This is a genomic window from Parafrankia discariae (assembly GCF_000373365.1).
Lineage (GTDB): Bacteria > Actinomycetota > Actinomycetes > Frankiales > Frankiaceae > Parafrankia > Parafrankia discariae.
In genome coordinates this window covers 57672-101008 of sequence record NZ_KB891210.1, presented here as the reverse complement: position 1 = coordinate 101008, position 43337 = coordinate 57672, and the positions used below count along the sequence as shown (strand labels likewise).

31 protein-coding genes (1 of these 31 only partly in view) are annotated in these 43337 nt (G+C 74.1%); 17 read left to right on the top strand and 14 right to left on the bottom strand.

Features of this window, described 5'->3' with window-relative positions; all coding sequences use genetic code 11:
* The 5 genes from B056_RS0114035 to B056_RS0114015 all read left to right on the top strand — a co-directional run.
* On the top strand, positions 1-589 hold a 589-nt coding region (locus tag B056_RS0114035; protein ID WP_026239691.1), incomplete at its 5' end, for a CoA transferase.
* 34 nt (positions 590-623) lie between these two features.
* Complete coding sequence (locus tag B056_RS0114030; protein WP_018502503.1) at positions 624-1448, top strand: SDR family oxidoreductase; 825 nt, start codon at positions 624-626, stop codon at positions 1446-1448.
* Positions 1449-1573: 125 nt separating this feature from the next.
* Positions 1574-2404, top strand: a complete 831-nt coding sequence (locus tag B056_RS0114025; RefSeq protein WP_018502502.1) for a PaaI family thioesterase — start codon at positions 1574-1576, stop codon at positions 2402-2404.
* A gap of 32 nt (positions 2405-2436) precedes the next feature.
* Positions 2437-4062 carry a thiolase C-terminal domain-containing protein gene (locus tag B056_RS0114020; RefSeq protein ID WP_018502501.1) on the top strand — a complete coding sequence of 542 codons (1626 nt, stop codon included), beginning with the start codon at positions 2437-2439 and terminating at the stop codon, positions 4060-4062.
* Positions 4063-4161: 99 nt separating this feature from the next.
* Positions 4162-5349 carry a cytochrome P450 gene (locus tag B056_RS0114015; protein ID WP_026239690.1) on the top strand — a complete coding sequence of 396 codons (1188 nt, stop codon included), beginning with the start codon at positions 4162-4164 and terminating at the stop codon, positions 5347-5349.
* 12 nt (positions 5350-5361) lie between these two features.
* On the opposite strand, the gene B056_RS0114010 is transcribed toward B056_RS0114015, so the two are convergent.
* The 3 genes from B056_RS0114010 to B056_RS0114000 all read right to left on the bottom strand — a co-directional run bounded on the left by B056_RS0114010 (position 5362) and on the right by B056_RS0114000 (position 8089).
* Positions 5362-6252: an SDR family NAD(P)-dependent oxidoreductase gene (locus B056_RS0114010; protein ID WP_051105624.1), complete on the bottom strand. Its 891-nt coding sequence runs from the start codon at positions 6250-6252 to the stop codon at positions 5362-5364.
* Positions 6253-6365: 113 nt separating this feature from the next.
* Positions 6366-7265: an LLM class F420-dependent oxidoreductase gene (locus B056_RS0114005; RefSeq protein ID WP_026239689.1), complete on the bottom strand. Its 900-nt coding sequence runs from the start codon at positions 7263-7265 to the stop codon at positions 6366-6368.
* A gap of 113 nt (positions 7266-7378) precedes the next feature.
* Positions 7379-8089, bottom strand: coding sequence for a response regulator (locus tag B056_RS0114000; protein ID WP_018502497.1), 711 nt, complete (start codon positions 8087-8089; stop codon positions 7379-7381).
* A gap of 167 nt (positions 8090-8256) precedes the next feature.
* Here B056_RS0114000 and B056_RS43605 point away from each other — a divergent pair, with 167 nt between their 5' ends.
* On the top strand, positions 8257-9684 hold the full coding sequence (locus B056_RS43605; protein WP_020572487.1) for an HAF repeat-containing protein: 1428 nt from the start codon (positions 8257-8259) through the stop codon (positions 9682-9684).
* Here the strand turns inward: B056_RS43605 and B056_RS36430 are convergent.
* From B056_RS36430 to B056_RS36425, 4 genes are all read right to left on the bottom strand, one after another.
* Positions 9640-10941, bottom strand: coding sequence for an FAD-binding monooxygenase (locus B056_RS36430; RefSeq protein ID WP_018502495.1), 1302 nt, complete (start codon positions 10939-10941; stop codon positions 9640-9642). The genes B056_RS43605 and B056_RS36430 overlap by 45 nt on opposite strands.
* A 198-nt stretch (positions 10942-11139) precedes the next feature.
* Positions 11140-11331: a lasso RiPP family leader peptide-containing protein gene (locus B056_RS0113985; RefSeq protein WP_018502494.1), complete on the bottom strand. Its 192-nt coding sequence runs from the start codon at positions 11329-11331 to the stop codon at positions 11140-11142.
* Between the two features lie 185 nt (positions 11332-11516).
* The gene (locus B056_RS0113980) at positions 11517-12161 is read right to left on the bottom strand and encodes a response regulator transcription factor (RefSeq protein WP_026239688.1); all 645 of its coding nucleotides are present in this window, start codon (positions 12159-12161) and stop codon (positions 11517-11519) included.
* A gap of 103 nt (positions 12162-12264) precedes the next feature.
* Positions 12265-13335 carry a sensor histidine kinase gene (locus B056_RS36425; protein ID WP_018502492.1) on the bottom strand — a complete coding sequence of 357 codons (1071 nt, stop codon included), beginning with the start codon at positions 13333-13335 and terminating at the stop codon, positions 12265-12267.
* Between the two features lie 232 nt (positions 13336-13567).
* Between B056_RS36425 and B056_RS0113970 the strand changes: the two genes are divergently transcribed.
* The 4 genes from B056_RS0113970 (at position 13568) to B056_RS0113950 (ending at position 19445) form a co-directional block, all read left to right on the top strand.
* Complete coding sequence (locus B056_RS0113970; protein WP_018502491.1) at positions 13568-14980, top strand: NAD(P)/FAD-dependent oxidoreductase; 1413 nt, start codon at positions 13568-13570, stop codon at positions 14978-14980.
* Between the two features lie 102 nt (positions 14981-15082).
* Positions 15083-15892 carry a phosphatase PAP2 family protein gene (locus B056_RS0113960; RefSeq protein ID WP_018502490.1) on the top strand — a complete coding sequence of 270 codons (810 nt, stop codon included), beginning with the start codon at positions 15083-15085 and terminating at the stop codon, positions 15890-15892.
* 81 nt (positions 15893-15973) lie between these two features.
* A complete protein-coding gene (locus tag B056_RS36420) occupies positions 15974-16726 on the top strand; it encodes an ABC transporter ATP-binding protein (protein WP_018502489.1) in 753 nt (250 codons plus the stop codon).
* A gap of 100 nt (positions 16727-16826) precedes the next feature.
* Positions 16827-19445 (top strand): ABC transporter permease, encoded by a 2619-nt coding sequence (locus B056_RS0113950; RefSeq protein WP_230202990.1) that lies wholly within the window; start codon positions 16827-16829, stop codon positions 19443-19445.
* Between the two features lie 114 nt (positions 19446-19559).
* Here the strand turns inward: B056_RS0113950 and B056_RS0113945 are convergent, their stop codons facing one another.
* The 4 genes from B056_RS0113945 to B056_RS0113930 form a co-directional block, all read right to left on the bottom strand.
* The gene (locus B056_RS0113945; RefSeq protein WP_018502487.1) at positions 19560-26459 is read right to left on the bottom strand and encodes a type I polyketide synthase; all 6900 of its coding nucleotides are present in this window, start codon (positions 26457-26459) and stop codon (positions 19560-19562) included.
* Positions 26460-26493: 34 nt separating this feature from the next.
* Complete coding sequence (locus B056_RS0113940; RefSeq protein ID WP_035751472.1) at positions 26494-28083, bottom strand: PfaD family polyunsaturated fatty acid/polyketide biosynthesis protein; 1590 nt, start codon at positions 28081-28083, stop codon at positions 26494-26496.
* Between the two features lie 56 nt (positions 28084-28139).
* Entirely contained in the window at positions 28140-29387 is a 1248-nt protein-coding gene (locus tag B056_RS0113935) for an SDR family oxidoreductase (RefSeq protein WP_035751471.1), read from the bottom strand.
* A gap of 254 nt (positions 29388-29641) precedes the next feature.
* Positions 29642-30772: a glycerophosphodiester phosphodiesterase gene (locus B056_RS0113930; RefSeq protein WP_018502484.1), complete on the bottom strand. Its 1131-nt coding sequence runs from the start codon at positions 30770-30772 to the stop codon at positions 29642-29644.
* A gap of 290 nt (positions 30773-31062) precedes the next feature.
* On the opposite strand from B056_RS0113930, the gene B056_RS0113925 reads away from it, so the two are divergent.
* The 5 genes from B056_RS0113925 (at position 31063) to B056_RS0113905 (ending at position 38481) form a co-directional block, all read left to right on the top strand.
* Positions 31063-32172, top strand: a complete 1110-nt coding sequence (locus B056_RS0113925) for a hypothetical protein (RefSeq protein WP_018502483.1) — start codon at positions 31063-31065, stop codon at positions 32170-32172.
* Complete coding sequence (locus tag B056_RS0113920; RefSeq protein ID WP_018502482.1) at positions 32169-33854, top strand: vWA domain-containing protein; 1686 nt, start codon at positions 32169-32171, stop codon at positions 33852-33854. The genes B056_RS0113925 and B056_RS0113920 overlap by 4 nt, the downstream gene beginning before the upstream one ends.
* Before the next feature lie 264 nt (positions 33855-34118).
* On the top strand, positions 34119-35834 hold the full coding sequence (locus B056_RS0113915; protein ID WP_018502481.1) for a DMT family transporter: 1716 nt from the start codon (positions 34119-34121) through the stop codon (positions 35832-35834).
* A 197-nt stretch (positions 35835-36031) separates the two neighbouring features.
* On the top strand, positions 36032-36673 hold the full coding sequence (locus B056_RS0113910) for a MarR family winged helix-turn-helix transcriptional regulator (protein WP_018502480.1): 642 nt from the start codon (positions 36032-36034) through the stop codon (positions 36671-36673).
* A complete protein-coding gene (locus tag B056_RS0113905) occupies positions 36670-38481 on the top strand; it encodes an MDR family MFS transporter (protein WP_018502479.1) in 1812 nt (603 codons plus the stop codon). The genes B056_RS0113910 and B056_RS0113905 overlap by 4 nt, the downstream gene beginning before the upstream one ends.
* A gap of 198 nt (positions 38482-38679) precedes the next feature.
* Here B056_RS0113905 and B056_RS0113900 read toward each other — a convergent pair whose 3' ends face one another.
* Positions 38680-39390 carry a winged helix-turn-helix transcriptional regulator gene (locus tag B056_RS0113900; protein ID WP_018502478.1) on the bottom strand — a complete coding sequence of 237 codons (711 nt, stop codon included), beginning with the start codon at positions 39388-39390 and terminating at the stop codon, positions 38680-38682.
* 258 nt (positions 39391-39648) lie between these two features.
* Between B056_RS0113900 and B056_RS0113895 the strand changes: the two genes are divergently transcribed.
* Both B056_RS0113895 and B056_RS0113890 read left to right on the top strand, forming a co-directional pair.
* The gene (locus B056_RS0113895; RefSeq protein WP_018502477.1) at positions 39649-40485 is read left to right on the top strand and encodes a class I SAM-dependent methyltransferase; all 837 of its coding nucleotides are present in this window, start codon (positions 39649-39651) and stop codon (positions 40483-40485) included.
* Between the two features lie 262 nt (positions 40486-40747).
* A complete protein-coding gene (locus tag B056_RS0113890; RefSeq protein WP_018502476.1) occupies positions 40748-41416 on the top strand; it encodes an HD domain-containing protein in 669 nt (222 codons plus the stop codon).
* On the opposite strand, the gene B056_RS0113885 is transcribed toward B056_RS0113890, so the two are convergent.
* Entirely contained in the window at positions 41401-42786 is a 1386-nt protein-coding gene (locus B056_RS0113885; RefSeq protein WP_018502475.1) for an AAA family ATPase, read from the bottom strand. The two genes, B056_RS0113890 and B056_RS0113885, sit on opposite strands and share 16 nt — an antisense overlap.
* Positions 42783-43337, bottom strand: partial view of a hypothetical protein gene (locus tag B056_RS0113880; protein WP_026239687.1) — the final stretch only. 933 nt of this gene lie beyond the right edge of the window; only the last 555 of its 1488 coding nucleotides appear in the window; its start codon lies beyond the right edge, outside the window; its stop codon occupies positions 42783-42785. The genes B056_RS0113885 and B056_RS0113880 overlap by 4 nt, the downstream gene beginning before the upstream one ends.

Below are 43337 nucleotides of genomic sequence, written 5' to 3'. Positions count from 1 at the left end.
CGGGATGTGGGCGATGGGTCAGGCTCTCGCGCTGTCGTTGCTGCTCGATGTTCCGTGGAACCCGCCGCCCGCCGACGCGCCGCGTTCCAACCCGCTGACCGGGAACTACCTGACCAAGGACGGCCAGTGGCTGGCGCTGTGCTGCCTGCAGGCCGGGAAGTACTGGGCGCCGATGTGTGAGGCCCTCGGGCGTCCCGAGCTGGCCGTCGATCCGCGTTTCGCCGACCACGCGTCGTTGATGGCGAACAGCGGGGCGGCGATCGCCATCCTCGAGAGGACCTTCGCGGAGCGTCCGGTGGCCGAGTGGCGGGAGCGGCTGGCGGGTTTCGTCGGCCAGTGGACGGTGGTGCAGAGCACGCTGGAGGCCGCCGCGGATCCGCAGGCCGTCGCGAACGGGTATGTCCAGGACGTCACCACCGCCGCGGGGATCCCGTTCCGGATGGCCGCGGCCCCGGTGCAGTACGGCGGGGCGCCGGCGCCGGCGGGGCGGGCGCCGTTGTTCAACGAGCACGGTGACGAGATCCTCGCCGAGCTCGGTCTCGACACCGACGCCGTCCTCGATCTGAAGATCCGCGGCGTGGTCGCATGACAGTCCTCTCACCGACGAGCCAGGAGACAACGACATGAGCCTGTTCGACGCGTTCCGTTTCGATGGGAAGCGGGTCCTCGTGGTCGGCGGGGCCACCGGTATGGGTGCCGCCGCCGCCGAGCTCGCGCAGAGCGCCGGCGCCGAGGTCATCGTCGCCGACTACGCCGAGGTCAGCCTGGCCGGCGCGAAGGCGATCCACGTCAACCTCGCCGACGCCGCCTCGATCGACGCGGCTGTCGAGCAGCTCGGTGGGCCGGTGCACGCGCTGCTCTCGGCCGCGGGTGTCGCCGACGGCACCCCGGGCATCGAACGGATCAACTTCATCGGCCACCGCTACCTCATCGACAAGCTGATCGCCGGTGGGTTGCTGCCCCGCGGTTCCGCGATCGGCTTCATCTCCTCCGCCGCCGGCCTCGGCTGGGAGTCGGATCTGCCGCTGCTCAAGGAATACCTGGCCGTCACCGACTTCGACGAGGCGACGAAGTGGGCGGTGGAGCACGACAAGGCCACCTACATGTGGAGCAAGCAGGCGGTCTGCGCCTACGTCGCCACCCAGGCGATGCCCCTGCTCAAGCAGGGCATCCGCATCAACGCGATCTGCCCCGGCCCCACCGACACCCCCCTCGCCCAGACGAACAAGGAGACCTGGCTCGGCTTCGGCGCCGACTACCGCGCCGAGCTGGGCATCGAGGCCGCGACCTCGCTGGAGCAGGCCTACCCGCTGCTGTTCCTCTGCAGCGACGCCGCCTCCGCGATCAGCGGCATCACCATCGTCACCGACTCGGGGTACTTCTCCGCGGGCCTCACCGAGGTCTTCCCCGCGGCCACGCCGATCGTCCGGTTCCTGTCCGGCCGCTAGGCCGCGACGCGCGACCGTGCCGGGTGGCGGCTGTCGGCCGACAGCCGCCACCCGGCACGGTCGCGAGGGCGAACGGCCCGGGCGGGACGGCGGGGACACGGGGCTCCTTCCCGGAACAGGGTGGAATGACGACAACGACGAACAGCGACGACCGGGTGCCGGACGCGCACATCATCAATGAACTCGGGTTCCGGACGACCCGCGTGGGCGACGAGCTCCACGGATCCGCGGCGGTCGTCCCCGAGATGTTCGTGCCCGGCACGACCAGCGTCCGCACGTCGATCCTCGCCACCTGGGCGGACATCGTCGCGGGCTACATGGTGCTGGACTTCCTCCAGCCCCGCGTCCCGGTCACCCTCGACCTCGACATCCACGTCCACGAACCGCCGCGGGAGCTGGAGCGGGTCGACGCCGTCGGGCGCCTGGTGAAGAAGGGCAGGTCGGTCGCGGTCATCGAGATCGAGCTGACCGGCGCCGACGGCCGTGGTGTCGCCGCCGGCGTGGCCTCCTTCATGGCCGCCCCGGACCCGGCGATGCTGATGGACCCGGAGATGATGCGGCGCCGCGAGCTGCCCGTGCAGCGCGGGCGGCTGCGGGTCCCCTTCGCCGAGCGGGCGCGGTGCGAGCTCCGCGAGCCGGGTGTCGCCGTGCTGGCTCACGGGCATGACGGGATCAACGCGTCCCGCAGCCTCAACGGCGGGCTGATCGCCCTGGCGGCCGAGGAGGCCGCGCTGTCCCTTGCCACGGGCCCCACCAGTCTTTCGGTCCTGGCGCTGCGCTACCTGCGGCCGGTGCGGACCGGCCCCGCCGTCGCGACGGCGACCGTCGGAGCGGGCGGCCTCGGCCGGGTCGAGGTCCGGGACTCCGGCGACGGCGACCGACTCGCGGTCTACGCCGTGACCAGGACATTCCCGGCCGCGGCCGGCCTCGGCACCCAGACGGCCCCGGCCCGCTGACGGCCGTGGCACAGAGAGGACGACCAGCAGCGATGCGCCCACTCCCCGAGCTCACCCCCGCCACCGAGTGGTTCTGGACCTCCGGTGCCGACGGCACCCTGCGGGTGCAGGGCTGTTCCGACTGCGGCCAGCTCGTCCACCCGCCGGTACCGATCTGCCCGAAGTGCCGCAGCCGCGACTGGGCGCCGACGGAGGTGTCCGGCCGGGCCACGGTCGTCGGGTTCACCGTGAACGCGCAGCAGTGGTCACCGGCGATGAAGCCGCCCTACGTGATCGCCAACGTGGCGCTGGCGGAGGACGCCAGCGTCCGGCTGACCACGAACATCATCGGCTGCGAGCCGAAGGACGTGCACATCGGCCAGGAGGTCGACGTCCGCTTCGAGCAGCACGAGGATGTCTGGCTCGCCCTGTTCGAACCGACCGGAACGACCGACCCGACCGACCGCGTCGGCGAGCCGAACCTGCCCACCCCCCGCGCGCCGCTGAGCTCGGACCGCTTCGAGCACCGCGCGGTCCTCTCCGGCATCGGGCGCTCTGCGATGGGGCGCCGGCTGATGGTCGACCCGCTGTCACTGACCGTCGACGCCTGCCTCAAGGCGGTCGAGGACGCCGGTCTGCGGCTGGAGGACATCGACGGGCTCTCCACCTACCCGGGCCCCGGCGCGGCGGGGATGAGCGAGGGCGGGGTGAGCGCCGTCGAGGAGGCGCTGCGCATCCACCCGACCTGGACGAACGGCGGCGGCGACCTGCCTGGCCCGGGTGGCTCGGTCATCACCGCGATGATGGCGGTCGCCTCGGGCCTGTGCCGGCACGTGCTGTGCTTCCGGACGGTGTGGGAGTCCACCTACCGGGCGCTCGGCCTGGGCCAGGCGCCCGCGCGGGTCTCCAACACCTCGTCGCTGTGGCGCGCGCCGTTCGGGGCGCTGTCGGCGGCGAACTGGATCGCGATGAACGCCAACCAGTACTTCCACCGCTATGGCGCCGACCGGGAGATGCTCGCCGCGATCGCCCTCAACGGCCGGGCGGGCGCCGCGCGCAACCCGGCGGCCATCTACCGGGAGCCGCTGACCCTCGACGACTACATGTCGGCGCGGCCCATCACGACGCCGTTCGGGCTCTACGACTGCGACGTCCCGTGCGACGCGTCGATCGCGGTCATCGTCTCGGACGCCTCGGTGGCCGGCGACCTGCCGAAGCCGGCGATCCGGGTCGAGGCCGTCGGAACGCAGATCCTCGAGCGGGTCTCCTGGGACCAGGGCATCATCACCCACGAACCGCAGGTACTCGGCCAGTCCGCGCACCTGTGGACCAGGACCGACATGCGTCCCTCCGACGTCGACCTGGCCCTGGTCTACGACGGCTTCACCTTCAACGCGATCTCCTGGATCGAGGCGCTGGGGTTCTGCGGCATCGGCGAGGCCAAGGACTGGCTCGACCAGGGCCGGCGGATCGCGATCGACGGCGAGCTGCCGATCAACCCGCACGGCGGCCAGCTCTCCGAGGGCCGTACCCACGGGTACGGGTTCTTCTACGAGGCGATCACCCAGCTCCGCCACGAGGCCGGCGAGCGGCAGGTGGCCGACGCGCGGACGGCCGTGGTCACCTCCGGTGGCGGGACGCCGTCCGGCGTACTGCTCCTGCGGCGCGACGGCTCGTAAGCGACGGCCCGACGTAGCGGCACCGGGTCGGGACGCAGCGGCACACGGTGGCACCTTGCGGACGGATCAAGTCCGGACCAGTTCTGCCATAGTTACGGCATGACGGCTTTGGACTGGGATCCGTTCGACAAGGTGACCCATCTGGCACCGTACGACGTGTGGCGCCGGATGCGCGACGAGGCGCCGGTATACCGCAATGACCGGCTCGACTTCTTCGCGCTGTCGCGGCACGCCGACGTCGAGGCCGCCCACCGGGATCCGGCGACCTACAGCTCGGCCTACGGGACCGTCCTGGAGATCATGTCTCCGGAACCGATGCAGACCGGGCTCATCATCTTCATCGACCCGCCGACGCACACCGAGCTGCGCACCCTGGTCTCCCGGGCGTTCACCCCGCGGCGGATCTCGGCGCTCGAGGACTCCATCCGGGCCCTGTGCGCCGAGATGCTCGACCCTCAGGTGGGCGGGGGCGGCTTCGACTACGTGCAGGACTTCGCGGCCCAGCTCCCGTCCAAGGTCATCTCCGAGCTGATCGGGGTCGACCCGGCGGACCGCGAGTACGTCCGCCAGCTCATCGACCAGACCTTCCATCTGGAGGAGGGCGCCGGGATGATCAACGACATCTCCTTCGGCGCCCAGATCAAGCTGCACACCTACTGGAGCGAGCAGATCGAGCTCCGCCGCCGCCAGCCCCGCGACGACATGATGACCGCCCTGGTCGAGGCGGAGGTCAGGAGCGAGACCGGTTCCCGGCACCTCACCACCCAGCAGGCCGCCGACTTCACGAACCTGCTCGTCAGCGCCGGCACCGAGACCGTCGCCCGGCTGCTCGGCTGGGCGGGGTTCGTCCTGGCCGCGCACCCCGACCAGCGCGCCGAGCTCGCCACCGACCCGTCCCTGCTCGGCAACACGATCGAGGAGCTGCTGCGCTACGAGGCGCCGTCCCCGGTGCAGGGCCGGGTGCTGACCAGGGAGGTGGAGCTGCACGGCACGGTGCTCCCCGCCAAGTCGAAGGTCCTGCTGATCACCGGCGCGGCCGGCCGGGACGAGCGGAAGTACCCCGACGCCGATCGCTTCGACATCCACCGCCGGTTCGACAGCCACGTCTCCTTCGGCCACGGTGTGCACTTCTGCCTCGGTGCCTCCCTGGCCCGGCTCGAGGGCCGGGTCGCGCTACAGGAGACGCTGCGTCGCTTCCCCGAATGGGACGTCGACCACGACCACGCGGTCCGCCTGCACACCAGCACCGTCCGCGGCTACGAGAAGCTCCCGATCACCCTCGGCTGACGGGCCCGCCCCTCAGCCTTCCCCGGCCGCCGGGGGCTCGGCGCCGGTCGCGCCCAGGGTCGCCACGACGTGCGCGGGGGCGTGGTTCGAGAAGCCGATGTCGGGCCAGTTCAGCCAGCCCGACGAGGCGTAGGTGCCGCCGTCGGGGTGCAGGGTCGAACCGGTGACGTAGGTGGAGAGGCCGGAGGCGAGGAAGACGACGCAGCCGGACACGTCGGTGACCTCGCCGGCCCGGCCCATCGGGATGCCGATGCGGACCCCGGCCTCGGTCGAGTAGGCACCGTCGCCGCCGGACATCTTGGCCATGTTGGGAGTCGGGGTGTAGTCGGGGGCGACGTTGTTGACCCGGATGCGGTCGGGGGCGAGCTCCACCGCCAGGGTCCGGCCGAACTGCTCCACCGCGGCCTTGGCCGCCGAGTAGACCGCGAACCCGGGGGCGGCCCGGTGCGCCTCGATCGTGGTCAGGTTGATGATGCTGCCGCCGCGCCCGCCCGCCTGCATCCGGGGCACGGCCAGCGAGCAGGCGTGCAGCACGTGCATGAGATTCATCCGCAGCAACGCGTTCCAGCCGTTCGGGCTGGTCTCCACGAAGGGTGCGCGGAAGGTGCCGCCGACGACGTTGACCAGGGTGTCGACCCGTCCCCAGCGTTCGTCGACGGCGGCGAACAGCGCCGCGAGCACGTCGGGGTCGCGGGCGTCGCCGTGCTGCACGATCGCCTCGGCGCCCTGCTCATCCAGCGCGGCCTGCAGGGTCTCGATCGCGTCCTTGTCGATGTCGACCACCGCGAGGCGCACGCCATTGGCCGCCAGGTCGGTGGTCACGGCCCCGCCGATGCCCCCCGCTCCCCCGGTGACCACGGCGACGCTGCCCGCCAGCCCGCCTCTGTCCTCGAACCAACCCATGACCCGCGCCTCCACTCCACGACCGCTGTCAGCTGACTGCCACCATCACCGCCTGACCGGCCCGGCACCTGACCGGCGCCGATTCCCCGGCCGGGGTCAGGTCCGGGCGGGCGTCACGAGAGGTGGGCCGCGCCGAAGGCCTCGATGAACTCGAGGGTCTCGGCGGCGGACCGGGTGTGGGACGAGACCACCGCCCAGGTCACGCCCGCCTTCTCGATCTCGGCCAGGGCCTCGCCGTGCCGGTCCTCGCTGACGTTCTCCGCCGAGATGGCGGTCGAGTAGGAGTACATCACGTCGATCTGGTCGGTCCGGCCGTTCGCGGCGGCGGCGTTCCGCACCTCGCTGATCATGCCGGCGAGCTCGGCGAGCGAGCCGATCGAGGCCGTGCGGGCCGTGGCGACCAGCTGGGCGCCACCGGACATCGGCATCCAGCCCTGCGCGCGGGCCGCCACCCGGCGACGGCTCAGCTTCGAGTTGCCGCCGATCCAGATCGGGATCGGGTCCTGGACCGGCCGCGGGCGGGCGATCACGTTGCGGGCGTCGAAGTGCAGGCCCTTGTAGCTGAACGGCTCGCCGCTCCAGTGCAGCGGCAGCGCCTCGAGGATCTCATCGAAGAGCGTGTTGCGCTCGTCGATGTCGACGCCGAGCGCGTAGAACTCGGACTTCTGGTAGCCCGTGCCGATGCCGAGGGTGAACCGGCCACCGGAGAGCTTGTCGACGGTCGCCGCGGCCTTGGCCAGCAGGAACGGGTTGCGGTACGGCGCGACCGACAGGTAGGTGAGCAGCCGCAGCCGGGTGGTCGCCGCCGCGGCGTAGCCCAGCGCGACGAACGGGTCGAGGCTCTGGTGCCCGCCGTTCTCGAGCCAGCGGGCGCCGGGGACGGGGTGCTCGGTCAGTGAGAAGCCGTCGAAGCCGGCCCGCTCGGCGGCCGCCGCCACCTCGTGCAGCGGACCGGGATCGAGCATGTCGCCGTCAGTGCCCGAGGTCTCCGGGTAGTGGAAGATGAAGCGCATCATCGTCACCTCGTCGTGCGTCCGCCGCGGGCCGGTCCGTGGAATCTGTCTACCAGAAAATTGACATTAAAGTCAGAAATCTGGCCCGGTGCCGGACAGCCGGGGATCGGGGATCAGGGCTGGTAGCGGTAGCCCATCCCCGGTTCGGTGGTGAGGTGGCGCGGGCGGGTGGGGTCCGGCTCGAGCTTGCGGCGCAGCCGGTTGATGTAGAGGCGCAGCGACGACGTGTCGGTGGCGTAGGCCGGTCCCCAGACCTCGCTGACGAGCGCGCGGCTGCCGACGAGCTTGCCCGGGTTGCGGACGAGCGCCTCGAGCAGGCGCCACTCCGTGGGCGTCAGGTGGACGGCCGCCCCGCCCTCGGTCCGGGCGGTCACCGCCTTCGCCGCGAAGTCCACCCGGTAGTCGCCGACGTCGGCGCTCGGCCCGGTCTCGGCGGCCGGGGCCCGGCGGGCGACGGCGCGCATCCGGGCCAGCAGCTCCTCGACGGAGAACGGCTTGGTGATGTAGTCGTCGGCCCCCGCGTCCAGCGAGGCGATCTTCTCCGGCCCGGACGTCCGCCCCGACAGGACGATGATCGGGACGCCGGTCCACCCGCGCAGGCCGCGGATGACCTCGATACCGTCCATGTCCGGCAGGCCCAGGTCGAGCAGCACGATGCCGGGCGGGTGGGCGGCGGCCTCCGCCAGCGCGTGCCCGCCGTCGACCGCGGTGCGGACCTCGTAGCCGCGGGCGCGCAGGGTGATCCGCATCGCGCGCAGCAGCTGCGGCTCGTCGTCGACGAACAGCACCCGCCCCCCGGCCCGCGACGCCGACTCCTCGCCCATGCCCCCGCTCCCGTCGCGTGCCCTGCCCGTCCCAGCATGGCAGCGCGCCGCACGGCATGGGCGGCGGTCGTTCATCCGACAGCGAGCGCTGCCGGCCGCCGGCCCGGTGGCGACCTAGCATCCGAGATCGACTACGGAGAGTAATTTTTCGATCTCAGGAGGCGCCCATGACGGGCACCACGAGGGCGCGGGTGCGGGCCGAGGCGCTCGCCGCCCTCACCGCGCTCACCGCGCTCACCACCGCCGGCGCGATCGGCGCCGCGGCGGCGCTGGCTCCGCCCGCGGCCGCGGCCTCCCCCGGGGGGTTCTCCTACCACGGCGGTGAGCTGGAGCTGGTCGCGCTGGACCTGCCGACGGGCGCCGTGTCCGGGCTGGCCACCGACATGAACGACGACGGCGTGGTCATCGGGCAGGTCTGGGACGAGGCGTTCGGCGGCAGCGGGGTCGTGTGGCGCGACGGCGTCCCCACCTCGATTCCGGACACGATTCCGCTGGCGGTCAATGACAGCGGCCAGGTCGCCGGCATCCGGTTCCCGAGCACCGGGCCGAACCGGGGGTTCGTCTGGACGGACGGAACCCTGACCACCCTGGAGCCGACCGACCCCGGGCCGAACCGCTACAGCTTCGCGTCCGCGATCGGCGCCGACGGCACCGTGGTCGGGCTGAGCGGCACGGACTCCCCGATGATGACGGGCGGCGCCGGCGAGCCCGCGGCCGAGGAGCCGGAAAACGGACCGACCGAAGCGGGACAGACAACAGCGGGACAGCCCGGAACCGGGCAGACCGGAACCGGGGAGGCCGCAACGGGGAGCGCCGCGGAGAACGGCGGCACCGTCTCGGACTACCCGGGCGCGACCGACACCCGGGCGACGGTCTGGCGGGACGGGAACGCGGTCGACCTGGGCACGCTCGGCGGGTCGTGGAGCAGCGCCGAGCTGATCAACGGCCACGGGCAGGTCGCCGGGATCAGTGCGACCGCGGACGGCCAGCAGCACGCGTTCCTGTCCGGGCCGGGCGGGCTGCGCGACCTCGGCACCCTCGGCGGATCCTACAGCACCCCGGTCGACATCAACGACCGGGGCCAGGTCGTCGGGGTGAGCGAGACCGCGGACGGGCACGGCCACGCGTTCCTCTGGGAGAACGGGCGGATGCGCGACCTGGGCACGTCCGCCGGGTTCACCGAGAGCTCGGCCACCGCGATCAACGAGCGCGGCCAGGTGCTGGTGGAGAGCCACGAGGCCCCCGCGTACCCGGTCGAGGGCGGGATCGGCGGGGAGAGCGTCCAGAAGTACCCGGCGTTCACCTCCGCCGCCTCCGTCTGGACCGCCGGCCAACTGCAGCCGGTGACCGGGCTCGGCGGCGACACCGCCTCCCCGGCCGACCTCGCCGACGACGGCACCGTGATCGGATCGGCCACGACGCTGGACGGCGTCGACCGGCCCTGGGTGTGGGTCGACGGCGAGTCCCACGACCTGCGCGGCCCGGCGCCGTTGCAGTCCGGCTCGGTGGCCGGGATCAACCGTTCGGGTCTGCTGGTCGGCTACCTGGGATCACCGAACGGCAACCAGGTCCCGGTGGTCTGGCGACGCGGCTGACCCCCCGCGGGCGGAACCGGGCCGGGCCGGTTCGCCGCGGCGGCGGGCCAGGTACCAGCGCACCGACGAGTCGACCTCACGGCGCAGCCGTCGGACGGCCCCGACCTGCATCGCCCGGTGTGTCTGGTACCGCCACGGCGGCTGGTCGCCCTGCCGGTTGGCCATCGCGTAGGCGAAGCTCACCGGGTCGGGCTCGCCGTCGGCCACCGGCCGGGCCCGGTCGAACTGGGCGTCGAGCCGCTCGAACCAGGCCATGCTCGTCCTGGCCCGGGCCTGTATCGGGGCCAGCGCGGCCCGGCCGGCCCGGTCGAACTCGGCCAGCGCCACCGGGACCTCGCCGTGCTCGTAGAGCATCTGGGCGAGCATGACGCCGTCCATCATGGCCAGGGTCGTGCCCGACCCGAGCGTGAAGTGGGTGGTGTGGGCGGCGTCGCCCAGCAGCACCATGTTGTCCCAGTACCAGCCGCGGTTGCTGACCTGGCCGAACCGCTGCCAGCGGGCGGGCCGGCGCGGCTGGTCGATCAGCCCCTCGCCGGCCAGCGGGCCGGCGAAGATCTCCCCGAGCAGGCGCAACCCCTCGCCCTCGCCCGCGGCGCCCAGGCCGAGCGCGTCCCAGGTCCGCGGCGCGCACTCGACGATGCAGGTGCTCACGTCAGTCCCGGAGGGGTAGGCGTGGAACCACACCCAGCCGGCCGGGGTCGGCTCGAACGCGAACGTGAAGCTCTCGAAGCGCCGCGGCGTGCCCAGCCAGATGTAGCGGTTGCCGCCGGTGTCGACCCGGGTGCCGAACCGGTCCCCGAACATGCTCCGCACCTGGCTGTTCGCGCCGTCCGCGGCGACCACGAGGTCGGCGTCAGCGTGCGTGCCGAGGCCGCCGAGGCACCCGAGGTCCGCCAGGTCGGTGAGATCGGAGACCTCGCGGCCGTACTCGACCCGCACGCCGAGCTCCTGCGCCCGCCGGGTGAGGATGTCGAGCAGGGCCGCCCGCTGCACGCTGAACCCGTAGCCGGCGAAGTGCGCCACCCGCTCACCACCCAGGCTGATGTCCTGCTCCTGCCAGAGGTTGGACGCGGCGCGGATCTCGCGGGCGCTGTCGGGATCGTTGCGGAACAGCATGTCGAGCAGGTTGTCCCAGTAGACGACGCCCCAGCCGTACGTCGCGCCGGGTGGGTCACGGTCCACGACGGTGATCTCGTGGCCGGCGTCCCGGCGCTTCGCGGAGATGGCGAAGTAGAGCCCGGCCGGGCCCCCGCCCACACAGACGATCCTCACGAGACCCCCCTGGTCACGAAATCCCCGCCGGAACCGGTGCCGGCCAACGGGTGAGGCCGCGCAGGCCAGCCTTGCGCCGACCTGCACGGCCTCAGTTCGACAGACGGACGGATGGCGGTGGCGACGGCGGGTTCGGCCCGCCGGCGGCTCACCGGCCCTGGTGGTACGCCGTCACGGCCGGTCTCACCAGCCCCAGCCACCACCCCAGCCCCAGCCACCGCCGCCCCAGCCGCCCCAGCCGCCGCGCCAGCCCCAGCCCCAGCCGCCGCCCCAGCCCCAGCCGCCTCCGCCGCTGATGATGATGAAGCCGAGGCGGGTGGCGTCACGGAACGAGCCTTGGGCCTGGATGGCCGGTGTCTCGTAGATAGCCTTCATGACCTGTTCCTCCGTCCAAGTTCACGACTGGACTGTTCGAGCGCGCCTGCGCGGCTCTGATGTCCGAACTCCATCGTGCGCGGGACGGGTTCAGTGACGGTTCACTGTCGGTTCGTCACCGTCGCCACACTCGGCGCCCGACCGGCGCCGGGTCGGGGTGACAGCCGGCGCGACGGACGCGGTGGTCAGCCCTCGAGGTAGGCGAGGACGGCGAGGACCCGCCGGTTGTCGTCCTCGGACGGCATCAGGCCCAGTTTGGTGAAGATGCTGTTGGTGTGCTTGCCGACGGCCTTCTCGGTGATCACCATCGCGGCGCCGATCGCCGCGTTCGACCGGCCCTGCGCCATGTGCGAGAGGACCTCGCGCTCGCGCGGGCTGAGGCGGTCCAGCGGCAGGCGACGGCGGCGGCTGTCGAGCAGGCGGGCAACCACCGTGGGATCGAGGGCCGTCCCGCCGGCGGCGACCCGCCGGACGGCGTCGACGAACTGGCCGATGTCGGAGACCCGGTCCTTGAGCAGGTAGCCGATGCCGCCCCGGCCGTCCGCGAGCAGCTCACGGGCGTAGAGCTGCTCGACGTACTGCGAGAGCACGAGCACCGGCAGCCCGGGGATGCGCTCCCGTGCCTCGAGCGCGGCGCGCAGGCCCTCGTCGGTGTGGCTCGGCGGCAGCCGGACGTCGACCACGGCGACGTCCGGGCGCAGCGTGACGAGCTCACGCACCAGCTGCGGGGCGTTGTCGACCGCGGCGACGATCTCGAAGCCGTGCGCCTCGAGCAGCCGGATGAGCCCGTCGCGCAGCAGTGCGAGATCCTCGGCGAGCACGACCCGCAACGGCCGCACGGGATCCGCGGGTTCCTCCGGCACTGACGGCACCTCCAGCTTCTCCGACTTCTCCGACTTCTCCGAATCCCGGGGTCTCCGGATCTCCGGGCCCTCAGGTCCGCGGGTCCGGAAGGACCGGGTCCGGCAGGACCGGACACGGCAGGACCGGACACGGCAGAGTGACCGTGATCCTCGTCGGTCCCCCGGCCGGGCTGTGCACAGACATCCGGCCGTCGAACGCCTCAAGCCGGCGCACCACCCCGCGCAAGCCCTGCCCGAGAGCGGGATCCGCCCCGCCGAGCCCGTCGTCCGCGATGACCACGATCAGCATCCTGCCGTCATAGCCGAACCGCACCGAGCCACACGCGGCCCGGCTGTGCTTGACGACGTTGGCCAGGCATTCCGCGGTCGCGAAGTAGACGGCCGACTCGACCGCCGCCGGCAGGCCGGCCGGGACGTCGCCGTCCACCCGGACCGGCAGCGACAGGTCCAGCGCGAGCGCGCGGATCCCCCCGGCGAGCCCCCGGTCGGCGAGCACCGAGGGGTGGATGCTGTGCATGACGGCCCGCAGGTCGTCGAGCGCGCCGACCGCGGACAGCCGGGCGTCGCTGAGCAGTTTCGCCGCCGCCACCGGATCGCTGTACAACAGGGCCTCTGCCATCCCGAGGTTCATCGCCAGCGAGACGATCCGGGCCTGGGCGCCGTCGTGCAGGTCCCGCTCGATCCGCTTGAGCTCGGCGGCCTGCCCGTCGAGCGCGCCACGGCGGGTGCGGGTCAGCGCGTCGACCCGCTCGGTGAGCTCACGCTCCCGCTCGGCGGGCATCAGCGCGACGATCCAGGTGTGGCCGGCGAGCACCAGGACGAGCCCGAGGATCGTCCAGACCGGCCAGAAGTAGCCGCCGCCGGACAGCGCCCACACCACCACGTCGACCGGGATGGCCAGCGCCGCCACCGCCCGGGTGGCGGCGAGCCACCGGCGCCGCCCCGGCGGTATCCGCCGGACCCCTCCGACGAGGATCGCGGCCCAGAAAACGGTGCCGATCCCGAACCACACCCAGCGCGGCCAGAAGTAGCCGCCGCCGACGGCCGCCCAGATCAGCAGCACGACGGCCCCGGCCGCCAGCCCGATCACGACCGGGGCCGCCACCTGTTCGCGCGCCCTGGCCGCCCGCCGGTGAGCCATCCACCTCGCCCTTTCTCTGGTCAGCTCGCCTCTTTCCGCCCCGGGTCGCGGACACTTGGGCGCGCTCCCCGGTTCCCGACAGGCCACACGAAGGCTCTCAGATGGCGAACTCGGGCCGGCGGGACGGCGGCAGGCCGGATTATCGAACCGTCGCCGCTGAGGGAACGCACTGAGGGAACGCACCGCGGGAACGCGCCGATCCCCCGGACCACGCACCGCGAGGAGCACAATCATGCGGAATTCCATCACCGTCGCCCGGCTGGCCCGCCAGGTCGAGGCGCGCCGGCGAACGGACGAGGGGACAACCGGGGGGACGGACGGCGGTGGCGGGGGACCCCGGCCGCGGGTCGTCGTCGTGGGCAGCGGCTACGCCGGGCTCGGCGTGCTGCGCCACCTGGAGGCGCGGCTGCCGGCCGCCGCCGCCGAGCTCGTGCTGGTCTCCCCCACGGATCATCTCCTCTACACCTCCCTGCTGCCCCAGGTGGCGGCGGGCGACATCGAGCCGAGGCACCTGGCGGTGTCCGTCCGCGGCGCGCTGCGCCGGACCGTGCCACACCTGGGCCACGCCACCGGGGTCGATCTCGGGCGCCGCGAGATCACGGTCGTCGGCATGACCGACGTCCCGTCCACGCTGCCGTGGGACCGGCTGGTGCTGGCCCCCGGGGCGCTCACCCGCACGTTCGACATCCCGGGGCTGGCCGAGCACGGGCTCGGGATGAAGAACCTGGCCGAGGCGGTCTACCTGCGGGACCACGTCCTGCGCCAGCTCGAGTACGCCGACGCGAGTGACTCGGACGCCGAGCGCCGCGCACGGTGCACGTTCGTCGTGGTCGGTGCCGGATACACCGGGACCGAGCTCGCCGCCCAGATGCGACGGTTCACCGTCGAAGCGCTCGGGCAGTTCCCCCGGCTCGACGCCGGGCAGGTCCGGTGGCTGCTGGTCGACCTCGCGCCCCGGGTGCTGCCCGAACTGGACGAGCACCTCGGTACCGGCGCGGCGAAGGTCCTGCGCGAACGCGGGGTGGAGGTACGGCTGGAGACCTCCGTGACCGAGGTGCGCGCGGACACGGTCACGCTCACCGACGGCGACGTCATCCCGGCGCACACGCTGGTCTGGTGCGCGGGGGTGACCCCCAACCCGCTGGTGAGCCGCCTGGGGGCGGAGACCGTGCGTGGGCGGCTGGTCGTCGACGAGTGTTTCCGGGTCCCCGGGACGGACGGCCTGTTCGCTCTCGGTGACGCGGCTGCGGTACCGGACGTGACGAAGGACGGCGCCCCCGCCGGGCAGACCGCCCAGCACGCGGTCCGGCAGGGCGCGGCGGCCGGGCGGAACGTCGCGGCGTCGCTGGGCCACGGCCGGATGCGCCCGTACCGGCACCGCGATCTGGGGTTCGTCGTCGATCTGGGCGGGGCGGACGCGGTCGCCAACCCGCTGGGCCTGCCGCTGTCCGGGCTGCCGGCGGCGGTGGTGACCCGGGGATACCACCTGCTCGCGCTCGGCGCCGGCGCCAACCGGGCCTACGTGACCGCCGACTGGCTGCTCGGCGCCGTGGTACGGCCGCGGATCGTGCAGCTCGGGTTCCTCCCGCCGCCGAACGCGACGATCGCGCGGGTCGAGCAGACGGAGCTGTACGGCGCGCCCTGAGTTCCCAGCGGTTTCCGACGGTTCCCGGCGGGCGGGTGGCCCCGTGTCGGTGGGTGCTCGCCAGTTGTGGGTACTCGCCGCCTCGCGGGGAACATCGCGGCTGTGAACATCATCCGCGCGCGGACGGCCCGGCTGCCGCTGGTCGCCGTGATCCTGGTGCTGATCCTGGTCGGCACCGGCTTCCTGATCGACGATGGCCCGGCGGGGATCCGCGACGAGGACACCTCCGCGGTCCGGTGGCTGGCCGGCCACCGGACCGCGTGGCTGGTGCGCGCGACCGAGGCCGCCACCTGGCTCGCCGACACCTGGATCGTGATCGCGGCGACCGCGGTCCTGGCCGCCGTCGCCGCCTGGCGGACCAGGGCCTGGTGGCTGCCGGGCGGGATCATCCTGCTGACCGCCGGCGAGACCGCCATCTACGAGATCTCCAACGCCCTGGTGGCGCGCCCGCGGCCCGCCGTGGAGCGGCTCGACCCCGGTGACCCGATGGCCAGCTACCCCTCCGGCCACGTCGCCGCCTCGGTCTGCCTCTACGGCGGCCTCGCCCTCATCCTGCTGCACGTCGCCCGCCGCCACCCCCGGCCCGGCCGGGGCCCCGGCGCGGCGCGGGTCGGGGCGGGACGGGTCGGGGCGGCACGGACCGGCGCGGCTCAGGCCCGGGTGGCGCGGGCCGGGGCGGCGGTGGCGGTCGCCGCCGCCGTCGCGGTGCCGCTGATCGTGGCCTTCTGCCGGACGTACCGGGGCATGCACCATCCCAGCGACGTCCTGGCCGGCGCGTTCCTCGGTGCCTGCTGGCTGGCCGCCGTACATCGCGGCGTCCTGGCCCGCGCGTTCGCGCCGGATGGCCGGGAAGGGCGGTCCGCCGGCCTGCGCCCGATCGGCGGCGCGGCGCGCCCGGCACACCCAATGTGAGCGCGCCCGGGTGCCGGGGCGGCGACCCGGCGGGGCCGACACTGTTCCGGGCCCCGCCGGGCCGCGGACGGAGGGGGACAGGTGGGGGACGCCGACGCCCACGGGACGGCCGCCGGGGCGGCGGCGCCCCGCATAGACCTGCGCGGTGTCGGCCGGCACTACGCCGGCGGCGAAGCCGGGGTGACCGCGCTCGAGGACGTGGACCTGCGGGTCGAGGGCAGCGCGTTCGTGGTCGTCCTCGGGCCGTCCGGCTGCGGGAAGACGACGCTGCTGAACCTGGTGGGCGCGCTCGACATCCCGACCACGGGCACCGTCCGCCTCGGCGGGGCGGACCTGACCCGGTCCTCGCGCCGGGAGCGCCGTGAGATCAGGCGGCACACGGTGAGCTTCGTGTTCCAGTCGTTCAACCTCTTCCCCGCGCTCACCGCGCGGGAGAACGTCCGGTTCGGGGCCGACGTCGCGGGTCGGCCGCGGGCCCGCGAGGTCACCGAGGAGGTCCTCGCCGATGTCGGGCTGACGCCCCGCGGCGGTCACTTCCCCCACCAGCTCTCCGGCGGGGAGCAGCAACGGGTGGCGATCGCCCGCGCGCTGGCCACCGGCAACCCGATCCTGCTCGCGGACGAGCCGACCGGCGAACTCGACTTCCACACCGGGGTCCAGATCCTCGTCCTGCTGGAGGCTCAGACGGCCGCCGGGCGCACCGTCGTGGTAGTGACCCACAACCGGGAGATAGCCCGCATCGCGGACCGGGTGGTCGAGCTGTCCAGCGGGCGGATCGTCGCGGACGGGCCGCCGCCGGGCGGGCGCGTGCCGGTCGGCGACCTGCGGTGGTGAGCGGCGGCGGCACGCGCCCGGTGGTGAGCGCCCGGTGGTGAGCGGCGGCGGTCGGCGTGGGGCGGTGCTCGGGGAGACACCCGGCGGTGAGGGCCACCGCGTGACACCCGGCAACGGGAACGGCGGCCGGGGCGCGGCGCCCGGTGGCGGCCGGCGCGGCGCGGCCGCCGGGGATGACGGCGGGCCGGGCCGGGGCGGCGCGGGCTCGGCCCGGCTGTGGCTGCGGTGGTCGTGGCGTGACCTGCGGGCGCGGCTGCTGCTGGTGGTGGCGCTCGCCGCCGTCATCGGCGAGGGGACCGGCCTCTACGCCGGCCTGACCAGCACGTCACGCTGGCGCCACGAGTCCTACGACGCCAGCTTCGCCGGCCTGCACGTGCACGACCTGCGGATCAGCGTGGACGCGGGCGCCACGGTGCCGCGGGGGCGGCTGCGCGACGTCGTCGCGGCCCTGCCCGACCCGGCCGCCGTGGCGGCGAGCGCGGAGCGCCTGCTGTTCCCCACCGAGATCGAGACGGGCCGGCCGGGGCACCCGGACGTGCTCGTCCGCGGCGAGGTCGTCGGCGTCGACCTGACCGCGCGCCCGCTCGTGGACGGGGTCGCGGTGGACGGGATCTCAAACGCCGCCGGCCGGGCGCTCACCCCGGCCGACCGCGGGCGGCCCGTCGGCGTGCTGGATCACGGCTTCGCCCGGGCCAACCACCTGCCCTCGACCGGCACGGTCCGGATCAGCGGGGACCGCGCGATCGACTACGTCGGCGAGGGACAGTCACCGGAGTACTTCGTGCTGCCCGGCGAGCAACCCGGGCTGATCACCCAGGCGGGCTTCGGCGTGCTCTACACCTCACTGGAGACCGCGCAGAACCTCGCCGGCGAACCGGGGGCGGTCAACGACCTCGTCCTCACCGCGCGGCCCGGGACCGACGTCGCGACCCTCCAGCGCCAGCTCACCGCGGCCGTCGCCGAACGGCTCCCCGGGGTGAGCACCACGATCACCAACCGCGACGACATCGCGTCCCGGCAGATCATGTACGACTCGATCGAGAGCAACCAGGCGCTGTGGAACGCGCTGGCGCTACTCGTCCTGGTCGGCGCCATGTTCGCCGCGTTCAACCTGGTGGGACGGGTGGTGGACACGCAGCGCCGGGAGATCGGCATCGGCATGGCGCTCGGGGTGCCGTCCCGGCTGCTGGCGTTGCGGCCGTTGCTGCTGGGGCTGCAGATCGGGATCCTCGGGGTCCTCGCCGGACTGGTCACGGGAATGATCATCACCGCCGCGATGGGCGCGATGCTGCGCGACGTGTGGCCGCTGCCGGACTGGCGCACCGGCTTCCAGGCCGGGGTGTTCGCCCGCGCCGCGGTCGTCGGGCTGCTGCTGCCGCTGGTCGCGGCGGTCCACCCGGTGTGGCGGGCGGTGCGGGTCGAGCCGGTGCGGGCGATCCACGCGTCGGCCATCTCCGGTTCCAGCCGGCCCCGCGGCGGCCCGCGGCGGCTCCGGGGCCACAGCCACGGCGACGGCCGCGGGGGCGGCCGGGACCGGAGACGCGGGTTCCCGTTGCCCGGGGGGAGCCTGACCCGGATGCCGGCGCGCAACCTGGCGCGCGCGCCGCGGCGGATGCTGCTCACCGCCCTGGGGATCGCCGCGGCGATCACGGCGCAGGTGGTGTTCACCGGCCAGCTCGACACCTTCACCCGGACGACCAACGCCGCCGAGGCGGAACTGACATCCACCAGCCCCGACCGGCTGCGGGTGACGCTGCCGTCGGTGCAGCCCGTCACCTCACCCACCGTCACCGCCGTCACCGGCTCACCGGCGGTCCGCGGCTCCGACGCCACGCTCGCCCTGCCCACCAGGCTGCTCGGCCCGCCCGGGTCGACACCACGCCAGCCGATCGACACCCTGACCTACATCCTGGACGTCGACAACCGCGTCTGGTCGCCCTCCGTCACCGAGGGCAGCACGACGGGCGGCCTGCTGCTCGCCGCCAAGGCCGCCCACGACCTGGGCGTGGGCGTCGGCGGGACGGTCGTGCTGCGCCATCCACGCCGGGCCGGGGACGGCTACCGGACGGTCGACACCCCGCTGCGCGTCGCCGGCATCCACAGCTTCCCGGTCCGCTCGGTGGCCTTCCTCGACGCCGCCGACGCCGGCTCCTTCGGCCTCACCGGCCTGACGAACGTGCTGACCGTCCTGCCCGCGCCCGGTTACAACCAGGTCGAGGCGATGCGCGCGCTCGCGGCCGTCCCCGGGGTCGGCTCCGTCGTCCCCGCGACGGGGAGCATCGAGGAGATCCGGGCGCTGTTGCGCACGTTCGTCGGCATCCTGCGGATCGCCGAGATCGCGGTGCTCCTGCTCGCCCTGCTGATCGCCTACAACGCGATGAGCATCTCGATGGACGAGCGCCGCCGGGAACAGGCGACGATGCTCGCCTTCGGGCTGGCACCGGGCCGGGTGCTGGCGCTCGCCGTCGCCGAGAGCGCGCTGATCGGCCTGCTCGGGACCCTGATCGGCCTGGTGGCCGGCTACTGGACGCTGCGCTGGAGCGTCGAGGTCCTGCTCGCCGACACCCTGCCCGACCTGGGAATCCGGGCCGTGCTGTCGGTTCCCACCCTGCTGACCACCCTGCTGCTGGGAGTCGTCGCGGTCGCCGTCGCCCCTCTGCTGTCCGCCCGCCGGGTGCGCAGGATGGACGTCCCGTCCACCCTGCGGGTGATCGAGTAGGGGACGTTCGGGCCACGCCGAAGCGAGTTGCCAAGCCGGCCGAATGGAGCGGCTGCGACAACTCGCATCGGCTCGGTGGGCCAGCTGACCCCGGGTCCGATCCCCATCCCGGGGTCAGCGGGCGCGGGACATGCGGTCGGGGCGCAGGACCAGTTCGACGCCGAGCAGCTCGATGCGCGGGGCGCCGTCGCCGTCGAGCACCGCGACGTCGCAGTGGGCGTGGACGCCGTCGATCCCGCGGGCGTGCACCACCCCGCGCGCCGGCTCGCGCAGCAGGCCGGGCCGGTGGATCCGGCACTCGCGGACGGCGATGGGAATGGCGCCGCCGAGCGCCCGCCACGCCCAGAGGCCGGCGAGCTGCATCCCGCCGTCGAGCGCGGCGACGTCGAAGTACCAGTCGGCGCCGCCCCAGGCCAGCTCGTCGACGCCGACCACGGTCCCCTCGGCACCGTCGGGTGACATGCCCATCAGCCAGGTGATCGCGTGGAAGCGCGGGCCGTGGAAGAGGGCGTCCTGGCCGTAGATGCGGTCGCGGTGGCGGGCCGACTCCTCGGGATGGTCCACCAGGCCGGCGGGCGTCGGCCACCGCTCACCGGACGCCGGCGGCGACTGTTCGGGCCCGGACCCGGCGGGCCCGAACCTGGCGGAGTAGTGCGGCACGCCGCCCTCGCCGTCCACCCGGAGCAGGGTCTCCCCCGGCTGGCGGCCCGGCGCCGCGACGACGGCGAACCGGTGGCCGCCGCGGGCCAGCTCGGGCAGCGCGATCTTGCGCAGGACCCGCAGGTCCCTCAGCGTCACGCCGGCGGCGACGGCGGGGCTCAGCACGAGCGCGCCGCGGGCCAGCCAGTCGAGCGCCATCGCCAGCGGGAGGACGGCCGTCCCGGCCGGGCTGTGGTCGACGAGCCAGGGCTGCGCGCCCGCGCGCACCGCGAGCTCACCGAGGACGCCCGCGGTCCGGCCCCGGCCGGCCCCGCCGATCACGCTCGCGTCACAGCTGGCGATCATGACGCGGGTGGCCCCGGCGTTCGTGGCGGGGGCGCCGTCCGGTGCGCCCGTCAGCTCGTCGGCGAACGCCTGCGCCCCGCGGGGCAGCGGGATCGGTGGGATGCCGCGCCGGGTGAACGCCTCGGCGAGCAGTGAGCCGACCATGCCGCCGGCCCACGGTCCCCAGGCGATCGACCGGACCAGGCAGTCGGGATGAGCGGCCTGGTAGGCCGAGCCCACGTGGTCGAGGGTGGCGTTGGCCATCGCGTAGTCGCTCTGGCCCGGGTTGCCGAACCACCCGGCGACCGAGGTGAACAGGCAGAGCAGCCGCAGCGGGTCGCCGGCGAGCTCCTCGAGCAGGACGCGCAGCCCACCGACCTTGGTGTCGAAGACCCGGGCGAAGTCGTCGTCGGTCTTGTCGACGATCAGCCGGTCCGCGAGGGCCCCGGCGCCGTGGACGAGCCCGTGCACGGGCCCCCACTCGCGCCGCGCCTCGTCGAACGCGGCCGCGACGGCGCCGGAGTCGCGGACGTCCAGGCAGTGGTAGCGGACGGGCGCGCCGATCTCGGCCAGGGTGGCGAGCGTGGCTCGGACCTCCCGGACCGCGAGGATCTCCCGGGCCCGCGCCCGCAGCCGCGCCGGCCCGCCCGCGGTGCCCGACGCCCGGGCCAGCGCACGGACGAGCGCCGGCTCGTCGCCCGCCTCCGCCAGCCCCGGCGGCTCGTCGGTCAGCTCCGTCCGGCCCAGCAGGACGAGCCGGGGCCGGTGCCGGCGCGCCAGCTCGACGACGCCGGCGGCCGTCACCCCGCGGGCCCCGCCGGTCACGGCGATCACCGTCTCCGAGCCGATCTCCAGCGTGGCGCGAGTGCCACCCGCTGACTCGTCCGCGGCCGCGGCTCCGACCGCGCCGGTGGCTGCGGCCGCGTCCCCGGCCGGCTCTTCGTCCGCGGGGAGCACGACCGGGACCAGCCTCGTCCCGTCGGCGCGCAGTGCCACGACGGGCGAGTCGCCCCCGCGCAGCAGTTCGGCGGCGACGGCGGCGGCGAGCGCGGTCGGCGACCGACCGGCGCGCTCGCAGTCGAGGGCCTTCACCGCGACCGACGGCCACTCGGCGGCCGCGGTGCTGGCGAGCGCGGCCAGACCGCCCAGCCACGCCCGGTCGCCTGACGCCCCACGGAGCCCGAGATCACCACCGGTGTCCTGCACCGTGACGAACACGGCCGCGCCCCGGCCGCCCGGGTCGGCGTCCTCGGTGAGGCCGGAACCCGCGACAGCACGGGCCCAGTCGAAGGCGTCCCGCTGGACCGCGAGCATCGCGCGGGCGTCGGCGTCCGGGCCGGTAAGGCCGCCGAGCAGGACCACACCGCCGCGGTCGCGGGTGAGACCGGCCGCGGGCCGCCCGCCCACCGCGAGCTCGGCGGCGACGCCCGCGTGGGTGAGCTCGTCCACCAGGGCCGTGCCGACGCCACTGCCGCCGTCGACGACAGCCAGCGGACGCCCGCGCAGGCCACGCATGGCCAGGCCGGGTGCCGGCGCCTTCTCGAGGCCGGCGACGAACCTGCTCAGGCGAAAGGGGGCACCACCGGCCGTCCCGGGGACGGTGGAGGCCAGCCCGGGGCCGGCACCAGGTGAGTCCGGGCCGGCACCCGGCGCGGCGGTGCCGCCGGTGCCGGGTGGCTCCGGGTCGGCGTCGGGGGCGGTATCGCCGCCCGGTGCGCCCAGGCGCTGCCGGATCAGTTCCACGACCTCGCCGAGGGTGCGCAGCGAGGCGAGCTCGGCGATCGCGTCAGTCTCGCTGACGTCGACCACGACGTCGCCGACCTGCTGCCGCAGCGCGGAGAGGATCTCGACCTTCTTGAGCGAGTCGATGCCGAGATCGCCCTCGAGCTCCATGTCGGTGTTGAGAACCTCCTTCGGGTATCCCGTGCGCTCCGAGACCACGTCGAACAGGAGGTCTGTCACCTCTTCCGGGGTCATCCCGGCCGGCGCCGGCCCGTTCGTGGATCCGTCACCTGGCGTGGATCCGCCGCCTGGCACAGCCCCGCCACCTGGCACAGCCCCGTCGGCAGGCGCGGGCCCACCGGCAGCCGCGGATCCGACGACCGGCTCAGGCGCGACGACCGGCGCGGATCCACCGGTCGGCGCGGCCCCGGCCGCCGGCGCGGGCGGCATCGCCGGTGCCGGTGCCGGTGCCGGAGGAGGCGGCTCAGCCGGTGACGACGTCGGAGGCGCTGCCGGGCCGGCGAAGGCGGTGGCCGCGGCCGGGCCGCGCGGTTCAGCCGGTGGTGGCGCGACCGCGGGCGGCGTGGGCGCGCCGGCCGGTCCGAAGCTCACGGCGTCCACGACCCGCGGGTTGCTGGCGGGGCCGTCGTCGGCCGGTGCGCCGGCCAGCCAGGAGCACACCGCGCCGGTCATGCGCAGGAACTCCAGGTGCGTCTCGGTCATGAGCCGCTGGTAGGTGGTGTGGGCCGCGGCGGTCTGCCGGTGGGTCCGCTCGACCGCTCCCGCCCACCCGGCCGCCAGCCGGAGCGGCTCGTCCGGGCCGGCGGCCAGCGCCGGCGGAGCCACCGACTCCGGCGCCACGGCGGGCTCCGGCGGGGCGGCCGTCGGCCCCACGGCGGGATCCGGGGCAGGGTCCGAGGCGGGTCCCGCCGCGGGGCCCGGTGTCGGTGCCGACTCGAAAGCCGGCGTCGGGCCGGCGAAGGGGGCCGCGGTCATCACCTCGGGAGTGTCACCGTCGGGTGGCGCCATGGCTTCGACGGCTTCGGGACCAGCCCCGGAGGCGGCGGAGGGCGCGTGCCCGTTGGAGGCGGAAGGCACCTGTCCGTTCGGCGCGGAGGTCACCTGCCCGTTCGACCGGGCCTGCGGACGTCCGCTGTCGGGCTCGTTCCAGACGAAGCCGTTGGACGAGTGGGCGTTCCCGGACGTGTCCGGGGCGGCCGGGGCGGCCAGCAGCTCGGGCGACGGGTAGTAGCGCCCGTAGTTCGACCCGTCGATCTTCACGGTCATCACCGGCTCCCGTCGCTCGGGTGCGCCCCGGGCCGCCCACAGGCGGTCGAGGTCGAGATCCAGGCCCAGGACGGCCAGCCGTCCCAGTGCCGACATCAGCGTCGCGTCGCCGTCCTGGCCGCGGCGTTCCAGGCTGATCGCCGCGTGCTCCCGCCCGTCGAGAATCTGGTCGACCAGGCCGGTGAGCGTGCCCCCGGGGCCGACCTCGACGAAGGTCCGCAGGCCGTCGGCGTACAGGGCCTCGATCTGGTCGACGAAGCGGACCGGGGTGGTGAGCTGGTCGACGACGCGCTCCCGGACGGCCCTCGGGTCGTCCGGGTAGGGACGTCCGTCCTCTCCCGCGTAGACCGCGAACCGCGGGGCCCGGATCTCGAGCTCGTCGACGAAGCGGCGCAGTGGGTCTCGCGCGCCGTCGAGCAGGGGGCTGTGGAACCCGGCGGCCGTGTCGAGCCGGCGGGTGGTGATCCCCGCGGCGGCGAGCCGTCGGGCGGCGGCGACCACGCCGTCCGGCGTCCCGGAGAGGACGACCTGCCGCGGCGCGTTCAGATTGGTCATCCAGACGTCCTGGCCCAGCTCGCCCTGGGTGGCCCCGCCGGCGCCGGGCTCGGGGGCGCCGAGGGCGGCGGTGACCTCGGCGGGCGTCGCCCCGGCGGCGAGCATCCCGCCGGGTGCCGCCGCGGCGGCGTCGCGGACGAGCTCCCCCCGGCGGCGCGCGAGCGCGACCAGGGACGCGGCGTCCAGAACGCCCGCGGCGCACAGCGCGGCCAGTTCCCCGAAGCTGTGCCCGGCGGCGGCGCGGGGCCGCACGCCGACGTCGGTGAGGATCTCGAGCAGGGCGAGCTCGTGCACCGCGAGTGCCGGCTGCGCCCATTCGGACGCGGTGAGCGCGTCCCGCTGGGCGGCGAGCTCTGATTCGTCGAACACCGGCGGCGGGAACACCGTGTCGGCGACGGTGCCCGCGCGGGCAGCGGCCCCGGCGGCAGCCCCGGTGCCGGTGCCGGTGTCCGTGTCGGCGCCGAACCGCAGGGCACCGAACCGGTCCCACACCCGGCGCGCGGCGGGATGGCGCAGCGCCAGGTCCCGGCCCATCCCGAGGTACTGGCTGCCCTGCCCGGGAAAGAGGAACGCCAGCCGGTCGCCGGCGTCGCCGGCGGGCCGGCCCGCGTCGACCTGGTAGTGGACGCCGAGCGGGTTCGTGAACGACTCGTCGGGGCGGCGCGCCACCAGCGCGGCCGCCTGGTCGAGCCGGGCCGCGAGCTGCCGGGTGCCGGCGGCGGCGACGGCGAGCCGGACCGGCTGGCCGGGGTCGAAGGAACGCTGGCTGGCCCAGGCGAGCGCCGCCGTGCGACCGGAGTCGAGGGACCGGTCGTCCTCGTCCGGCAGGTCGATCGCGCGCAGCGCGGCGAGGATCTCCGGCCCGTCCGCGCCGCTGAACAGCACGAGCTCACTGCCCGCCGCCGCCGGCCCGGCCGCTTCGACGCGCCCGGCCCCACCCGGCGCCGCGTCGTTCGCGACGGACCCGTCGTCGTTCGCGACGGACCCGTCCACGACGGAGCGCGACAGTGTCCCGGCGGCCAGTGGCGCGCCGGCCGTCGTCGGGGCCGGCGACCGCGGTGCCTCCTCCAGCGCGATGTGGAAGTTGATCCCGCCGAACCCGAAGCTGGAGACCGAGGCCCGGCGTGGGTGGTCCGCGGGCTCGGCCCACGGGCGTCCCGCCGTGTTCAGGTAGAAGGGGCTGGTCTCCAGGCCGAGGTCGGGGTTCGGCTCGGTCACCTTGATCGTCGGGGGCAGCGCCCGGTGGTGCAGCGCGAGGACCGTCTTGATCAGGCCGGCCGCGCCGGCCGCCGACTTGGTGTGCCCGACCTGCGATTTCACCGACCCGAGCGCGCACCAGCGGTGGTCGCCGGCCCGGGCGTCCCCGAAGACCTCGGTCAGCGCGGTGACCTCCGTGCGGTCGCCGACCACGGTGCCGGTGCCGTGCGCCTCGATGAGCTCGACGGTCGCGGGGCTGTAGCCGGCGTCGAGGTAGGCGGCGTGCAGCGCCCGGATCTGGCCGCCCGGGGTCGGGGCGTAGATCGCGGAGCCGTGGCCGTCCGAGGACGCGCCGATGCCCCTGATCACCGCGTAGATCCGGTCGCCGTCGCGTTCGGCGTCGGCGAGCCGTTTGAGGGCGACCATCGCCACGCCCTCGCCGAGCAGCGTGCCGTCGGCGTCGGCGGCGAAGGGACGGCAGTCCTGGGTGGGCGAGAGGGCGGGCGTCCGACAGAAGCTGACGAAGGTGCACGGGTTGTTCAGGGCGTCGACGCCACCCGAGATGATCATGTCGGCGCGGCCGAGGGCGAGCTCGTTGACGGCTGCGGAGACGGCCGCGAGCGAGCTGGCACAGGCGGCGTCCACCGTGTAGTTCACACCGTGCAGGTCGAGCCGGTTGGCGACCCGCCCGGCGACGATGTTGCCGAGGCCGCCGGGCAGCGTCGCCTCCTGCCAGCGCGGATAGTCCTTCATCATGTAGTCGCAGATGTGGTCCGCGTCCGGGTGGGAGAACCCGAGGTCGCGCAGCGAGCGGTACCACATCGGCCGGCCGAGCCGGATGTAGATCTCGCTGAGGAGCTCCAGGTTGCCGCTGCCGAGGATGATCCCGAACCGGCCGCGGTCCGCCTGCTCGTAGCGGTCGCCGAGGGCGTCGCGCAGCGTCTGGTCGGCCACCTTGAGCGCGAACAGCTGGGCGGTGTCGGTGGCGGGGATGATGCTCGGCGGGATGCCGAACTCGGTCGGGTCGAAGTCGACGAGCGGCAGGAACGACCCGCGGCGCACGTAGGTCTTGTCGAGCAAGGACGGATCGGGGTCGTAGTAGTCCTCAGGAAGCCAGTGGGAGCGCGGGACGTCGGTGATCAGGTCCTCGCCACGCAGGATCGAGTCCCAGAACCCGGGCGCGTCGGTCGAGCCCGGCATGATCGCGCCGACGCCGACGACGGCCACAGGCACCTGCGGCGACGTCCGCGCCGCGGTGGTGGTTGTCATGTCTGGTGTGCTCCTCTCGTCGCGGGCGCGAGGCTCAGCTGGGTTCGGGCGCGAGGCGCCGTGGCGGGAACACCGGCTCGCCCACCGGAAGCCCGCAGGTGCGGAACTGGTGGGCCCGGGTCACCACGGCGGCGCCCTCCAGCAGGTTCAGCGCGATCTGCACGACCGTGCGGTTGGCGGGCTCGGCGAGGAAGCTGCCGGCGACCCAGCGGTTGAACGCCCCCATCGCCGGGCCGCACCAGATCTGGTAGTCGGTGCGCCGGCTGCCGTCGCCGGCCAGCGCCCACCGGCCCGAGTTGCCCAGGTACCAGCGGAACACCAGCGCCATCCGGTGCTTGGGGTCGTTCTGCGCGCGGGTGAGCTGGCCGGGGTCGCGGGTCTGCCAGTACTCGGCCGTGGACCGCCAGACGTCGTCCAGGGCCAGGCCGAAGACGTCCCGTTCGAGCTTCGCCCGCTCGGCGCCGACGATGTCGTCGAGGCCCCCGTGCCGGCGGTACGCCTCGTAGAGCAGTCCCGCCCGGTTCGCGAACATGGTGCCCCGGTGCAGGACCTGCACCTTCGCCCCGAGCTCGAACATGTCGGCCGCGGGCGCCATCGCCACGTCGGCGATGTCCGCGCCGGCGAGCATCGCCTTGGCGTCGTCGGACTGGCCCGACTCGACGCTGAGCTGGTTCACCGACCCGGTCAGCACGTAGGCGGCGCCGAGCGCGAACGCCGCCGCGACGCCCCGCGGCGTGCCCAGGCCACCGGCCGCGCCGATCCGGGGGATGGTGCGCAGCCCGAACCGCTCGACCACCCTGTCCCGCACGGCCTGCACCGCCGGCAGCAGCACGGCCAGCGGACGTCGGTCGGTGTGCCCGGCGCTGTCCGCCTCGACGGTGATGTCCTCGGCGACGGGCAGCCCGGCCGCGAGCTCGGCCTCCTCGGCGCTGAGCTGGCCGGCGTCCACCAGCGCGTGCAGCAGCGGCGCGGGTGGCGGCGACATGAACAGCTCGGCGACCTCCGGGCGGGAGATCTTCGCGAAGACCCTGGTCCGGCGCACGACGCTGCCGTCGGGCGCGCGCCGCAGCCCGGCGGCCGCGCACCGCACCACCGCCGGGGTGAGGGTCATGAACGCCGAGGCCGACACGCACGGGACGCCGTGACGCAGCAGCATCTCGGCGGCGCCGTTCTCCAGGCGTGCGTCGCCCGGGGAGTGCAGCAGGTTGACTCCCCAGTTGGGACGGCCGCCGAGCGCGCGGGCCAGGGTGGTCACCGCCTGCTCGACCCGCTCGAGGGGCAGGCCGCCGGACCCGAAGAAGCCGAGCATGTCCGCCCGCGCCATGGCGATCACCAGGTCGGTGGTGGCGATGCCGGTCGCCATCTCGCCGGCGATGTAGGGGAAGCGGACCTGGTGCGCCCGGGTGAACGTCCGGTCGCCGAGCCACTCCGGGTACACCGGCGGCAGCATCCCGACGACCGTGGCCGTGGCCGGCCCCCGACCGGCTACCTGCCCGCCCAGCCCGGCGCCCAGCCCGCGGCCCGGGGCCGACAGCACGTGTACGGGCTGCCTGATCCGGCGGGCGCAGTCGAGCAGTCCCGGCCGGTCGAACACGGCCGGGTACGGGCCGGGGATCCAGACCAGCCCGGCCTCGGCGGGCGCGCCCGCGGTCGTCGGGACGGCGGCCACCGGGACGGTGGTCACCGGGACGGCCCCGGGACCGGCTCGCGGGCGGTCCGCCGCTCACGTTCCGCCCGGGCCCGGGCCAGCGCCTCCAGCCCGTCGCCGGTCGCGGTGGACGGCCGGGCGTCGGCCAGTCCGGGCTCGACGAGGTCGCCGACGCCGAGCGCGGCGAGCAGGTAGTCGCGGTCGATCCGCCGGCCGCCCGGCCGCTCCCCGAGGACGGTCCGGGCCCGGGTGTCGTCGAAGGTGTGCCGGTGGCGCAGATAGGAGGAGAAGCCCGGCAGCAGGTCGACCATCCGCTCGACGCGCGTCTGGTCCGCGGGCGGCTCCGGGACGGCGACCAGGTGCGCGGGGAAGAAGCCCTCGAACAGGTCGATGATCTCCGGCAGCGTGACCTCGGTGTCGCCGACGATCTGGTAGGTCGCGACGCCGGCGGGCTGCGGGTGGTCGGCTATCCGCGCCATGTCGCGGGCCGCGTCCTCCACCGCCATCACGTTGAGTCGCGCCAGCGGGTCGGCGACCATCCGCACCGTCGGGCGCGTGGCGCCGTCCAGCTCGGCGGGGGTGAGCGTGACCTCGGCGGCCATCGAGACGATCATCATGACGGACCGCGCGACCACGTCCAGGGTGTGCGGTGGGAGATCGGGGCCCGGCGGGAGGTCGGTGAGCAGCAGGCTCGGGCGGAACACCACCGCCGACCGGCCGTGCCGGGCCGCCCACTCCCGCACGAGGACCTCGGCGTCGTGCTTCGACCGCTCGTAGGCGTTCTCGAAGCCCTCCGACGCGTCCAGGTCGTCCTCGTAGACGACCCGGGCGGAACGCGCGCCGGCCACGAAGGCGGTGCTGACGTGGAACAGCGCCGGGCGGTGCGGCCCGGCGGTGACCAGGTCGAGCACGTGCCTGGTGCCGTCGACATTGGCGCGGTGCAGCTGACCGGGATCGCCGGCGAGCGCGGTGTCCGCCGCGCTGTGCCACACCGCGTGGACGTCCTCGGCCAGCTCGCGGAACGCCCGGGCGTCGAGGCCGAGCGCGGGCTGCGCGACGTCCACCTCGACGACCCGGAGCCGACGCGGGAGGTCCGCGATCAGCGCCGGGCCGGCGCCGGTCACGGTGAGGAAGCGCCGGACCCGGTCGAGCGCGTCGGGCGAGCCGGCGTGCGCGAGCAGCACCAGCCGGCGCCCCCGGTCGAGCAGCTCGCGGACGAGCCGCACCCCGAGAAAGCCGGTGCCGCCCGTGATCGCCACCTCGCCGCCGGTCGCATCCATACCGGTCACCCCCTGCCGGTCGGCCACCCGGCGGGCACCGGGTCGTCGACCGACCCCGCCCCGCCGCCCAAGGCACCGTCACGCACCGCTGCGCGTTCTTTACCAGCGGTACCCACTCCGACCTCGTGCGTACCCGCGCGGGCGGATGGGGCGGTTCGCCCGCGCGGGTCGCGGAGAAGCGGGTCGGCGGGAGGCGGGTCGTCAGAGAGCGGGCCGGTGGGGAGCGGGCCGGTGGGGAGCGGATCGCCGGAGGATCAGCGGCGCGCCGCCTCGGCGCGGGCGACGACGCCGATGTCCGCCTGGTCGGTGAACAGCCCGTCGATGCCCGCCCGCAGGTAGGTCACCTGCTCGTCGATGCCCCGGCCGAAGTCGCTCGGGCTGGTGCCCCGCCGCAGCTCGCCGGGCAGGAAGGAGTTCTCCGCCCGGAACGTGTACGGGTGCACCAGCAGGCCGGCGGCGTGCGCGTTCGCGACGAGCGGGGTCGGCGCGCCGAGCTTCCCGTCGGTGCCGACCGGGATGACCTGGGCCTTCTCCGGCCCGATGCCGTTGGCGTAGGCCGCGATCGCCTTCAGGCCGGCGGGGGTGACCAGATCGGCGTAGGTCCGCGGGTCACCGGCGGCGACGAGGTCGTAGGGCGCCCCGCTCGCGCTCAGCAGTTGGACGGCGGACGTCCGCAGCCCGAGGCGGCGCAGCTCCGCCAGGTTCGTCGTCTCGAAGGACTGGACGAACACCGGCGCGGTGCGGGTGTTCAGGCCGTAGCGGTTCAGCAGGTCCAGCAGCCGCTTCTCCAGCGGGAGACCGGCCTTCTGGAAGTAGGTGGGGTGCTTGGTCTCCGGGTAGACGCCGATCTCGCGGCCGAGCTCCGCCGAGAGCCGCTTACGCAGGTCGAGAACCTCGATGAGGGTCGGGATCTCGAACCGCCCGTCGTACATCGTGTTCTCCTGCCGGATCTCCGGCAGCCGCTCCTTGGCCCGCAGCGTCTTGAGCTCGGCGAGGGTGAAGTCCTCGGTGAACCAGCCGGTGACCGGGACGCCGTCGAGCGTCTTCGTGGCCTTGCGAGCGGCGAACTCGGGCCGGTCGGCGACGTTCGTCGTGCCGCCGATCTCCGGCTCGTGCCGGCAGACGAGCTGGCCGTCCTTCGTCGCCACCAGGTCCGGCTCGACGAAGTCGGCGCCCAGGCGGGCGGCGAGCTCGTAGGAGGCCAGGGTGTGCTCGGGCCGGTAGCCCGAGGCACCGCGGTGCCCGATCACCAGGATCCGGTTCCCCCGGCCCTGGGCCGCCGCGGACGGCGCCGCCGGCGCCGTCACCGCCGCTGACGCGGCCGTCGCCGTGGCCGCGACCAGCGGCGCGGCGGCGAGCCCGGCGATCAGACCACGCCGGCCCACGCCACGCCGGCCCACGTCATGCCGGCCGTCACTCGCGCTTGTGCCCGTCTCAGACGCCACAGATTCTCCAACGCGGCGGCGGCGGCCCTCGCCGACGGCGCGCGCACTCAGCGAAGCAATCACCGCGAACGGTGGCATAGATCGAACATTGCCCCGCGCGGTCGAACTCCGGTCCAGCCCGCGAACCGTCGGGGAGGGAAAGCCGACGCGAAGGCGACATTCCGGTGAACTCCGGGTGGCATGTCGCCCGAGCGACACGGCCACGCCGGCCGATCCGTGACGATCACCCCGTGCGCCCGAAGCGAGCCCTCGCCATCGCGCTGGCCGTGCTGCTGCTGGCCGGGATCGCCGCGCTCGCCGTCGTGCCGCGGCTCGGCGGGTCCGACGGCGAGCTCACGACCGTGCGCGCCCTGGTCGGTTCGGAGAAGCGGTCGTTCCTGAACGACCCCGACGTCACCGCGGCCCTCGCCGACGCCGGGTACCGGCTCGAGGTCGACGTCGCCGGCAGCCGGGACATCGCCACCAACCGGGACCTGACCGGCTACGACCTCGTCTTCCCCGCCAACACCCCGCAGGCCGACCGCATCCGCCGCGATCACGGTGTCACCCGGTCCAGCATGCCGTTCTCCTCCCCGATGGCGATCGCGACGTTCCGGCCGATCGCCGACCTGCTGACCCGCGCCGGGGTGGTGCGGACCGAGGGCGGCACGTCCTACTTCGAGCTGCGCGCCTACCTGGACCTCGTCGCCGCCGGGACCCGCTGGTCCGACCTGCCGGGCGCCGCCGCCGTCTACCGGACGGACCGCTCGGTGCTCATCGGGTCGACGGACGTCCGCACGTCGAACTCCGCGGCGCTCTACCTCGCGCTCGTGTCCTACGTCGCGAACGGCGACGAGGTCGTCACCGACGCGCGCACCGCCGACCGGATGGCGGATCTCGCCGCCGGCCTGTTCCTGCGGCAGGGCTACCTGGACGCCACCTCCGCCGAGCCGTTCGACGACTTCCTCTCCATCGGGATGGGCAAGGTCCCACTCGTGATGATCTACGAGGCGCAGTTCCTGGAACGGGTCCGGGCCGCGGACGGCTCGATCACCCCGGACATGCTCCTCCTCTATCCCACCCCGACGATCTACGCCCGGCACACGGTCGTCCCGCTCACCGACGCCGGGAACGTGGTCGGGACGCTGCTCGCCACCGACCCCGGGCTGATCCGGCTGGCCGTCCGGCACGGGTTCCGGCCGAGTGACCCCGCCGCCGCCGCCGCGGAGCGCGAAGCGCGCGCCTCGAGCGGGGCGACCGGCCCCGCCGAACTCGTCGACGTCGTCGAACCGCCCAGTCAGGAGATCTCCGAACGCATGATCGACCGCATCGAGACCCGTTACGAGGAAGGCGCCGGATGATCCAGCGGGGCCGGGTCAACCGGCGAGGCCGGGCGATCCGGCGGGGCGCGGCCGGGCTGGCCGCGCTGCTCGTGGCCGGGGTGGTCGCCACCGCCTGTTCGGGCGGTGGTGGTGGCGATCCGGCGCCCGCGGGACGTCCCGGCGGCAGCCCCGGGGCGCTGCGGGTGCTCGCGGGCTCGGAGCTGCGCGATCTCGAACCGCTGCTCGACGAGTTCCACGAGCGGACCGGCATCGAGATCACGATGGAGTACACCGGAACCCTCGACGGCGTCGACCGGATCGCCGCGCGCGACCCGGCGGTCGACGCGGCCTGGTTCGCCTCCGACCGGTACCTGCGGCTGGCGCCCGAGGGCAGGAACGCGGTCATCGACCGCACGACGACGATGATGTCCCCGGTGGTCATCGGCGTCCGCCCCGAGCTCGCGCGCCGCTTCGGCTGGGTCGGGAACCCATCGGTCACCTGGGCCGACATCGCCGCGAAGGTGTCGACGGGCGAGCTGACCTACGCGATGACGAACCCGTCGGCGTCGAACTCGGGCTTCTCCGCCCTCGTCGGCGTCGCCGCCGCGCTCGCCGGCACGTCCGACGCGCTGACCCTGGACGACATCCGCCCGGCGGAGCTGACGGCCTTCTTCGGCGGGCAGGTGCTCACCGCCGGCAGCTCCGCCTGGCTGACCGACGCCTTCGCGACCACCGGCGCGCAGACCGGCACGCCGCCCGGCGCACAACCCGGCGCCCGAATCGGGGCGATGATCAACTACGAGTCGGAGCTGCTCGCGCTGAACACCGGCCGGCTGCGCTCCGCGCCGCTCACTCTCGTCTACCCGCGGGACGGGATCATCACCGCCGACTACCCGCTGCAGCTGCTGCGCGGCGAGCGGCGCACCGAGTACGAGCGGCTGGCCGGCTGGCTGCGCACCCCGGAGGTGCAGCGGCGCGTCACCGCGCTGACCCACCGCCGCCCCGTGACACCGGGAGTACGGATCGACCCGGCTCCGTGGCCGGTGCGTGCCCTTCCCGCCGAGCTGCCGTTCCCGGCGACCCGCGCCGTCGCCGACCACCTGCTGAGCTCCTACCTGGACGAGTACCGCCGCCCCAGCCACGCGATCTTCGTCCTGGACGTCTCCCCGTCCATGGAGGGCGAGCGGCTGGCGTTGCTGCGCGCCACCCTCAAGGGCCTCGCCGGGACGGACGACAGCCTCTCCGGGCGGTTCACCCGGTTCCGCGGCCGCGAACGCGTCACTCTGATCACGTTCAGCGGCGCCGTGCACGACACCCTCGAGTTCACCGTCGACGACCCCGAGCCGGGCTCGGCCGGCCTGGCCGCGATCTCCGCGGCGGCCGACGGGCTGACCCTGGGCTCCGGCACGGCGATCTACACCGCGATGACCTCGGCCTACTCCTACGCCGAGACCGCGGTGCGCCGCGAGCCGGACTTCCTGACCTCGATCGTGCTGATGACCGACGGGGAGAACAACCAGGGGGTCGACGCGGAGGCCTTCCACACCTCCTATGCGGGCCGGTCCGAGGCGGCCCGGGCGGTACGGACGTTCACCGTGGTCTTCGGTGACGCCCGGGTGGAGGAGATGCGCGACATCGCGGAGTGGACCGGCGGCGAGATGTTCGACGCGCGGTCGTCCTCCCTGCCCGAGGCGTTCCGGGAGATCCGCGGCTACCAGTAGGGGCGCCCCGGGGGCGGCGAACCCGGATCCCGCGTGGCCGCGGGTCGGGGTGCCGTCCCATACTGTTGCCTCCGGCGTGGCCGCGGGGGGCCGCACCCCCGCGCGCGTTGGCGACCAGAAACGCGAAGAGACCACCAATCGGACACGGCTTGATCAACCATCCGTAGCCGGTGGTGATCTCCCGGAAGGGGCCTGCCACGGTAGTCCGTGGATCGGGCAGGATGTCCGACAGACAGCGCCGCCCGGCGCGGGACGAGACTAGAGATGGTGACGACCTACCTGCTGGGCCTGGTATCCGCGGTGTGCTTCGGCGTCTCCGCGGTGATCCAGCAGCGTGTCGCGTTCCACGCGCCGCCTGAGAACGTGCTGCGGCTGAGGCTGCTGCTCTGGCTGGTCCGCCGGCCGCTCTGGGATGTCGGCGTGTGCCTCTCTGCGATCGGCACGTTCGCGTCGGCGGCCGCGCTGGCCCGCTCGACGATCGCGTTCGTCGCCCCGCTGCAGGTGTGCCAGCTGCTGTTCGCGCTGCCGCTGGCAGCCGTCTGGGCCCGAAGACGGGTGCCGCGGCGCGACTGGGCCGCCGCGACCGCGACGGCGCTCGGCCTGGCCACCTTCCTGCTCGCCGGGGCCCCGCACCAGGGCGACGTCGACGCGGCCACGACCGTGGGCTGGATCCTCACCGGCGCCTCGGTGGGCGGCCTGGCCGCGTGGGCGGTGTTCGGCACCCGCCGGCTGGACCCGGCCCGCCGGGCCACCCTGCTCGCCGGCGGGGCGGGCCTGCTCTCCGCGCTGCAGGGGGCCCTGGTCGGCGGGGTCGGCCGGCTCGTGGAGAACTCCGGTCTCGACGCGCTGCCGACCTCGTGGCAGACGTACGCCGTGGTGGTGGTGGCGCTGACCAGCGGCCTGCTCCTGCAGAGCGCCTACGAGATGGCCCCGCTGCCCGCCTCCCTGCCGGCCGCCGTGAGCATGGAGCCGCTCGCCGGCGTCGCCATCGGCGTGTTCCTGCTCGGCGGGATGCTGCGGGTCGGGCCGCTCGCCGTCGCCGGGCAGATCTTCGGCCTGATGATCATGATCTTCGGGGTGCGGACCCTCGCCACCTCGCCGCTGGTGACCGGGCAGCTGTCCCGGCTGCGCGCCCGCCAGTCGCAGGGCCAGCTCTCCCGGCTCGAGGATCTGCTCCACCGCGACCTGGAGACGCTGCGCACCGACCTGAGCCGGGGGCGCCGCGCCAGCACCGACCGCGCGCAGCGCCGGCAGTGCCGCCGCCTGCACAACGACCTCGACCGGATCCACTGCGAGCTGGCGAAGCTGGTCGACGACCGCGACCGGCTCGACGCCCGCATCCACTCGCTGCGCACCGCCGGCGCGAAGGCGGCCGCGCTCTCCGCGCGCGCCCAGGCCGCGGCCGGCGAGAGCCTGGCCAGCAGGAGCCTGGCCGGGCCGGACCCGACCGGCGGGAACCCGACCGGGAAGAACGGGAAGAAAACGACCGGCAGGGGCTCGACCGGGAAGAAAACCGCCGGCAGGAGCCCGGCCGGGAAGAAATCGATCGGCAAGAGCCACTCCGGCCTCGCCGGGCAGGCCGGCCATGCCACCGCGGGGCGGCCGGAGGCCGGACCGCCCCGGGGGACGGCGCCGCGGCCCCGACGCGCCCCCGGCATCGAGTCACGCCCCCGGCGGGCGGCCGCCACGCACCCGTACCGGGAAGGCCGCCCGCTGGCCCGGGCCGCCAGCTCCGGCGGCGCCCAGGGCCAGCCAGGTGGCGCACCGGGCGCCGGGACCACCCCGGGCCCGGGAACCGGCCCGAGCGCGGGCGGCACTGGCGTCGGCGGCGCCCGCGCGGGCGGTGCGGCGGACGTCCTCACCGATCACGAGCTCACCGAATCGCAGCGTGCGCTGGACGCGCGCGCCGACGCGCTGCTCTCCCAGGCCGAACAGCTCTCGCTGCGGGCCGACACGGTGCTGCGCGCCATGGTCCACTGACCATCGGGGGTCCTGACCAGGGAGCTCACCCTGTGACACTGTGAATCAGATCACTTGAACACGGCGTGACGCGGGGTCGTCATCAGCCGGGTTGTTAATTGTATGCTGCAGCCAATTGCCGACCACGTCAGCCGTCGCCGGTGGACGCGGTTCACCAGTCACCGCGGCCACCGACGGCAGGGAGAGCTCCGCGAGCCATGGACAAGACAGCGACCACGGACAGCAAGGCACCCGGCGGCCGGGCGCCCACGATCGCCACCGCCCCGCACGACACCCCGGTCGAACGTGAGGAACAGGTCGCGCAGGTCGCGGACGATCTGGCCCGGCTGATGCGCGGGCTCACCCGCGCCCGGGCCCAGCTGCTCGCCAAGGCGCGCCACGACGTGGAGTGGGCGGCGCAGATCCTCATCTCCCACCTCGCCTCCGGCGGCCCGATGCGCCTGGGCGCCCTCGCGACCTCGGTCCAGTCCGACCCGTCGACCGTCAGCAGGCAGATCGCCGCGCTGGTGCGCACCGGCTACGTCGAGCGGCGCGCCGACCCCGACGACGGCCGCGCCGTGGTGCTGTACGTCACGGAGGCCGGCGAGCAGGTCTACCAGGATCATCTCCAGGTCCGCAACGAGCGCTACCAGGGCATGCTCGCCCGCTGGAGCAGCGAGGACCTCGTCACCTTCGCCACCCTGCTGCGCCGCTTCGGTGACGACATGGAGGCCCACCAACCCGCCTGGACGACGAGACCGGCCAGCGCACTGTCCGCGATGACGAGGACCCAGGACGCCCCCGAGACACCCTCGGGCGACGCCGACACGGGTCCCGCGACGGAGGAGGACTGCCGATGAGCGCCGAGAACGTGGCGCCGACGCCCGCGGCGCCGAGCGGGGGGTTGAGCCACCGGCAGATCATGACCATCATCACCGGGCTGCTGCTCGGGACGTTCCTCGCCGCGCTCGACCAGACCGTGGTCGCGACAGCCATCCGAAGCATCGGGGACGACCTGCACGGGCTGTCCGCGCAGGCCTGGGTGACGACCGCCTTCCTCATCACCTCCACCGTCACGACACCGCTGTACGGGAAGCTGTCCGACATCTACGGCCGCAAGCCGTTGTTCATGATCGCGATCTCGATCTTCATCGTCGGCTCGGTGCTGTGCGGGATCGCGTCCAGCATGTACGTGCTCGCCGGGTTCCGAGCCCTGCAGGGCCTCGGCGCCGGCGGGCTCTTCGCGCTCGCGATGTCGATCATGGCGGACATCGTGTCGCCGCAGCAGCGTCCCAAGTACATGGCCTACTTCATGGCTACGTTCGCGACCTCCAGCGTGGCCGGTCCGGTCATCGGCGGCTTCCTGTCGGGCCGTGACAGCGTGCTGGGCATCGCCGGCTGGCGGTGGATCTTCTGGGTGAACGTCCCGATCGGCCTGGTCGCCCTGGTGGTCGTCAACAGGGTGCTGCGCGCGTCCGCACAGCGCGGGTCGACGAAGATCGACTGGTGGGGCACCGCCACGATCGTGGCCGCGGTCGTCCCGCTGCTCCTGGTGGCCGAACGCGGCCGCGAGTGGGGCTGGGTCTCGATCGCCTCGATCGCCTGTTACCTGATCGGCCTGGCCGGCCTGGCCGGCTTCGTGCTGGCCGAGCGGCGGATGGGCGACGACGCGCTGATCCCCCTGCGGCTGTTCCGCATCCACACGTTCTCGGTGGGCTCGGCCCTCTCGGTCGTCGTCGGCATGGGCATGTTCGGCGGGCTGGCCGCACTCCCGCTGTACCTGCAGATCGTCAAGGGCGCCTCGCCCACCGAGGCGGGGCTCCTGCTGCTCCCGCTCATGCTCGGCGTTCTGGGCGCGTCGACGACGTCCGGGCGGCTGACGTCACGCAACGGCCGGTACCGCCGCTACCCGATCATCGGCTGCGTCGCGCTGCTCGTCGCACTGGGCCTGCTGTCGTTCGTCGGCGCCGACACCCCCCTGTGGCAGACCGACCTCTACATGCTGCTGTTCGGTGTCGGCCTCGGGCTGAACATGCAGACCCTCGTCGTGGCCATGCAGAACTGCGTGGCGCCGCGCGACATCGGGGTCGCGACGGCCTCGGCGACCTTCTTCCGGCAGATCGGTGGCACGCTCGGGACCGCGGTGTTCCTCTCGATCCTCTTCGGCGCGGCACCGTCCCGGATCGCCGACGCCTACTCCGCGGCCGAGGGCGCCCCGGAGTTCGCCGCGGCCGCCGCCGCGCACCCGGACCAACTCCAGCAGGTCACCTCGAGCGGCTCGCTGGACGACACCGGTTTCCTGCAGTCCGTCGAGAAGGCCATCGCCCACCCGTTCATGGTCGGCTTCTCCGACGCGATGGACCTGATGTTCCTGGTCGGCGTCGGCGTTCTCGTGCTCGGTCTGGTGCTGGCGCTGCTGCTGCGCGAGGTCCCGCTGCGCACCGTGTCCGGCATCGAGGCGATGCGGGCCGAAGCGGCGAAGAGCGGGGCCGGTCCGACCGGCCCCGCGGACACCACCGAGTCGGCCGGCCTGACCGAGGCCGCCGGCCCGGGAGACTCCGCCGAGTCGGCTGAACTAGTGGCCGAGCCGGACGAGCTGGCCGAGCCGGCTGGCGTGGCCGGCCGACGACCCGCGGCCGGGGCACCGCAGGACGAGCCGGCCCCCTGATCACGAGGTAGCCGACGCCTCCCCGGCCACCGAGGCGCCCACCAGACCGCCGAGGCACCGTCTACCGAACAAAACGCCCTAACCTCCGGGCGGCCTACTCGCCCTTTGCTTTCCTTCTCGTCTTTCGGGGTTGTTTTCGGCTAAATCAACCCCTGAACCGGCGAGGAAGAAGGCAAAGGGCGAGGGGGCGCCGGCTCCTCAGGCCGGAACGGCGTCCTGATCGCGGCGCAGCCGGCCCCGGCGCAGTCCCTCGGCGAAGGCGGTGGTGCTGAACCACTCCGGAAACGCCCGCACGAGTCGGGCGGGCCCCTGGATGCGCACATGCCCGTCCACCGTGAGCTCACGGAAGGACGCGAGCCCCATGAGCCACCGGTGCATGTGCGCGGTCTCGGCCTCCAGGGTCAGGTCGACGTCGCGGCCCGGGTCCTCCCGGCACACGGTCACGGTGCGCTCGTCGATGTCGAGCCATCCCTCGGCCGCTCCGGCTCCGGTGAGGACGAGGTGCACGATGGTGCGCCGGTCGGGCAGTGATCCGCGCACCGCGCACTGGTGCAGGCGCCACATCAGGGTCAGGCCGTCGCATTCGCCGTCGGCCGGATCACCGAACATCCACTCCGCCGCCCACTGGCCGAGCGCCCAGACCACGGGCGTCAGCGCCGCGCCGGCCGGAGTCAGCGAGTACCGGACCTGCCGTCCCGGCACGGCCGCGGCACGGTGCACCAGGCCACGCCGTTCAAGCGTCCGCAGCCGCTGCGCCAACAGGGTCCGGCTGAGCCTCGGCAGACCGCGGTGGATCTCGTTGAACCCGCTCGCACCGATGCTGAGCTCGCGCAGGACGAGTGGTGTCCATCGGTCCCCGAGGATCTCGACGCCGACAGCGATCGGGCAGTACTCGGCATGGCGGGCCATCCCCGGATGGTCGCACCGGGCGGGCCCCGACGGTAGTACAGATCCTGTACCGGCCTGACCCTGCTCGGCCCGGACCAGGCCGGACCAGGCCGACTGGCCGACTGGCAGGCGGCAGGCGGCAGGCGGCAGGCGGGCGATACCAGCCCGGCGCGGGCAGGACCAGTACGGGATCGGTACTCGTCGGCCGGATCGCGCGCGACGCATCCTCGGGGTCGACGACGCCGTGCCACACGGCGACCGCGCGAGAGGAGAACCCTCATGGCCACCACCCACACCCCACCGGCCCGGCCGGACCTGGCCGAGGTCACGACCCGGCAGCAGCGCGTCTGGTCGAGCGGCGACTTCGCGATGGTCGCGTCCCGCATCGTGCTCACCAGCGAGCTGCTGGCCGACGCCGCCGACCTGCGGGCCGGCTGGCGCGTGCTGGACGTCGCCTGCGGCACCGGGAACGCGGCCATCGCGGCGGCCCGGTCCGGGACCCGGGCCGTCGGCATCGACTACGTCCCCGCGCTGCTGGAGGACGCGCGGGTGCGGGCCGGCGCCGAGGGGCTCGATGTCGAGTTCCGCGTCGGCGACGCCCAGGACCTGCCGGTCGACGACGACTCGTTCGACGCGGTCCTCAGTGTCTTCGGCGCGATGTTCGCTCCCGACCACGAGCGCACCGCCCACGAGATCGTGCGGGCCGCGCGCCCGGGCGGGACGGTGGCGCTCGCGTCCTGGCGACCCGACGGGTTCATCGGCGACATGTTCCGGGTCATCGCCGCACGTGTCCCGGGCCCGCCCGGGGTGGCGTCCCCGCTGTTGTGGGGCACCGAGGCACACCTCGCCGAGCTCTTCGGCGGCGCGGTCGCCGACACCCGCTCGACCGAGCGGATCTGCACCTTCCGGTTCTCCTCCGCGCAGGAGTTCGTGGAGTTCTTCCGCCGCTGGTACGGGCCGACCCACATGGCGTTCGAGTCACTCGACCCGACGGGACGCCGGGAGCTCGCGGCCGACCTGACGGACCTCGCGCGCCGCTGGGACCGGTACCGCGGCGACCAGGACGCGGTCGCGCTGCCGGCCAGCTATCTGGAGAGCGTGATCACCCTCCGCTAGAACCCGGAGACGAAACCCCACGGACAGGCAATGGAGGAGCGTTGAGAATCAACCAGACCCGCCCATTGTCAACCCGATAGATGATTGGACTCTGTTCACACCGCTAGGCGACGCACCTACCCCCGAATCCGCGCACACTGAAGGCTGACGCCGGTTCCCGGCCCGTCCGCGAGCCGGCTGACACCCGGGCCGCGGGCGCGGCAGGACGGGACGGGACCCGACGGCGACCAGCAGGCGCGCAGGAGATACGAGGAGGCCAGAGGTGTCGACGCAGTCCCCGACCTCACGGGAAGCGAAGTCCCAGCCCTCGCCGGGAGAACCGGTCGCCACTCTCCCGTCCGCCCCCGACTCCCGCCTCGCGCGGCAGCTCGCGTTCGTCCTGGAGATCGACAAGCTCAAGTCGGTGCTGCGGCGCAGCCAGCTCGCCGACGGTTCACGCCTGGAGAACGACGCCGAGCACTCCTGGCATCTGGCCATGATGGCCATCGTGCTCGGCGAGTACGCCGACGAGGAGGTGGACACCGGCCGCGTCCTGCGCATGCTGCTGGTCCACGACCTCGTCGAGATCTACGCGGGGGACACTTTTCTCTACGATCCGACCGAGGCGGCCGAGCAGGAGGCCCGGGAGAAGGCGGCCGCCGACCAGCTGTTCCCCCTCCTCCCCCGGGATCAGGCCGTTCAGCTGCGCAGCCTGTGGGACGAGTTCGAGGCGCGGCGCACCGCCGACGCCCGGTTCGCCCGCGCCCTGGACCGGGTGCAGCCGCTGATCCTGAACTACGCGACGGGCGGCGGGAGCTGGCAGACCCACGGGGTGCGCGCCGAGGACGTCCTGGCCCACCAGCGCGTGATCGCCGAGGGCTCGCACGCCCTGTGGGACTACATCAGCCAGCTTGTGGGTGACGCCGTCCGTCGCGGCTACCTGGCGGCCTGAACGCTCCTGGAGGCGAGGTGGGCCAGGACCGCCTGGTTCGCGGCCCAGCCGTCCGGGAACTTCACCGGCTCCCCCAGGTGCACCGGGTCGCTGGTCGGATGGGTGTCGAGCAGGTCCCGGATGCCGGCCCCGGCGACCATCACGCACGCCTGCCGGTGCCGGGAGGCGAGGACGCACAGCCGGCCGGCCTCCAGGTGGAACGCAGTCGCGTCCCGCCGCCCGGAGAGCGGGTGCAGCACCACGGTGACGTCGTACTCCCGGCCCTGCAGGCGGTTGGCCGTGTCGACCACGACCTGCCCCGGCCCGGTGCCGTCGGCGAGGTCGCCCAGTGCCGCGCGGATGGCGACGACCTGGTCGCGATGGGCGGCTCCCACCGCGATCCGGTCGGGGGTGACGACGCGTTCGTCGGTCCCCGATCTGGCGACCGCCCGGCGTTCGACGAGTCGCCGGGCCACCTCCGCCACCGCGCCCACCGCCTCGGCGTCGGTGCGCACGGTGTGCCGGGCCGGTAGCTCGAGCAGCCCCCAGCCGGTCGCGGCGGCGAGGTCGAGCACCTCGTCGGCGGGGCCGCGGGCCTGGCCCGGCACCGTGAGGACACGTTCACCCGGGCCGGTTCCCGTCCGGAAGCCGACGAACGGGTAGAAGGCGTCCGCGACGACCGCCTGGGCGGTGTGCGGCAGCCGCCAGGAGACGGGCAGGCGGTGCACGGGCAGGTCGGGGTTCGCCCGCTGGAGCACCGCCACCGCGCTCTGCGTGGGGTTCCAGACCAGGCCGTGCCAGCGGTCGTTCGCGACCGTCGAGAACGGGTCGAGCTGGCCCGGGTCACCGACGAACAGCGCCCGCTCGAACCGCGCGGCGACGGCCAGCAGGGTGTCCGAGCGCATCTGGTACGCCTCGTCGATGATGGCCCACGGCCAGGTGCCCTCCCGGACGTACGCCCACTTCGCGGCGGTGGAGATCGTCACCTCGGGATCACCCAGGCCGGCGAGGTCGCTGGCGGTGACGATGTTCGGCAGGCCCGCGATGCGCGCCGACGGCGCGTACCCGGCCCGGCCGAGCCGGCCGACCCGGGCGTGCGGGACCTCGTCGGCGAGCCGCGCGGCGAGCCGTTCCACCAGGTCGTCGACCTGCTCGTTGGTCTGCGCGACGATCATCAGCGGCTCACCGGACCCGGCGATGACCGCGGCCGCCCGGACCACGAGGGTCGACTTCCCCGCGCCCGGCGGCGAGTCGACGATCACCCCGCGGCTGTGGCCGCGGCGCAGGTCGCCGAGGATCGCCTGGATGACCCGCTCGGCCTCCTCCGCCGCCGGGACCGACGGAGCCGCCGGGACCGCCGAGGCTGACGGGGCCGCTGGAGTCGCGCTCACTCCCAGGCCTCCGCCGTGTCCTGCTCGGTGGGCTCGTAGGGCTGCGGCGGGCCGCCGTGCGTCCACGGGGTGTCCTCCGCGGCCGGCATGCTGGCCGAACGGACGCTTTCGGCCAGCACGCCGCTGTAGCAGAGCGTCTCGCCGACCTCCGGGACGGTACCGGGCGCGGGAACGGCCGACCGGCCCATCCCCTTCTGCACCTCCAGCGTGACCAGCAGCCCGGCGTCGCAGGGTTCGACGCCGGCGATGACACACTCCTGCCGGCGGCGTTCGGCGGCGGCGACCTTCATCCCGACCGCCAGGCGGACGGCGTCCTCGGTGCGCAGGGTGACCAGCGGGCGGGTCACCAGCCGGCCCTTGCCACTCCCGTTGGGGATGCGGCGGTCACGGTCGACCGCGACGACCGAGCCGAGGAACGCCTCGCCGGTGACCCGGTGGTCGGCCATGACGAGCGGGTCGTCGAACGCGCGGTCGGCGTCGTAGGAGGCCTGGGCCTGCTCCATCCGGTTCAGCCGGCTCGCGGCCGCGACCGCGCCGTCCCGGCGGGCCTG

What these genes read in the sequence shown, in the direction of transcription:
- B056_RS0114030 (WP_018502503.1), top strand. Translation starts at nt 624, where the DNA reads ATGAGCCTGTTCGACGCGTTCCGTTTCGATGGGAAGCGGGTCCTCGTG.
- B056_RS0114025 (WP_018502502.1), top strand. Translation starts at nt 1,574, where the DNA reads ATGACGACAACGACGAACAGCGACGACCGGGTGCCGGACGCGCACATC.
- B056_RS0114020 (WP_018502501.1), top strand. Translation starts at nt 2,437, where the DNA reads ATGCGCCCACTCCCCGAGCTCACCCCCGCCACCGAGTGGTTCTGGACC.
- B056_RS0114015 (WP_026239690.1), top strand. Translation starts at nt 4,162, where the DNA reads ATGACGGCTTTGGACTGGGATCCGTTCGACAAGGTGACCCATCTGGCA.
- B056_RS0114010 (WP_051105624.1), bottom strand. Translation starts at nt 6,252, where the DNA reads ATGGGTTGGTTCGAGGACAGAGGCGGGCTGGCGGGCAGCGTCGCCGTG.
- B056_RS0114005 (WP_026239689.1), bottom strand. Translation starts at nt 7,265, where the DNA reads ATGCGCTTCATCTTCCACTACCCGGAGACCTCGGGCACTGACGGCGAC.
- B056_RS0114000 (WP_018502497.1), bottom strand. Translation starts at nt 8,089, where the DNA reads ATGGGCGAGGAGTCGGCGTCGCGGGCCGGGGGGCGGGTGCTGTTCGTC.
- B056_RS43605 (WP_020572487.1), top strand. Translation starts at nt 8,257, where the DNA reads ATGACGGGCACCACGAGGGCGCGGGTGCGGGCCGAGGCGCTCGCCGCC.
- B056_RS0113985 (WP_018502494.1), bottom strand. Translation starts at nt 11,331, where the DNA reads ATGAAGGCTATCTACGAGACACCGGCCATCCAGGCCCAAGGCTCGTTC.
- B056_RS36425 (WP_018502492.1), bottom strand. Translation starts at nt 13,335, where the DNA reads ATGGCTCACCGGCGGGCGGCCAGGGCGCGCGAACAGGTGGCGGCCCCG.
- B056_RS0113970 (WP_018502491.1), top strand. Translation starts at nt 13,568, where the DNA reads ATGCGGAATTCCATCACCGTCGCCCGGCTGGCCCGCCAGGTCGAGGCG.
- B056_RS0113945 (WP_018502487.1), bottom strand. Translation starts at nt 26,459, where the DNA reads ATGACAACCACCACCGCGGCGCGGACGTCGCCGCAGGTGCCTGTGGCC.
- B056_RS0113935 (WP_035751471.1), bottom strand. Translation starts at nt 29,387, where the DNA reads ATGGATGCGACCGGCGGCGAGGTGGCGATCACGGGCGGCACCGGCTTT.
- B056_RS0113920 (WP_018502482.1), top strand. Translation starts at nt 32,169, where the DNA reads ATGATCCAGCGGGGCCGGGTCAACCGGCGAGGCCGGGCGATCCGGCGG.
- B056_RS0113915 (WP_018502481.1), top strand. Translation starts at nt 34,119, where the DNA reads ATGGTGACGACCTACCTGCTGGGCCTGGTATCCGCGGTGTGCTTCGGC.
- B056_RS0113910 (WP_018502480.1), top strand. Translation starts at nt 36,032, where the DNA reads ATGGACAAGACAGCGACCACGGACAGCAAGGCACCCGGCGGCCGGGCG.
- B056_RS0113905 (WP_018502479.1), top strand. Translation starts at nt 36,670, where the DNA reads ATGAGCGCCGAGAACGTGGCGCCGACGCCCGCGGCGCCGAGCGGGGGG.
- B056_RS0113900 (WP_018502478.1), bottom strand. Translation starts at nt 39,390, where the DNA reads ATGGCCCGCCATGCCGAGTACTGCCCGATCGCTGTCGGCGTCGAGATC.
- B056_RS0113895 (WP_018502477.1), top strand. Translation starts at nt 39,649, where the DNA reads ATGGCCACCACCCACACCCCACCGGCCCGGCCGGACCTGGCCGAGGTC.